The sequence below is a fragment of the Achromobacter sp. 77 genome (genome assembly GCF_020541125.1).
Taxonomy (GTDB): domain Bacteria; phylum Pseudomonadota; class Gammaproteobacteria; order Burkholderiales; family Burkholderiaceae_B; genus Achromobacter; species Achromobacter mucicolens.
Map to the genome: position 1 here is coordinate 2,936,689 of NZ_CP059848.1, position 57,352 is coordinate 2,994,040.

General features: G+C 65.6%; 51 protein-coding genes and 1 pseudogene (2 of these 52 running past the window's edge). 31 read left to right on the forward strand and 21 right to left on the reverse strand.

Annotated features, from left to right (window positions below; translation table 11 throughout):
• The 4 genes in view from H4P35_RS13615 to H4P35_RS13630 are tightly spaced (each overlapping or abutting the next) and all read left to right on the forward strand, a layout consistent with a single transcriptional unit that may run on beyond the window.
• Positions 1-855, forward strand: partial view of a metal ABC transporter solute-binding protein, Zn/Mn family gene (locus H4P35_RS13615; protein ID WP_152384493.1) — the 3' portion only. It extends 99 nt beyond the left edge of the window; 855 of the gene's 954 nt are visible here — the last part of the coding sequence; its start codon lies beyond the left edge, outside the window; the stop codon is at positions 853-855.
• A complete protein-coding gene (locus H4P35_RS13620; RefSeq protein WP_226845847.1) occupies positions 852-1,622 on the forward strand; it encodes a metal ABC transporter ATP-binding protein in 771 nt (256 codons plus the stop codon). The genes H4P35_RS13615 and H4P35_RS13620 overlap by 4 nt, the downstream gene beginning before the upstream one ends.
• A complete protein-coding gene (locus tag H4P35_RS13625; RefSeq protein ID WP_226845849.1) occupies positions 1,619-2,524 on the forward strand; it encodes a metal ABC transporter permease in 906 nt (301 codons plus the stop codon). Before H4P35_RS13620 ends, H4P35_RS13625 begins: the two co-directional genes overlap by 4 nt.
• Positions 2,521-3,522 carry a metal ABC transporter solute-binding protein, Zn/Mn family gene (locus H4P35_RS13630; protein ID WP_226845851.1) on the forward strand — a complete coding sequence of 334 codons (1,002 nt, stop codon included), beginning with the start codon at positions 2,521-2,523 and terminating at the stop codon, positions 3,520-3,522. The genes H4P35_RS13625 and H4P35_RS13630 overlap by 4 nt, the downstream gene beginning before the upstream one ends.
• A gap of 37 nt (positions 3,523-3,559) precedes the next feature.
• On the opposite strand, the gene H4P35_RS13635 is transcribed toward H4P35_RS13630, so the two are convergent.
• Positions 3,560-4,519, reverse strand: coding sequence for a LysR substrate-binding domain-containing protein (locus H4P35_RS13635; RefSeq protein WP_226845853.1), 960 nt, complete (start codon positions 4,517-4,519; stop codon positions 3,560-3,562).
• A 173-nt stretch (positions 4,520-4,692) separates the two neighbouring features.
• Between H4P35_RS13635 and H4P35_RS13640 the strand changes: the two genes are divergently transcribed.
• From H4P35_RS13640 to H4P35_RS13670, 7 genes are all read left to right on the forward strand, one after another.
• Positions 4,693-5,715, forward strand: coding sequence for a tripartite tricarboxylate transporter substrate binding protein (locus tag H4P35_RS13640; RefSeq protein WP_226845855.1), 1,023 nt, complete (start codon positions 4,693-4,695; stop codon positions 5,713-5,715).
• A 6-nt stretch (positions 5,716-5,721) separates the two neighbouring features.
• Positions 5,722-7,245: a UxaA family hydrolase gene (locus tag H4P35_RS13645; RefSeq protein ID WP_226845857.1), complete on the forward strand. Its 1,524-nt coding sequence runs from the start codon at positions 5,722-5,724 to the stop codon at positions 7,243-7,245.
• Between the two features lie 27 nt (positions 7,246-7,272).
• Entirely contained in the window at positions 7,273-8,079 is an 807-nt protein-coding gene (hpaI, locus tag H4P35_RS13650) for a 4-hydroxy-2-oxoheptanedioate aldolase (protein ID WP_226845859.1), read from the forward strand.
• Positions 8,080-8,240: 161 nt separating this feature from the next.
• On the forward strand, positions 8,241-8,630 hold the full coding sequence (locus H4P35_RS13655; protein WP_056318013.1) for a hypothetical protein: 390 nt from the start codon (positions 8,241-8,243) through the stop codon (positions 8,628-8,630).
• Between the two features lie 8 nt (positions 8,631-8,638).
• Positions 8,639-8,860: a hypothetical protein gene (locus H4P35_RS13660; protein WP_056318016.1), complete on the forward strand. Its 222-nt coding sequence runs from the start codon at positions 8,639-8,641 to the stop codon at positions 8,858-8,860.
• A 196-nt stretch (positions 8,861-9,056) separates the two neighbouring features.
• On the forward strand, positions 9,057-10,538 hold the full coding sequence (locus tag H4P35_RS13665) for a hypothetical protein (RefSeq protein ID WP_226845861.1): 1,482 nt from the start codon (positions 9,057-9,059) through the stop codon (positions 10,536-10,538).
• 56 nt (positions 10,539-10,594) lie between these two features.
• A complete protein-coding gene (locus tag H4P35_RS13670) occupies positions 10,595-11,326 on the forward strand; it encodes a ProQ/FinO family protein (RefSeq protein ID WP_226845863.1) in 732 nt (243 codons plus the stop codon).
• Positions 11,327-11,412: 86 nt separating this feature from the next.
• Here the strand turns inward: H4P35_RS13670 and H4P35_RS13675 are convergent, their stop codons facing one another.
• A complete protein-coding gene (locus tag H4P35_RS13675; RefSeq protein WP_226845865.1) occupies positions 11,413-12,009 on the reverse strand; it encodes a DUF4202 domain-containing protein in 597 nt (198 codons plus the stop codon).
• A 339-nt stretch (positions 12,010-12,348) separates the two neighbouring features.
• Here H4P35_RS13675 and H4P35_RS13680 point away from each other — a divergent pair, with 339 nt between their 5' ends.
• A complete protein-coding gene (locus tag H4P35_RS13680) occupies positions 12,349-12,552 on the forward strand; it encodes a hypothetical protein (RefSeq protein WP_226845867.1) in 204 nt (67 codons plus the stop codon).
• 20 nt (positions 12,553-12,572) lie between these two features.
• Here the strand turns inward: H4P35_RS13680 and H4P35_RS13685 are convergent, their stop codons facing one another.
• The 3 genes from H4P35_RS13685 to garD all read right to left on the reverse strand — a co-directional run bounded on the left by H4P35_RS13685 (position 12,573) and on the right by garD (position 16,301).
• A complete protein-coding gene (locus H4P35_RS13685; protein WP_062839424.1) occupies positions 12,573-13,550 on the reverse strand; it encodes a tripartite tricarboxylate transporter substrate binding protein in 978 nt (325 codons plus the stop codon).
• 71 nt (positions 13,551-13,621) lie between these two features.
• A complete protein-coding gene (locus tag H4P35_RS13690) occupies positions 13,622-14,671 on the reverse strand; it encodes an SMP-30/gluconolactonase/LRE family protein (RefSeq protein WP_226845869.1) in 1,050 nt (349 codons plus the stop codon).
• 61 nt (positions 14,672-14,732) lie between these two features.
• Positions 14,733-16,301 (reverse strand): galactarate dehydratase, encoded by a 1,569-nt coding sequence (gene garD / locus H4P35_RS13695; protein ID WP_226845871.1) that lies wholly within the window; start codon positions 16,299-16,301, stop codon positions 14,733-14,735.
• Positions 16,302-16,543: 242 nt separating this feature from the next.
• Here garD and kdgD (H4P35_RS13700) point away from each other — a divergent pair, with 242 nt between their 5' ends.
• Both kdgD (H4P35_RS13700) and H4P35_RS13705 read left to right on the forward strand, forming a co-directional pair.
• The gene (gene kdgD / locus H4P35_RS13700; RefSeq protein ID WP_062839421.1) at positions 16,544-17,458 is read left to right on the forward strand and encodes a 5-dehydro-4-deoxyglucarate dehydratase; all 915 of its coding nucleotides are present in this window, start codon (positions 16,544-16,546) and stop codon (positions 17,456-17,458) included.
• A gap of 119 nt (positions 17,459-17,577) precedes the next feature.
• Entirely contained in the window at positions 17,578-19,161 is a 1,584-nt protein-coding gene (locus H4P35_RS13705) for an aldehyde dehydrogenase (NADP(+)) (RefSeq protein WP_226845878.1), read from the forward strand.
• A gap of 129 nt (positions 19,162-19,290) precedes the next feature.
• Here the strand turns inward: H4P35_RS13705 and H4P35_RS13710 are convergent, their stop codons facing one another.
• Entirely contained in the window at positions 19,291-20,214 is a 924-nt protein-coding gene (locus tag H4P35_RS13710) for a LysR family transcriptional regulator (protein ID WP_226845880.1), read from the reverse strand.
• Between the two features lie 65 nt (positions 20,215-20,279).
• Here H4P35_RS13710 and H4P35_RS13715 point away from each other — a divergent pair, with 65 nt between their 5' ends.
• Complete coding sequence (locus tag H4P35_RS13715; RefSeq protein ID WP_226845891.1) at positions 20,280-20,897, forward strand: LysE family translocator; 618 nt, start codon at positions 20,280-20,282, stop codon at positions 20,895-20,897.
• 97 nt (positions 20,898-20,994) lie between these two features.
• On the opposite strand, the gene H4P35_RS13720 is transcribed toward H4P35_RS13715, so the two are convergent.
• On the reverse strand, positions 20,995-21,981 hold the full coding sequence (locus H4P35_RS13720) for a tripartite tricarboxylate transporter substrate binding protein (RefSeq protein WP_128829049.1): 987 nt from the start codon (positions 21,979-21,981) through the stop codon (positions 20,995-20,997).
• 275 nt (positions 21,982-22,256) lie between these two features.
• On the opposite strand from H4P35_RS13720, the gene kdgD (H4P35_RS13725) reads away from it, so the two are divergent.
• From kdgD (H4P35_RS13725) to H4P35_RS13755, 7 genes are all read left to right on the forward strand, one after another.
• The gene (gene kdgD / locus H4P35_RS13725) at positions 22,257-23,171 is read left to right on the forward strand and encodes a 5-dehydro-4-deoxyglucarate dehydratase (protein WP_062839421.1); all 915 of its coding nucleotides are present in this window, start codon (positions 22,257-22,259) and stop codon (positions 23,169-23,171) included.
• A 247-nt stretch (positions 23,172-23,418) separates the two neighbouring features.
• Positions 23,419-24,144, forward strand: a complete 726-nt coding sequence (locus tag H4P35_RS13730; protein WP_056318037.1) for a FadR/GntR family transcriptional regulator — start codon at positions 23,419-23,421, stop codon at positions 24,142-24,144.
• A gap of 391 nt (positions 24,145-24,535) precedes the next feature.
• Complete coding sequence (locus H4P35_RS13735; protein WP_128829053.1) at positions 24,536-25,552, forward strand: amino acid ABC transporter substrate-binding protein; 1,017 nt, start codon at positions 24,536-24,538, stop codon at positions 25,550-25,552.
• Between the two features lie 98 nt (positions 25,553-25,650).
• Positions 25,651-26,859, forward strand: a complete 1,209-nt coding sequence (locus H4P35_RS13740; protein WP_226845893.1) for an aminotransferase class I/II-fold pyridoxal phosphate-dependent enzyme — start codon at positions 25,651-25,653, stop codon at positions 26,857-26,859.
• Positions 26,860-26,862: 3 nt separating this feature from the next.
• Positions 26,863-28,053, forward strand: a complete 1,191-nt coding sequence (locus H4P35_RS13745) for an amino acid ABC transporter permease (protein ID WP_180098719.1) — start codon at positions 26,863-26,865, stop codon at positions 28,051-28,053.
• Between the two features lies 1 nt (position 28,054).
• Complete coding sequence (locus H4P35_RS13750; RefSeq protein WP_056318045.1) at positions 28,055-29,155, forward strand: amino acid ABC transporter permease; 1,101 nt, start codon at positions 28,055-28,057, stop codon at positions 29,153-29,155.
• A gap of 18 nt (positions 29,156-29,173) precedes the next feature.
• Positions 29,174-29,914 carry an amino acid ABC transporter ATP-binding protein gene (locus H4P35_RS13755; RefSeq protein ID WP_056318048.1) on the forward strand — a complete coding sequence of 247 codons (741 nt, stop codon included), beginning with the start codon at positions 29,174-29,176 and terminating at the stop codon, positions 29,912-29,914.
• A gap of 78 nt (positions 29,915-29,992) precedes the next feature.
• On the opposite strand, the gene H4P35_RS13760 is transcribed toward H4P35_RS13755, so the two are convergent.
• The 4 genes from H4P35_RS13760 to H4P35_RS13775 all read right to left on the reverse strand — a co-directional run bounded on the left by H4P35_RS13760 (position 29,993) and on the right by H4P35_RS13775 (position 34,374).
• Entirely contained in the window at positions 29,993-31,081 is a 1,089-nt protein-coding gene (locus H4P35_RS13760) for a porin (protein WP_226845896.1), read from the reverse strand.
• Between the two features lie 8 nt (positions 31,082-31,089).
• Complete coding sequence (locus tag H4P35_RS13765; protein ID WP_226845898.1) at positions 31,090-32,253, reverse strand: DUF1624 domain-containing protein; 1,164 nt, start codon at positions 32,251-32,253, stop codon at positions 31,090-31,092.
• 143 nt (positions 32,254-32,396) lie between these two features.
• Positions 32,397-33,698, reverse strand: a complete 1,302-nt coding sequence (locus H4P35_RS13770; protein WP_226845900.1) for a HAMP domain-containing sensor histidine kinase — start codon at positions 33,696-33,698, stop codon at positions 32,397-32,399.
• Complete coding sequence (locus tag H4P35_RS13775; protein ID WP_142055145.1) at positions 33,691-34,374, reverse strand: response regulator transcription factor; 684 nt, start codon at positions 34,372-34,374, stop codon at positions 33,691-33,693. Before H4P35_RS13775 ends, H4P35_RS13770 begins: the two co-directional genes overlap by 8 nt.
• A gap of 209 nt (positions 34,375-34,583) precedes the next feature.
• On the opposite strand from H4P35_RS13775, the gene H4P35_RS13780 reads away from it, so the two are divergent.
• The 5 genes from H4P35_RS13780 to H4P35_RS13800 are packed head-to-tail and all read left to right on the forward strand — an operon-like array spanning position 34,584 to position 39,064.
• The gene (locus H4P35_RS13780) at positions 34,584-35,711 is read left to right on the forward strand and encodes an ABC transporter substrate-binding protein (RefSeq protein WP_226845902.1); all 1,128 of its coding nucleotides are present in this window, start codon (positions 34,584-34,586) and stop codon (positions 35,709-35,711) included.
• Between the two features lie 6 nt (positions 35,712-35,717).
• The gene (locus H4P35_RS13785; RefSeq protein WP_226845904.1) at positions 35,718-36,800 is read left to right on the forward strand and encodes an iron ABC transporter permease; all 1,083 of its coding nucleotides are present in this window, start codon (positions 35,718-35,720) and stop codon (positions 36,798-36,800) included.
• 30 nt (positions 36,801-36,830) lie between these two features.
• Complete coding sequence (gene azu / locus H4P35_RS13790) at positions 36,831-37,286, forward strand: azurin (protein WP_226845906.1); 456 nt, start codon at positions 36,831-36,833, stop codon at positions 37,284-37,286.
• Positions 37,287-37,288: 2 nt separating this feature from the next.
• The gene (locus tag H4P35_RS13795; protein ID WP_226845908.1) at positions 37,289-38,071 is read left to right on the forward strand and encodes an ABC transporter ATP-binding protein; all 783 of its coding nucleotides are present in this window, start codon (positions 37,289-37,291) and stop codon (positions 38,069-38,071) included.
• A 60-nt stretch (positions 38,072-38,131) separates the two neighbouring features.
• Entirely contained in the window at positions 38,132-39,064 is a 933-nt protein-coding gene (locus tag H4P35_RS13800) for a hypothetical protein (protein WP_226845910.1), read from the forward strand.
• Positions 39,065-39,080: 16 nt separating this feature from the next.
• Here H4P35_RS13800 and ilvA read toward each other — a convergent pair whose 3' ends face one another.
• Positions 39,081-40,652: a threonine ammonia-lyase, biosynthetic gene (ilvA, locus tag H4P35_RS13805; protein WP_226845912.1), complete on the reverse strand. Its 1,572-nt coding sequence runs from the start codon at positions 40,650-40,652 to the stop codon at positions 39,081-39,083.
• Between the two features lie 556 nt (positions 40,653-41,208).
• Between ilvA and H4P35_RS13810 the strand changes: the two genes are divergently transcribed.
• From H4P35_RS13810 to H4P35_RS13820, 3 genes and pseudogenes are all read left to right on the forward strand, one after another.
• Positions 41,209-43,437 carry an NADP-dependent isocitrate dehydrogenase gene (locus H4P35_RS13810; protein WP_152384518.1) on the forward strand — a complete coding sequence of 743 codons (2,229 nt, stop codon included), beginning with the start codon at positions 41,209-41,211 and terminating at the stop codon, positions 43,435-43,437.
• Positions 43,438-43,732: 295 nt separating this feature from the next.
• Positions 43,733-44,112: pseudogene (locus H4P35_RS13815) on the forward strand (type II toxin-antitoxin system RelE/ParE family toxin).
• Positions 44,096-44,398, forward strand: coding sequence for a DNA-binding transcriptional regulator (locus H4P35_RS13820; protein ID WP_226845914.1), 303 nt, complete (start codon positions 44,096-44,098; stop codon positions 44,396-44,398). Before H4P35_RS13815 ends, H4P35_RS13820 begins: the two are co-directional and overlap by 17 nt.
• Positions 44,399-44,412: 14 nt before the next feature.
• Here H4P35_RS13820 and fetB read toward each other — a convergent pair whose 3' ends face one another.
• The 9 genes from fetB to H4P35_RS13865 all read right to left on the reverse strand — a co-directional run bounded on the left by fetB (position 44,413) and on the right by H4P35_RS13865 (position 54,178).
• On the reverse strand, positions 44,413-45,216 hold the full coding sequence (fetB, locus tag H4P35_RS13825) for an iron export ABC transporter permease subunit FetB (protein WP_226845916.1): 804 nt from the start codon (positions 45,214-45,216) through the stop codon (positions 44,413-44,415).
• The gene (locus tag H4P35_RS13830; protein ID WP_370638922.1) at positions 45,207-45,851 is read right to left on the reverse strand and encodes an ATP-binding cassette domain-containing protein; all 645 of its coding nucleotides are present in this window, start codon (positions 45,849-45,851) and stop codon (positions 45,207-45,209) included. Before H4P35_RS13830 ends, fetB begins: the two co-directional genes overlap by 10 nt.
• A 96-nt stretch (positions 45,852-45,947) precedes the next feature.
• Positions 45,948-47,075 carry a hypothetical protein gene (locus tag H4P35_RS13835; RefSeq protein ID WP_226845918.1) on the reverse strand — a complete coding sequence of 376 codons (1,128 nt, stop codon included), beginning with the start codon at positions 47,073-47,075 and terminating at the stop codon, positions 45,948-45,950.
• Positions 47,075-47,380: a hypothetical protein gene (locus tag H4P35_RS13840; protein ID WP_226845920.1), complete on the reverse strand. Its 306-nt coding sequence runs from the start codon at positions 47,378-47,380 to the stop codon at positions 47,075-47,077. The genes H4P35_RS13835 and H4P35_RS13840 overlap by 1 nt, the downstream gene beginning before the upstream one ends.
• A gap of 292 nt (positions 47,381-47,672) precedes the next feature.
• Positions 47,673-48,560, reverse strand: coding sequence for a hypothetical protein (locus H4P35_RS13845; protein WP_226845925.1), 888 nt, complete (start codon positions 48,558-48,560; stop codon positions 47,673-47,675).
• A gap of 221 nt (positions 48,561-48,781) precedes the next feature.
• Positions 48,782-51,442 (reverse strand): T6SS effector BTH_I2691 family protein, encoded by a 2,661-nt coding sequence (locus H4P35_RS13850; protein ID WP_226845926.1) that lies wholly within the window; start codon positions 51,440-51,442, stop codon positions 48,782-48,784.
• A 375-nt stretch (positions 51,443-51,817) separates the two neighbouring features.
• Positions 51,818-52,570 (reverse strand): amino acid ABC transporter ATP-binding protein, encoded by a 753-nt coding sequence (locus H4P35_RS13855; protein ID WP_056318838.1) that lies wholly within the window; start codon positions 52,568-52,570, stop codon positions 51,818-51,820.
• A gap of 31 nt (positions 52,571-52,601) precedes the next feature.
• Positions 52,602-53,255 (reverse strand): amino acid ABC transporter permease, encoded by a 654-nt coding sequence (locus H4P35_RS13860; RefSeq protein ID WP_056318568.1) that lies wholly within the window; start codon positions 53,253-53,255, stop codon positions 52,602-52,604.
• Between the two features lie 131 nt (positions 53,256-53,386).
• On the reverse strand, positions 53,387-54,178 hold the full coding sequence (locus tag H4P35_RS13865; protein ID WP_128828326.1) for an amino acid ABC transporter substrate-binding protein: 792 nt from the start codon (positions 54,176-54,178) through the stop codon (positions 53,387-53,389).
• Between the two features lie 328 nt (positions 54,179-54,506).
• On the opposite strand from H4P35_RS13865, the gene H4P35_RS13870 reads away from it, so the two are divergent.
• Positions 54,507-57,352, forward strand: the start of a protein-coding gene (locus H4P35_RS13870) for a DUF4347 domain-containing protein (protein WP_226845927.1). 4,381 nt of this gene lie beyond the right edge of the window; the window shows 2,846 of its 7,227 coding nt (coding positions 1-2,846); it begins with the start codon at positions 54,507-54,509; its stop codon lies beyond the right edge, outside the window.

Genomic DNA, 57,352 nt, shown 5'->3' on the forward strand with positions numbered 1-57,352 from the left:
GCCGAAGACGCCAAGCGTCTGAAGATCGGCGTGACGCTGCATCCTTATTACAGCTACGTCGCCAACATCGTGGGAGACAAGGCCGAGGTCGTGCCGCTGATTCCGGTGGGTTTCAATCCGCATGCCTACGAACCACGCGCCGAGGACATCAAGCGCATCGGCACGTTGGACGTGGTCGTGCTCAACGGGATCGGCCACGACGACTTCGCGGACCGCATGATCGCCGCCAGCGAAAAGCCCAAGATCCCGGTGATCGAGGCAAATGCGCAGGTGCCGCTGCTGGCCGCGGTCGGCATGGCCGCGCGCGGGGGCGGCGATTCGGGCAAGGTCGTCAATCCGCACACCTTCCTATCGATTACCGCCTCGATCGCGCAGATCAACACCATCGCCCGCGAACTGGGCCGTATCGATCCCGCAAACGCCCAGGCCTACACCGCCAACGCGCGCGCCTATGGCCAGCGCCTGCGCAAGCTGCGCGCCGATGCGCTGGGCAAGTTGGCTTCCGCGCCCAACGCCGACCTGCGCGTGGCCACCATCCACGGCGCGTACGACTACCTGCTGCGCGAATTCGGCCTGGAAGTCACGGCCGTCGTGGAGCCGGCGCACGGCATCGAGCCCAGCCCGGCCCAGCTCAAGGGCACCATCGAGCAATTGCGCGCGGCCGACGTCAAGGTGATCTTTTCGGAACTGAACTTCCCGTCCGCGTACGTCGAAACGATCCAGCGTGAAACCGGCGTGAAGCTGTACGCGCTGTCGCACATCTCGTACGGCGAATACAGCGCCGAGCAGTTCGAGAAGGAAATGACGCAAAACCTGGCCACCGTCGTGCGCGCCATCGAAGAGGCCGGCGCGTGACCGGCCCGGTGACCCCGCACCCGGCGGGCGCGCCCGGCCCCACGCTGACCTTCGAGCAGATCTCGCTGACGCTGGGCCGCACCGAGATCCTCAGCGATGTCGCCTTCAGCGTGACGGCGGGCAGCGTGCACGCGCTGGTGGGCCCCAACGGCGGCGGCAAGAGTTCCCTGGTCAAGACGCTGCTGGGCCAGATGCCGCATCGCGGCAAGCTCAGCGTGACGTGGCCCGGCGATCGGCCGGGCGTCATCGGCTACATCCCGCAGGCGCTGGAGTTCGATCGCGGCCTGCCCATGACCGTCAACGATTTCATGGCCGCGATGTGCCAGCGCAAGCCGGCATTCCTGGGCTTGTCGCGCGCAAAGTCGGCAGAGATTTCCGCCGCGCTGGAACGCGTGGGCATGCAGGACAAGCACAACCGCCGCATGGGCGCGCTGTCGGGCGGCGAGCGCCAGCGCGTGCTGCTGGCCCAGGGCCTGGTGCCCAGCCCATCGATGGTGGTCCTGGACGAGCCCATGTCGGCGCTGGACGAAGCCGGCGTGCGCGTGTTCGAACAATTGCTGGACAACTGGCGCGCGCAGCGCGTGACCGTGCTCTGGATCGAGCATGACCTGGAGGCCGTCGGCCGCCTGGCCGACCGCGTCACCGGGCTGAACCGCCAGGTGCTTTGCGACGGTCCTCCTAAGCAAGTGCTGACGCCCGACCGGCTGCTGACGCTCTTTTCCACCCGCCCGCGCGTGGGCGGCCAGCCGCAGGAGCACGCCGCATGAACGCCTTTTTCGATAACCTGCGCCAACTCATCCAACGCGCGGCGGAATCCGGCGCGCTGCCCGACTCGCTGGCCTATGGCTTCGTCATCAACGCCCTGCTCGCCGGCCTGATCATCGGGCCGGTGTTGGGCGGCCTGGGCACGCTGGTCGTGGTCAAGCGCTTTGCGTTCTTCTCGGAAGCGGTGGGCCATGCCGCGCTGACCGGCGTGGCGATCGGCATTCTGCTGGGCGAGCCCTACACCGGCCCGTATGGCAGCCTGTTCAGTTATTGCCTCATCTTCGGCATCCTGCTCAATTTTCTGAGCAACCGCACGCGTCTCACGCCGGACACCTTGATCGGCGTGTTCCTGTCGGTGTCGCTGGCGCTGGGTGCAAGCCTGCTGCTGGTGCTGGCCGGGCGCATCAACATCCACATCCTGGAGAACGTGCTGTTCGGCTCGGTGCTCACCGTCAACAGCAACGACCTGTCGGTGCTGACGTGCGTGGCGGTGCTGGCGTTGGCGCTGGCGCTGCCCAACTACAACCGGCTGATGCTGGCCAGCTTCAATCCGCAGCTTGCCGCCGTGCGCGGTGTACCCGTCAAGGCGATGGACTACCTGTTCGTGATCCTGGTGACGCTGGTCACCGTGGCTTCGGTCAAGGTGATCGGCGCCATCCTGGTCGGCGCGCTGCTGGTGATTCCGGCCGCCGCGGCGCGGATGCTGGCGCAATCGCTCAAGGGGTTTTTCACGATGTCGGTGCTGTTTGCGACGTTCGCCACGCTCGCCGGCATCATGTTGCCCATCGAACTGGAACTGCCGGTGCCCTCCGGCGCGGCCATCATTCTGGTCGCGGGAATCTTGTTTGCGATCGCGGCCCTGGCGCGCAGCCTGGTCCCCGGTCTGAAAGGAAACGCAGCATGAGTCTGAAGTCAGGTTATGTCACCTTGCGCCGCGCCGCCCTGGCGGTGGCGATGGCATCCGCCCTGGGCGCCGCCGTCACGGCGCATGCCCAGGAAGCCGCCAAGTCCGGCCGCGCAGCCCGGGCCGCGCAACCCGAAACCGCCAGCACCGCGCCTGCTGCAGTCACCGTGCTGGCGGCCCACCCGGTCGTATTCGCCCTGACCGACAGTCTGGCCAAGGACAGCAGCATCCGCGTCGAACGTGCGGCGCCCGCCAACCTGCCGGCCACGCGGCTGACGTCCTACTTCAGCGGCCGCGGCGGCGCGGCGCTGAAAAAGGCCGCCGCCTCCGCCGACGCGGCCGTGGGCCTGCGTTCCATCTGGCCAGACGATCCGCTCTACGCCAACGCGCGCCGCACCAACATCCGCATCGTCGAGATCGATGCGGCGCGTCCGCTCGACGGCGCGCTGAACGGCATCGCGCTGCAAAGCGACACGCGCCCCGGCGGCCAGTTCGCCGCCTATCCGTGGCTCAGCATCGTCAACCTGGGCCGCATGGCCGACATCGTGGCCGCCGACCTGGGCCGCCTGTCCCCGTCCGACGAAAAGCGCATCGGCGACAACCTGGCGCACATCAAGCGCACGCTGGTCGAACTGAATGCAAAAAGCCAGGCGGGGCTGGCGCAGGCCGAGAACGTCGCGGTCGTCAGCCTGTCCGAACGCCTGCCCTACCTGATTGCGGAATTCAATCTGGATCTGGTCGACACGATGGCACGTGACGACAAGGACTGGACGCCCGACGCGCTGGCTGCGCTGACCGCCACGCTGAAGGACAACGGCGTGGCCGCCGCGCTGTTGCACCGCGAGCCGACCCCAGCACTTTCGCAGGCCATTGAAGCCGGCGGCGCCAAGGCCGTCGTGCTGGCCACTGATGGCGCCGACCCGGTCGCGGACCTGCAGGTCAACGCGCAGCGCCTGCTGCAAGCGCTGGCGCCCGCCGCTGCCACGGCGGCCAAGTAAATCGCCACCAGCAGTGCCATCACGAACGCGCGCCGGCTTATCCGGCGCCGTCTGCCGCTTCGGCCGACAGCGCCGTTGCAGCCTCCTTCAAGCAATCGATCAGTTGCGCGCTGGTGGCCGGCAGGCCGGCTTCGCGCATCGTAATGATGCCGACGGGCGGCAGCGGCAACGCGAGCGGCACCGCAAGAATCCGGCAAAGCCCCTGGTCTTGGAAGCTTCTCGCCGCCGAGCGGGCTAGAAACCCCACGCCGTGGCGTTCGCGGATGAAAGTCAACGTCGCCAGGTAGGACGACGTTTCCATCAGATCGGACGACGGTTCCAGCCCGTGCTGGTGGAACTGCTGCTCCAGCTTGACGCGCAATGACGCCCACGGCGGCGGCATGACGCACGGCAACGCCGCCAGATCTTCCCACCCGGGATGCGCCAGTCCCGCGACCTTGCTGCCCGGCGCGGCCACCACCACCATCGGCTCCTCGAACAACGCTTCGGTCTGCAGATCCGGCGCGGCATAGCCCGGCTCCAACCTGCCCACGAAAAGGTCCAGTTCGCCCAGCCGAAGCTTGGGCAGCAGGTGCGTCAGGTCGCCCTCTTCGATCAGCACGGTCGCGCGCGCCGACCGCGCCTTCAAGGCGTGCACCGCCCGCGCCAGCAGCACCGGCAGCGCGACGGCCATCGCGCCGACTCGCGTCTTGCCCGCCGCGCCGCTTGCGGCGGCGTCGATCTCGTCGCGGGTGCGCGCGTATTGCGCCAGCACGCCGCGCGCAAAGCGCACTACCGAGGCGCCGGCCTCCGTGGGTTCCGTGCCGCGCACGGACCGCGCAAACAGCGCCAGGCCCAGCATCGATTCGACCTCCGACAGCATGCGCGACACCGCCGGCTGGCTGACGGCCATGAATTCGGCCGTGCGTCCCAAATGCCGGAATTCATCCAGCGCCACGACCAGTTGGAGGTGACGCAGCTTCAGGTTTGAGCGGAAAACGCGATCCAGGTGCGCCATCGAGGACTCCGATACCAGGGCGCCGATACATATCACCGGCGTTATCTAACGATGCGCCAATTCTATTGGATAGTTATGGTTAAGCTCACGAGAATAGGTCCGGGCCCCACGTAGCCTTGCCGGGGCCCAAATATAAAAGCGAGACCCATAAGAACGACATCCGGAGACAAAACATGAGGCACATCCCTACCCCCGATCTGGACAGGCGCAGGTTCCTGGCCGGCGCCGCCTGTCTGGGCGCGGCCGCCGGCGCTGGCGCGGTCGGCCTGCTGGCGCCCGCCACGGCCCGCGCCGCCGACTATCCCCAGCGTCCCATCACCTTCATCTGCCCCTGGCCCGTGGGCGGCACGGCGGACCAATCCATGCGCGCGCTTTGCCAGGTGGCCTCGGGGGTGCTGGGCCAGTCCATCGTGGTCGAGAACCGCGCCGGCGCGTCAGGAATGATCGGCACGAAGTCGCTGTCGCAGGCGCAACCGGACGGCTACACCATCGGTCAGATTCCCATCTCGGTCGCGCGCTTTTCGCAGCTTGGCCTGTTGCAGCTGGACCCGCGCAGCGAGCTGACCTACCTGGCGCGCACGTCGGGCCAGACGTTCGGCATTGCCGTGCTGGCCAACTCGCCATTCAAGACGCTCAAGGAAGTCGTGGCGTATGCCAAGGCCAACCCGGGCAAATTGACATACGGGCACGCCGGCATCGGCGGCGCGACGCACGTGGGCATGGAAGAGTTCGCCATGGCGGCCGGCGTGCGGTTCAACGCCATCGCGTACAAGGGCGGCGCGGCCGCGCTGCAGGATGTGCTGGGCGGCCAGGTCGATCTCCTGGCCGATTCCAGCTCGTGGGCGCCGCATGTCGAGGCAGGCAAACTGCGCCTGCTGGCGACCTGGGGCGAATCGCGCGCCTCGCGCTTCAAGGACGCGCCAACCTTGAAGGAATTGGGTTACGACGTCGTGGTCGAGGCGCCCAACGGCATCGGCGCGCCCAAGGGCCTGGACCCCGCCGTCGAGCGCAAGCTGCGCGATGCGTTCCGCACCGCCGTCAAGAGCGACGCCTTCAAGCAGGTTGCCGACCGCATCGACGCGCCGGTGATGTACCTGGACGGTCCGGATTACCAGGCGTATGTCGCCTCGGTCTATCAGCAGGAGACCGCATTGATCGCACGGCTGAAATTGAAAGAAATGCTGCAGAAAGGCTGATTCACGGTGAACTCCAACCCCTTGATCCGGCTTCACCCCAACGACAATGTCCTTGTCGCGCGGGAAGCCCTGGCCCTGGGCATGGTCGTGCCCGACCTGGGCCTGCGTGTGCGCGCGCAGGTGCCGGGCGGACACAAGATTGCCGCCTGCCGCATTGCCGCGGGCACACCGGTGCGCAAGTACGACGCCGTCATCGGCGTGGCTGCCCGCGATATCGAGGCGGGCGACCACGTGCACGCCCACAACCTTGCGTTGGCCGACTTCGAGCGGGACCCGGCGTTCTGCCGCGACGTTCGCCCCGTCGCGATGGTGCCCGAGGCGCGACGCGCCACGTTTCAGGGCTATGTGCGCGCTGACGGCCGGGTGGGCACGCGCAATTTCGTGGGCATCATCGCGTCGGTGAACTGTTCCGCCACGGTCATCCACCACATTGCGCAGCATTTCACGCCCGAGCGGCTTGCCGCCTATCCCAACGTGGATGGCGTGGCCGCGTTTGCACAGACCAGCGGTTGCGGGATGTCCTCGCCCAGCGAGCATTTCGACGTCCTGCGGCGCACGCTGGCCGGCTACGCCCGGCATCCGAACCTGGCGGGTGTGCTGATCGTGGGTCTCGGATGCGAGCGCAATCAGGTGTCCGCCTTGATCGACTCGCAGAACCTGGCCGGCGATCCGCGGGTACGCACCCTGGTGATGCAGGACACGGGCGGCACGCGCGCCACCATCGACGCGGGCATCCGCGCCGTGGAGGAAATGCTGCCGCACGCGAACGCCGCGCGCCGCAGCAGCGTGCCGGCCAGCCACCTGAAGATCGGCCTGGAATGCGGCGGGTCCGACGGTTATTCGGCGATCACGGCCAATCCGGCGCTGGGCGCGGCCATGGACATTCTGGTGCGTCACGGCGGCACGGCGATCCTGTCGGAAACCCCCGAAATCCACGGCGTGGAATACCTGCTGACGCGCCGCGCCGTCACGCCGGAAGTAGGACAGAAGCTGCTGGACCGGCTGGCCTGGTGGGAAACCTACACGGCCGGGCACAACGCGCAGTTCAATGGCGTCGTTGGCCACGGCAACCAGCAAGGCGGCCTCGCCAACATCTTCGAAAAATCGCTGGGTTCCGCCATGAAGGGCGGCACGACGCCGCTGCAAGCCGTGTACGAATACGCCGAACCCATCGACCGCGCGGGCCTGGTGTTCATGGATTCGCCCGGCTACGACCCGGTCGCGGTCACCGGCCAGATCGCCAGCGGGGCCAACCTGATCTGCTTCACGACGGGGCGCGGGTCGATGTTCGGTTCCAAGCCGGCGCCCACCCTCAAGCTTGCCAGCAACAGCAGCATGTACGCCCGGCTTGAACAGGACATGGACATCAACTGCGGCGCGGTGCTGGACGGCGAGGTGGACATCGCGCAGATGGGCCAGCGCATCTTCGACCACATCCTGCGTGCGGCCTCGGGCGCACCCACCAAGAGCGAAGCCCTGGGCCTGGGCAACCACGAATTCGTGCCCTGGCACCTGGGCATCGTCAGCTGATCCGCCCCCTTTCTGGAGTCTTTCCGCATGCCCGCACACAACCCCTTCAAGGCCGCCCTCGCGGCGCGCCAGGCCCAGGTCGGGCTATGGCTCTCCATGGCCGATCCCTATCTGGCCGAGGTCTCCGCCACCGCCGGCTTTGACTGGCTGCTGATCGATGGCGAGCACGCCCCGAACGACTTGCGCGGAACACTTGCGGCGTTGCAGACCGTGGCGCCCTACCGTTCGCATCCCGTGGTGCGCGTGGTGGCGGCTGACACGGCCCTCATCAAGCAGATGCTGGACATTGGCGCGAAAACCCTGCTGGTGCCGATGGTGGACACGGCCGACCAGGCGCGCGCCTTGGTCGCCGCCACGCGCTATCCGCCGCACGGCATCCGCGGGGTCGGCAGTGCCGTGGGACGCGCGTCGCGCTGGAGCGCCCGCGAGGACTACCTGGAAGTCGCCGACGATGAAGTCTGCCTGCTCGTGCAGGCAGAAACCGTTCAAGCGCTGTCGAACCTGGAGGCAATCTGCGAGGTGCCGGGCGTGGATGGGGTCTTCATCGGGCCGGCGGATCTGGCTGCGTCGATGGGTTATCGCGGCCGCCCCGGCCACCCCGATGTACAGGCCGCGATCGAACGCGCCATGCAGGTCATCATCGCGCGCGGCAAAGCCGCCGGCACCTTGACCTCGGACCCCGCCCTGGCGCGCCGCTACCTGGAACTGGGCTGCACGTTCGTGGCGGTTGGCGTGGATGTCCTGCTCTATGCCAACAGCGCCCGCCGGCTGGCGGCCAGCTTTGACCGTGGTACGCCCAGCGCTGCCGCCGCAGCGCCATCGGCCGCGTACTGAAGACGCAAATCGGTACGATCCACCCGCCAATCTGATCTTGCGTGCCCACGCATTCAGGCATAAATTGATCGGTACGCTTTTCGATCGGCCATCACGGTTCGTCCGCCCGAATCGCGCGCGAAGGTTGTTTTCTATCTTTTGTTCCCCAAAGGAGCGATGCGATGCGAGTAAAACACCTGCTTGGCCCAGCGACCGTAGCCCTCTCGATGCTGTTCGGGTCGGCTGTCACGGCCGCACCCGCGGAGCCTGCCCCGATCGTCACGGGCAAGCACTGGACCGAATCCGACGCCAATCTCAAGAAGGCCTATCTGCTGGGCATGGCCAACGTCCTTGAGGTCGAAAGGGCCTATCAGCAACGCCGTGCCGTGCCGGATACCCAGACCCTGGTGCCCAAGTTCTCCATGGGTCTTCAGAACCAGACGCTGGACTCCGTGCGCGATACCGTCGACCGCTGGTATGCCGCCAATCCGAGCCGATTGGATCGCCCTGTCGTGGAGACGATCTGGTTCGAGATCGTCATGCCCGCCACGAAGACGAAACGCACCCCCTAGGAGCCGCCATGAAGACGATCCGCACGATAGGTCTGGCCATTGCGATGGCATCGCTGGCCGCATGCACCAATATGACCAAGGAACAGCAAGGCACCGTCACGGGCGGCTTGATGGGCGCCGCGGCGGGCGCCGGCATTGCCGCCATCGCGGGCGGCAGTGCCTGGACTGGCGCCGCCATCGGCGGCGCGGCTGGCGGCATCGCGGGCAATATCCGCGGCGCGAACCAGTAATCCAAGCGTCACCGGCCTGATCTTCCAGGCCCCGAACGCCGGCTCGCGTGCAAGCGCCAGCCGGCGTTCCTGCGTTTGGGCGCCGCGACCTTTCCCGCCCTCGTCCCCGTCCGCCGCGCGCATGGCTACCCGCGGCGGCCAGAGGCTGCTACGCTTTGCGCCGCAACTTCACCCGGGCGATGCGGATGTTCCCTCAATGATGTACCTGCTGTGGTCCCTGCCGGCGCTGACCGTGATCGCCGCGATCGCGAGCGGGCGCGTCAACACGACCATCGCGGCGGCGCTGGGCCTGTTGGGGGCCCTGCCCATCGCGCTGTTTGCGGCGCCTGCCCCTTTTGCGCCTTCGCAACTGGCCGTTGCGCTGGAACGCGGGCTTTGGATCGGATGGATCATCACCCCCTACATCCTGGGCGGCCTGCTGTTCTGGCAGATGGCGGCGCAGGGGCACGCGTCCGATGACATGCCGGGTGCGGCATCCGGCGCGCCGGACGCGGGGCGCCGCGATGCGTTGGCGAAGCGCCGGCTGCTGTTCTTTGCCTGTTTCCTGATCGGCCCTTTCGCGGAATCGGCAACGGGTTTCGGCGTGGGAATGCTGGGCACCGTGATGCTGATCCGTCCGCTCGGCCTCGGCGCCCGCGAGGTCATGGTGTTTGCGCTGCTCAGCCAGACGCTGATTCCGTGGGGCGCGATGGGCAGCGGCACGCTGCTGGCTTCGGCCTATGCGCGCGTGCCGCCCACGCAACTTGCGCTTTACAGCATGGTGCCCGTCGCGCTGCTGATGGGCGTGTGGCTGGCGCTGTACTGGCGCACCGCCACGCGCGCGGGGTTGTCTGCGCCGGCCGCCGAGCGGGTCCGCGAGGCTGGCTGGATGGCCGCGAGCCTGGCCTTGCTGGCCGCGGCGACGGCGCTATTGGGACCGGAAACGGCGCTGCTCGCCGCATACGGACCGCTGATCGTGCTGCGTTTTCTGGCGGACCGCCGGCCCGGTCGCAGCGAGGCGCTGCGGGCAGCGCGCCGCGCCTTGCCCTATATCGCCCTCATCGCCTGGCTGGTCGCCACGCGGCTTGTGCCCGGCCTGAATCGCTGTCTTTCAGACCTTGCGGCTTTGCGCCCGTATGCGGACCTGCCGCCGTGGATGCCATTTCTGCATGCCGGAAGCTGGCTGATCGCCGGCGCCCTGCTCCTGGCCGCCTGGCAGCGACATCCGGGCGCCGTGCGGACACAGGCGCGCGCCGCCTGGCTGACCGGACGGCACGCCGTCATGTCCGTATTCCTGTTTGCCATGATGGCCGAGGCGCTGGCTGGCGCGGGCATATCGCGGGCCTACGCCGACGGCCTCTTTGCGAGCCTGCGCGACTGGACTATCCTGATCACGCCGCTGCTGGCCGGCGCGTTCGGCATCCTGGCCAACAGCGGCAACGCGCCAAACAGCCTGTTCATGCCATCCCAGCTATCATTAGCGCTTCAGGCTGGCCTGAGCGTGCCCGCAGCTGCCGCGCTGCTGCACGTTTCGGGCACGTCGATGGGGATTTTTTCGCCGGTTCGGATGTCGATTGCGGCCGGTTTGGCGCATGGCCGGGGGCAGGAACGCGGCGTGTATGTTCTACTACTGCCGTTTGCCCTGGCCGCGTTCGGCATCCTGCTGTCGCTGGCGCTGCTCGTGGTCGTCTCCGGGTAGCGGATTTCACGACGCAGGGACACGCTCGCCGCCTCAACCTTTTTTTTGTGTAGCACATGGGACTAGAACAATTAGCCGCGATCCGGGAATTGCTTATCAAGCAGTCGCCTGACAAGGCAGGCTCGAAAAACGAATCGCGTCCGCAAGGCACCGACAAGCCGCGCCGCCCGCAGGGCGCCGCCAAGGGTCCGCGTCCGCAGACCGGCGACAAGGCCAAGCGCGCGCAAGGCGGTGACAAGGGCCAGCGTGCGCCGCGTCCCGAAAAGCGCGAGTCGCCGGTCGATCCCGTGGTCGTCGCCATTTCGCGCCTGCAACGGCACTTTCCCAAGGCGTTTCCCAAGAACCCCGCGCCCAAGGTTCCGCTCAAGCTGGGCGTGCTGGCGGACCTGGTGCAGCACGCCGAGCAATTGCAGCTCGACGAAGCGCAGATCAAGGAAGCCGTCAAGACGTGGTGCGATGGCCGCCGCTACTGGGCCAGCATGGTCGAAGACGCGCCGCGCGTGGACCTGAACGGCGAACCCGCCGGCGCCGTGACTGCGAACGAAGCGCGCCACGCCAAGCGCATGGCATCGCGTAATGCGTCGCGCAACGCCGCGCGCGCCCGCGCCGAGAAAAAGGCCCAGGCGTCCGCCGAACAAACGCCGGCACCCGCCGGTGACGCCGCGCCTGCCGACGTGAAGCCTGCCGACGCGACTTATATGGACACGAAGGCCGCAGATACGAAGGCCGCAGGCGCGACGCCCGCGGACGCCGCGTCCTCCGACGTCACGCCCCAAGCGTCCGAATAAGCCCGCCAAGCGCGATACAGGCCTGCGGCAGGCCGGGAAATCCATTCCCGGCCCGCCGCAGGCCTGTTTGCATCTGGCTAAAACTGCTAGGCCGCCGCTTCCAGCGCGGCGAGCGCCTGCCTGATGTATCCCATGCCCTGGTCCGAATAGGTCAGCGTCATGGCCTGTTGATGCCCCGCGCCATCCATCTTCAGCAGCGACTTGCGCAGGATCTCGACGATCTTGTCTTCGTGGGCGGGATAAAACGACTCGTACTGGTATTGCAAAAACACCAGGCACAGTGCGTTCTCCATCACCTGCACGTCCGGGTCCTGCTTGATTCCCTGCTTCATCAGGATCGCCGCCACGCGGTCGCAGTCCTCTTGCGGATAGCCGGCTTCCTGCATGATCTGTTGCGCGATTGCCGCGTGATGCCTGGCCAACGCCTTGCGCCACGTCAGGTAACCGATGCGGCCTTCAGGATAGCTGGCGCGCGCGATTTCCCAACGGCCGATGTGCTGGCACCGCGACGCCAGGACCAGCGGCTCGGACGCGTCAGGCGCCAGCTTCATCACCCATTCGTGCAGCTTCTGCGCAAGAAACAGCTCCTGCGGACAGGACTGGCCTTCCCACGTGAACACATTGGGATCGGCGGCGTTGTACTCGTCGAAGCGGCGCAGGGTCTGCTGCAGGCGGTCGTTCATGGGATGTCGTTGTCAGGAAGCCCGGCGTGCGCTGGCCAAGGCGAAGTGGATCAGGTGCAAGGAAGCCATCATACCTGCGGCGTGTGGCCTATTCGGAACTATCGAGGCAATGCCGGCGCGGGCGTCAGCGGGCCCACGGGGGCTTGGCCAGGCCGCGGCGGCATGGGCGGCAGCCATGTCCGCGTGGGAGGTTTCAGCCCCGGTTGATTCTGAGGCCGCACCGGCGTTTCCGTCGCGGGAGGATAGCGAGAGCCCGGGCATGACGTGCCCAGGCAGTCCCGGTTGAGTTTGCCCGGGTCCACGATGCGCGGGCAGTCGGTGCCCAGACACGTGTCTGGTATGGTGCGCGCCGATGCGGGCGGCTTTGGCGCCGTGGGCAGCGGATCGCGCGCGACTGCGGTCGCGCTTGCCAAGGCGGACAGCACCGCCAGCGACCCCAAGGCCGCCGCGGCGAACAAGGATTTCATCGTCAGGCTCCACGGGAATCGGTCCAAGCCGAAGCCCGGACACGATCCCAGTGTGCCCCCGAACGCCCGCCCCTAGCAAGGCGCGGGCCGGGCCGATCAATCCAGGCGGATGTCGGTGCTGGCAACGACCTTGGCCCAGCGGGCGCGTTCGCTGCCGAAGAACTGCGCAAGTTCCGCGGGGCTCTTGGTGACGATCTCGGCGCCCTGCTCGTTCAACTGCGCCGTGACGTCCGGCTGGGTGACGATCTGCGCCATCAGCGTCTGCAGTTGTGCGGCCACCGGGTCGGTCATGTTCGACGGGGCCATCACGCCCTGCCACGTGCCCGACTCGAAGCCCTTCACGCCCTGCTCGGAAATGGTCGGAATGTCCGGCACCAGCTTCATGCGCTCGCTCTTGGAAATCGCGATCGCGCGCAGCTTGCCGGACTTGATGTGCGGCAGCGTGGCCAGAAGCCCGTTCATGATGATCTGCGTCTGGCCGCCGATGGTGTCGGTGACCGCCTGCGAACCGCCCTTGTACGGCACGTATTCCCACTGCGCGCCGGTCGCCTGCTGAACCGCGACAGCCGCCAGGTGCGGCGCGCTGCCGATTGCGGTGACGGCAAAGTTGATGCGCTCTTTCTTGGACAGCTCGACCAGATCCTGCACGGTGTTGGCCTTCACGTCGGGATGCACGGCCAGCACGTGCGGCGAATACGCCAGCATGCCCACCGCGCGCAGGTCCTTGGACGGATCAAAGGTCAGCTTGGTGTAGACGGACGGGCTGATCGCCAGCGCGCCGACGTCGCACAGGAGCACCGTATGGCCTTCCTGTGCCGACTGCACCACCAGGCCGGCGCCCAGGTTGCCGTTGGCGCCGGGCTTGTTCTCGACGACCACAGTCTGCTTGAGCACTTCGGCCAGCCGGGGCGCCAGGATGCGCGCGATGATGTCCGACGAGCCGCCGGGCGGGTAAGGCACCACAATGCGCACGGGGCGCGTGGGCCATTGCGCCGATTGGGCCCACGCCGGCACCAGCGGCGTCAGGCAAAGCGCCGCGGCGCTGCCCAGGAACTGTCTTTTGCTCGGGTTCATGCTGTCTCCACACTGATTGGTATGTGTGTTGAAATGTCCCGCGGCCAGGTGAGGCCGCGGTGGGGATATGCCTATGCCGCGCCGCGGGTCTCCACGTACAGGGCATAGAGCGAATGGCTGCTCGCCATGAAAAGGCGGTTGCGCTTGGCGCCGCCAAAACACAGGTTGGCGCACCGCTCGGGCAGACGGATGTGCCCGATGGGTTTGCCGGCGGGGTTAAAGACCATCACGCCGTCCAGCTCCTCGGGCTTGGCGTCGGCCGAGCCGTTGCTGCCCCAGCCGCACCACAGGTTGCCGGCCTCGTCGCACTTGATGCCGTCGATGGCGCCGGGTCCCTGCGCATCGACGTGCAGGCGCTTGTTCGTCAGCGCGCCGTCCGTGCCCACATCGAAGGCCCAGATCACGCGGTTGGGCTGGTGGCGGGACTCGACGATGTAGAGCACCTTTTCGTCGGGCGAGAAGCACAGGCCATTGGGCCCGGCCAGATCCGCCAGCGCCAGCGTCACGCGGCCATTGGCCGGATCGATGCGATAGACCGAATGCGGCAGCTCAGGCGTGGCCTTGTCGCCCTCCCAGTGCCCGCCGATCCCAAACGGCGGATCCGTGAACCAGATGGCGCCATTGCGCTGGCACACGATGTCGTTCGGCGAATTGAACGGCTTGCCGTCGAAGCGGTCGGCCAGCACCGTGATGCTGCCGTCGTACTCCGTGCGCGTGACGCGGCGCGTCAGATGCTCGCAGGTCAGCAGGCGGCCCTGGCGGTCGCGGGCAAGCCCGTTGCTGAAATTGGACGGCTGGCGGAACACGCTGATCTGGCCCGTGGTCTCGTCCCAGCGCAGGATGCGGTTATTGGGAATGTCCGAAACCAGCAGATAACGCCCGTCCCCAAACCCCACCGGCCCTTCCAGCCAGCGGAACCCGGTTGCAAGCTGCTCCACGCTGCTGCTGTAGATGCGGTACTTGGAGAATTCCGGGTCCAGGATCCGGACCGAGGGATCCGGATAGCGCTGCTGCGGGGTGAAACTGAATGACTGTGCGTGCACGAGGCTGGCGGGCCCCAGTGCGAGCGCGGCGCCCAGCAGCCGGCGCCGGCCGGCCTGGACTTGCGGGTCAATTTCCATCGGCTGTCTCCTCTCGGTGGTTTTTTTCTGCGATGGCGCTACGGACGGGACGGATCCGCGATCAGGTCACGGGGCCCGGATTGAACAGCGCCAGGGCGTTGTGCAGCTTGAGTTTTTCCGCACAGGTCTGCTTCTTGCCGCTGGCGACGTCCAGCATCATCTGAAAGAGCTGCCAGCCCACTTCCTCGATCGAGGCCTGTCCGGTGGCGATCACGCCTGCATCCACGTCCATCAGGTCGTGCCAGCGGCGGGCCAGCGCGGAGCGCGTGGCGACCTTGATGACCGGCACCTGCGCCAGCCCATAAGGCGTGCCGCGGCCGGTGGTGAAGATGTGAAGGTTCATGCCCGCGGCCAGTTGCAGCGTGCCGCAGATGAAGTCGCTGGCAGGCGTGGCCGCAAAGATCAGGCCCTTGCGTGTCAGGCGGTCGCCGGGCGACAGCACGCCGTGGATGGGCGAGGAACCGGACTTGACGATCGACCCCATCGCCTTTTCGACGATGTTGGACAGACCGCCCTTCTTGTTGCCCGGACTGGTGTTGGCGCTGCGGTCGGCCATGCCGCGCTGCAGGTACGCGTCATACCAGGCCATCTCCCGGATCAGCGCGTCGGCGACTTCGGGCGTTTCGGCGCGGGCGGTGAGCTGGTCGATGCCATCGCGCACTTCGGTGTTTTCGGAGAACATCACGGTGCCGCCGGCGCGCACCAGCAGGTCGGTCGCAAAACCCACGGCCGGGTTGGCGGTCACGCCGGAGAACGCGTCGCTGCCGCCGCACTGCACACCGACGGTCAGGTCGGATACCGGGCAGGTTTCGCGCTGGCGGGCGTTGAGCTTTTGCAGGTGGCGCTCGGCGGTGCGCATGATGAGCTGGATCATCGAATCGAAGCCGATGTTCTCTTCGTCCTGCAGCACGATCGTCTCCACGCCGTTGCCGCCCATGCCTTCGCCGGCGCGGATCGGAATGGCGGTGGGCGCCAAGAGGCGTTCAGGCTGCAGCTTTTCACAGCCCAGGCTGACCACCATGGACGTCCCGCCGAAATTCGGGTTGCGGGCGATGTTGTGCAGCGTGCGGATGGGAATTGCGGCGCCAGGCGCGTCGATGGCCACGCCGCAGCCGTAGGTGTGCTCGATGCCCACCACGTCGTCCACGTTCGGATACAGCGGCAGCAGTTCCCGGCGGATACGCGCGACCGCATGTTCGACCACGCCCTGCACGCACTGCACCGTGGTGCTGATGGCCAGGATGTTGCGCGTGCCCACGGTGCCGTCCGCGTTGCGGTAGCCCTGGAACGTATAGCCCTCCAGCGGCGGCAGCGGCGTCACGCGCGTGGACACCGGCAGGTCTTCCAGCGTGCGAGCCGTCGGCATCCTCGTGACGCGCTCGTTGATCCAGCTGCCGCGCGGCAAGGACTTGGCGGCGTAGCCCACCACGACGTTGTAGCGTCTGACCTCATCGCCTTCGGCCAGATCGGTCAGGGCCACCTTGTGGCCTTGTGGCACGGCGTCCACCAACTGAAGCCCGTCGGGCAGAACGGTTCCGGCCGGCAAGCCGCCGTCGTTGGCCACGATGGCGACGTTGTCGTCGGGATGAATCTTGATGAGAACGGGCGTCTGCTCGACTGCAACCTGCATGCTGAATCCTTTTGCCTGATGGATGCCCCGCTGCGGGCACCGTACGTTATCGTACAACCAAGAGAATATCGCTGAAAGGCATCGGAAAGGAATTTCGGGTTTCCCCTTGTAAATGCCGCTTCAGCTGGGTGGACACCTTGAATCCGGCAAAATCATGTTGTACGATGACTCACCTTTTACCACCGCATCCCGTTCGCAAGCACCCTCTCCGCCTGCGACGGCCATTTTGGGATGAGCGCAACATGACGACTCCGCAGGAACTCAAGGCCATTGTTTCGGAAGGATTGCTTTCCTTCCCCGTGACCGACTTCGACCAGAACGGCGATTTCAACGCCAAGAGCTATGCGGCTCGCCTGGAATGGCTGGCCCCCTACGGCGCCACCGCCCTGTTCGCGGCCGGCGGCACCGGTGAGTTCTTCTCGCTGGCCCCCGAGGAATACTCGGACGTCATCCGCACCGCCGTCCAAACCTGCAAGGGCAAGGTCCCCATCCTGGCCGGCGCCGGCGGCCCCACCCGCACCGCCATCGCCTACGCCCAGGAAGCCGAGCGCCAAGGCGCCAAGGGCGTGCTGCTGCTGCCGCACTACCTGACCGAAGCTTCGCAGGACGGCATCGCCGCCCACGTCGAACAGGTCTGCAAGTCGGTCAACATCGGCGTCATCGTCTACAACCGCGCCCAATCGCGCCTGTCGGCCGACAGCCTGGCCCGCCTGGCGGACCGCTGCCCGAACCTGGTCGGTTTCAAGGACGGCATCGGCGACATCGAGTCCATGGTCCGCATCCGCCGCAAGATGGGCGACCGCTTCTCGTACCTGGGCGGCCTGCCCACCGCCGAAGTCTACGCTGCCGCCTACCGCGCGCTGGGCGTGCCGGTCTACTCGTCGGCCGTCTTCAACTTCGTGCCCAAGATGGCCATGGAGTTCTACAACGCCATCGCCGCCGGCGACAGCGACACCACCAATCGCCTGCTGGACGATTTCTTCCTGCCGTACCTGGAAATCCGCAACCGCAAGGCCGGCTACGCTGTCAGCATCGTCAAGGCCGGCGCCAAGCTGGTGGGCCATGACGCGGGCCCCGTGCGCGCGCCGCTGACCGACCTGACCGGCGAAGAAATGGAAATGCTCGCCGCCCTGATCAAGAAGTCCGGCGCCGAATAATCGGTCTGCACCGACGCCTTCTGTCTGCCCCCGGTCCGGGGGCATTTTTTTCCCCGGACCCGTCGGGGGCGAAACCGCCCATCCCCTGGATCGGCGCCTATGAATTTTTGGAGATGACCATGAACCTGACCGGCCAGATGTTGATCGGCTCGACCGCCGTCCTGGGCGCGGGCGCTGCCCAGCACGCCATCAACCCCGCCACCGGCGACCGCCTGGACCCCGCCTACCCCGCCGGCTCCGCCGACGACGTGTCCCGCGCGGCCGAATTGGCCCGTGCCGCGTTCGATCCGTATCGCGCGCTGCCGCTGGAGACGCGCGCCCAATTCCTCGAAAGCATCGCCGAGGGCATACTGGCGCTGGGCGACGCGCTGATCGAGCGCGCGCACCTGGAAACCGGCCTGCCCGTCGCCCGCCTGCAGGGCGAGCGCGGCCGCACCGTCGGCCAGCTTCGCCTGTTCGCCCGCGTGGTGCGCGACGGCTACTTCCTGGACGCGACCATCGATCCGGCCCAGCCCGAACGCCAGCCCCTGCCGCGCGCCGACCTGCGCCTGGCCAACGTTCCGCTCGGCCCGGTGGCCGTGTTCGGCGCCAGCAACTTCCCGCTGGCCTTCTCGGTGGCGGGCGGCGACACCGCCTCGGCACTGGCTGCCGGTTGCCCGGTAATCGTCAAGGCACACAACGCGCACCCCGGCACGTCCGAACTGGTCGGCCGCGCCATCCAGCAGGCAGTGGCCAAGCACGGCTTGCCCGAAGGCACCTTCTCGCTGCTGTTCGGCGCCGGCAATGAAATCGGCACCGCGCTGGCGACGCATCCGGCCATCACGGCCATCGGCTTCACCGGCTCGCGCCGCGGCGGCCTGGCGCTCGTGGCTGCCGCCAACGCCCGCCCCGTGCCGATTCCCGTCTACGCCGAAATGTCCAGCATCAACCCGGTGTTCCTGCTGCCGGCCGCGCTGGAAGCTCGTGCGGAAACCATCGCCAAGGGCTTCGTGGATTCGCTGTCGATGGGCGTGGGCCAGTTCTGCACCAACCCGGGTCTGGTGATCGGCATCGAAGGCCCGGCACTGGATCGTTTCCGCCAGGCCGCCGCCGAAGCCGTGAAAGCCAAGGGCGCCGCCACCATGCTGACGCCGGGCATCTTCTCGGCCTACGAGCAAGGCGCGGACGCGCTGGCGCGCCACGCCAGCGTGTCGACCGTCGGCCGCGGCGAGCCGTCCAACCCGGCGTGCAACGCCGCGGGCGCCGTGGTGTTTGGCGCCAGCGCGGACCAGTTCCTGGCCTCGCACGAACTGGAAGCCGAAGTGTTCGGCCCCGCCTCGCTGGTGGTCGCTTGCAAGGACGCAGCGCAGGTCCGCGCCGTGGCCGAGCATCTGGAAGGCCAACTTACCGCGACGCTGTTCGTGGACGATGCCGACGTGGACGCCGCCCGCGCGCTGCTGCCCGTGCTGGAACGCAAGGCCGGCCGCATCCTGGCCAACGGCTACCCGACCGGCGTGGAAGTCAGCCACGCCATGGTTCACGGCGGCCCGTTCCCGGCCACCTCGAACCCGGCCTCGACCTCGGTGGGCGCCACTGCCATCCGCCGCTTCCTGCGTCCGGTCTGCTATCAGGATCTGCCCGACGCCCTGCTGCCCGACGGCATCAAGCGCGCCAACCCGCTGGGCCTGACGCGCATGGTCGACGGCAAGCTGGCCAACGCCTGATCGCGTGACGCCGTAACGCCGTAACGCTGGGCCGGACCGCGAGGTCCGGCTGACAACACCGGCCCGAGGGGGACGTCCGGCTTTCGGACGTCCCCCTCGGGCCTTTCGCCATTCCCTGCCGCTTCGGCACTACGCCGCCTTGCGCAGCCAATCCAGCAGCGCCGCCTGCGGACTGCCCGGCGGCAGCGGCTGCGGGGCAAACAGGCAATAGCGCGATCCATCCTCGACGAAACCCATGGGCGCGGCCAGCACGCCGCTTTCCAGATCGTCGCGCACCAGCCGCCACGGGCCGATGGCCACGCCCAGGCCCGCGACCGCCGCCTGCAGACTGAAATAGAAATGATCGAATGTCTGGCCGGGCGCATCTGGCGCCGGCTTAGCGGCCGCGGCCGCCCACTCGCGCCATGCGTCCGGCCGCGTGCGCGTGTGCAGCAGCGGCGCGCCAGACTTCAACGAGCCGCCGGCTGTGCTGTCGTCGAACCAGTCCGCCAGCTTGCCGGGATGGCACACCGGGCCGACCTTTTCCGCAAACAGGGGCTCGACGTGATGGCTGACCGGCCAGGTGAAGTCGTCGCGGCGGATAGCCAGGTCGATACCGCTTCCAAATGAGAACGGCCCGCCACCCGCGACCAGGTGCACTTCCATGTCCGGATGCCGGGCCTGAAAATCGGGCCAGCGCGGGATCAGCCAGCGCATCAGCAAGGTCGGCTCGCATGACAGCACCCAACGACGCCCGCTGCGGGCGCGGGCGCGCAGTTCGCTCACCGCCTGCCGCATCAAGTCCAGGCCGCTGCCCACTGCGCCGGACAGGGTGCGCCCCGCGTCCGTCAAGAACACGCGGCGGCTACGCCGCTCGAACAGCGCCACGCCCAGGTCGTCCTCCAGCAACCGCACCGCCCGGCTGACCGCGCCATGCGTCAGATGCAGCTCCGCGGCCGCGCGGCTGAAGTTTTCGTGGCGCGCCGCGGCCTCAAAGCATCGCAGCGCCAGCAGCGACGGCAGGCGCGCGTCCGAGGATGGTGATTCCAGCTCACCATTGCTGTCAGAAACCATCGTTATACGTCCTTGAGTCCCGTTGATAGGATGCACGCCATTGATATTTCGAGACAGGATACGCCATGACCGAACTGATAGCTGTCATCACAATCACGGTGCTTGCCGTCATCAGTCCGGGGCCGGACTTTGCGATGGTCACCCGCAACAGCCTGATGCTGTCGCGGCGCGCCGGCGTGCTGACGGCGCTGGGCATCGGCATGGGCGTGCTGGTGCACGTCGGCTACACGCTGGTCGGCGTGGGGCTGCTGATCCAGCAATCGCTGTGGTTGTTCAACGCCATCAAACTGGCGGGTGCGGCCTATCTGGTGTATCTGGGCATGAAAATGCTGCGCACGCGGCCGGGCAGCGGCAACAGTAGCCGTCCCGAGGCGGCAATGTCGGACTTGGCGGCGCTGCGCACGGGCTTTCTGACCAACGCGCTGAATCCCAAGACCACAGTTTTCATCGTGAGTCTCTTCATGCAAGTCGTGCGGCCCGATACACCGCTGGCGGTGCAGGTTGGCTATGGCGCCTTCATTTCGCTGGCGCACGTGACATGGTTCTGCCTGGTGGCGATATGCTTTTCGTCGGACGGCGTGCGCCAACGGCTGCTGGCCGTGCGCCATTGGATAGACCGGATCTTTGGCGGGCTGCTGGTCGCGTTTGGCGTGCTGCTGGCGGCGGCCAGCGGGTCTCGGTAAGTGCACCGCGCAAAGAGATGCTGCGGCGTCGCGCAGCGCAAGAAAAGCCTGGTGACGGATCTCTCCCGGCACCAGGCCTTCGGGACACGCCGCGCGATCACTGCGGCTTGAGTTTTCCGTCGGCGATGATCTTTGCCCACTTTGCCTGCTCGGCCGTCTGGAACGCGGTGAACTCGGCGGGCGTGTTCGGCGTGTAGGCCAGGCCCAGGCCTTGCATCTTGGCGGCCACTTCCGGCTTGGCCACGATCTCGGCAATGGTCTTGTTCAGCTTGTCGACCACGGCGGGCGGCGTGTTGGCCGGTGCGTAGATGGCCTGCCAGCTGCTCACGTCAAAGCCCGGCACCCCGGCTTCCTGCATGGTGGGCACATCGGGCAGCACGGCGGTGCGCTTGGCCGACGTCACGGCCAGCGCGCGCACCTTGCCGCTTTGCACGTAAGGCAGCGCGACCAGGGCGGTTTCAAACGAGCTGGGGATCTGGCCACCGATCAAGTCCGAAATGGCCGGCGCGCTGCCGCGGTATGGCACGTGCGTCAGGTGCGCGCCCGTCAGCTGCTTGAACACTTCGCCCGACAGATGCTGCGACGTGCCCTGCCCGGCCGAGCCGAACGCGATCGTGTCGGGATTGGCCTTGGCGGCGGCCACGACGTCCTGCACGGACTTATACGGCTGGTTGGCGCCCACCAGCAGCACATTGGAAATGCTGCCCAGCAGAATGACCGGCGAGAAATCCTTGGCGGCGTTGTAGTTGATGCTGGGCAGCAGCGACGGGTTGATTGCATGCGTGGCGATCGTGCCCAACAGCAGCGTGTAGCCGTCCGGCTTGGCCCGCGCAACCGCGTCGGCGCCAAGCACGCCGCCGGCGCCACCCTTGTTTTCAACGACGACGGTCTGCTTGAGCGTCGTGCCCAGTTCCTGCGCGATCAGGCGGCCCAGGATGTCGGACGTGCCCCCGGCCGCAAACGGAACGACCAGCGTGATGGCCTTGGCGGACGGCCAGTCATCGGCGGCGTGGACGGGTGCGGCAAACGCGGTGGCGACGGCCAGGACGGCCGACAGGCGGCTCAACAGGGGAAATGCCTTCAAACTTGTCTCCTAGAGATATGGAATTGTCGTCGTTCTTGTACGTTGTCGTACGACAATGAATCGCGAGGATAGCGTGGCGGCTTTTCGCGATCAATTTAGGGAAATTCCTATATCCAGTGTGAACGGCAGACTTGTTGTACGACAACATCTTCTCCACCAACCCGTTGTAGTACGACCTTGTATGTTGTACGATGACATACATCGCGGGTTCGATAACGCCGCGGCCACGGCATCACCGCCTTTTCATACCCCTTTCTCTTATTTGGAAGACAGCCATGACGACTCCCCAGGAACTCAAAGCCATCGTCTCGGAAGGATTGCTTTCCTTCCCCGTGACCGACTTCGACCAGAACGGCGATTTCAACGCCAAGAGCTACGCGGCTCGTCTGGAATGGCTGGCGCCCTACGGTGCCACCGCCCTGTTCGCGGCCGGCGGCACCGGTGAGTTCTTCTCGCTGGCCCCCGAGGAATACTCGGACGTCATCCGCACCGCCGTCCAGACCTGCAAGGGCAAGGTGCCCATCCTGGCCGGTGCCGGCGGCCCCACCCGCACCGCCATCGCCTACGCCCAGGAAGCCGAGCGCCAAGGCGCCAAGGGCGTGCTGCTGCTGCCGCACTACCTGACCGAAGCTTCGCAGGACGGCATCGCCGCCCACGTCGAACAGGTCTGCAAGTCGGTCAACATCGGCGTCATCGTCTACAACCGCGCCCAATCGCGCCTGTCGGCCGACAGCCTGGCCCGCCTGGCGGACCGCTGCCCCAACCTGGTCGGCTTCAAGGACGGCATCGGCGACATCGAGTCCATGGTCCGCATCCGCCGCAAGATGGGCGACCGCTTCTCGTACCTGGGCGGCCTGCCCACCGCCGAAGTCTACGCTGCCGCCTACCGCGCGCTGGGCGTGCCGGTCTACTCGTCGGCCGTCTTCAACTTCGTGCCCAAGATGGCCATGGAGTTCTACAACGCCATCGCCGCCGGCGACAGCGACACCACCAATCGCCTGCTGGACGATTTCTTCCTGCCGTACCTGGAAATCCGCAACCGCAAGGCCGGCTACGCTGTCAGCATCGTCAAGGCCGGCGCCAAGCTGGTGGGCCATGACGCGGGCCCCGTGCGCGCGCCGCTGACCGACCTGACCGGCGAAGAAATGGAAATGCTCGCCGCCCTGATCAAGAAGTCCGGCGCCGAGTAAGCCCATGCTTGCCTGATTGCCCAAACGCCCTCCCATGGAGGGCGTTTTGCTTATTGATGCAAAGAAAAGTTGGCGGAATGCGCCCCGTATGTTGTCATATGGCCCTCTCGTTTTCCTATGGCCGCGACCTTGCGCGCGGCCAATCCCGCTGGGCCGGACACCCGCGAGGCATTCCAGGAACGCGTAAACTTGCGGCTGCGCCAAGGCTGCCACGCCTTGCCCGCAGCGATTTCCCATAAGAGAGACAATGCAAACTCCCGCCCGGCCTCCCCGCTCGCGCCTGACCGATTTCGTCATCGAGGAACTGACCAAGCGCCTTGATGCGCGCCAGTACCGCGCCGGCGACAAGCTGCCTTCCGAACACGCGCTCTGCGACGAATTCGAAGTCAGCCGCACCGTCATTCGTGAAGCCGTGGCCTCCATGCGCCTGAGCGGACGCCTGGTCAGCAAACCCGGCATCGGCGTCTTCGTCACCGAAGACCGCGAAAAACCCATCGATTTCGTCGTCGAACCCGCAACGGATCCGCGCTGGGCGCTGCACATCATGGAATTGCGCGCGGGCCTCGAAGTGGAAGCCTGTGGGCTGGCGGCCGAGCGCCGCAGCGCTTCGGACCTGAGCAGCATCGTCGAAGCCTTCGATGCCTTCAACCGTGCCACGCGCGACATGGAAGCGGCCGTGAAGGCCGACTACGAATTCCACCTGTCGATCGCCCGCGCGTCGAACAACCCGCACTTTCCGGCGCTGCTCAAGGCTGCGGTGCGCGACGTGATGCTGGATCTGAACATCAAGCACGGCGGCAAGACGCCCGAAGAACTTGAAACGTACGAAACCCGCAACGTGCGCGAGCACGAAGCCATCCTGACCGCCATCATGCGCCGCGATCCCGGCGCCGCGCGGGCCGCCATGGCCCGCCATCTGGGCGACAGCATTGCGCGCTACCGCAAGCTGCTGTCGCATCCTCCGGCGGCGTAAGCCCCACTTTTACCCCTGCCCGTAATGCCAATTACGGGAATCCCCTTACTTGTTTACTTGTATGACGGCTGCCATCATACGTCTTATTGCATAACGTAATACGACGTTGGCCTCGTGACCGCCGGCGTCTTCCGCGACTGTAAGACCTGCCGTGCCAGTGCCGCCGATGAGCCCGATTCCTACCCTCCGCAGTACGTATCTCCCTTACGCCACGCGCATCCACCGGCGCACCGCCTGACTGGCCCCGTCGGCCACCCTTCCTCCTTATTGCCTTACCCCGTCCGAATGCGCGACGCGCCCTCCCCGGCCTGCCGGGGCGGCCCCCGCACGCTTGGCCGTTTCCGTCCCTTCCGCTTTTCCTAACTTTTTTCGATCTCCAGGAGAAATCTCCATGCGCAAGTTTCTGAGCTCCGCCATTGCGGCGACCTTGCTGTGCGTTGCTTCCGGCGCGCAAGCCGGCGTGACCTTTGACGCCGTCAAGAAAAAGGGCTTCCTGCAGTGCGGCTTTGCCGGCATCCCCGGATTCTCGGTGCTCGACAGCAAGGGCGAATGGACCGGCCTGGACGTAGATATGTGCCGTGCGGTCGCCGCCGCCATGTTCGGCGACGCCTCCAAGGTGAAGGGCAATGTGCTGACCGCCCAGGCGAAGTTCACGGCGCTGCAGTCCGGCGAGATCGACATGCTGTCGCGCAACACCACGCAGACGCTGACCCGCGACACGACGCTGGGCCTGATCGGCGTGGGCGTGAATTTCTATGACGCCCAGGGCCTGATCGTGAAGAAGGCAATGAACGTCAAGAGCGTGAAGGAACTGGACGGCGCGACCATCTGCGTGCAGCCCGGCACCACCACCGAACTGAACCTGGCCGACTACTTCCGCAGCCGCGGCCTGACCTTCAAGCCGGTGCTGGTCGAGAACTACGACGAAAACTTCCGTCTGCTGGAATCGGGCCGCTGCGATGCCTACACCAACGACAAGTCCAACACCGCCGCCAACATGCGCACGCGCCTGGCCAACCCCGACGACTGGGAAATCCTGACCGAGAACCTGTCCAAGGAACCGCTAGGCCCCATGGTCCGCCAGGGCGACGAGCAGTGGTTCAACATCGTGCGCTGGTCGCTGAACGCGATGCTGGAAGCCGAGGAATACGGCATCACGTCCAAGAACGTCGATGAAATGTTGAAGAGCACCAACCCCAACGTCCAACGCATCCTGGGCGTGACGCCCGGCATGGGCAAGAACCTGGGCCTGGACGACAAGTGGGCCTACAACATCATCAAGCAGGTCGGCAACTACGGCGAAAGCTATGACCGTGCGATGGGCAAGGAAAGCCCGCTCAAGCTGGACCGCGGGCTGAACAAGCTGTGGACGCAAGGCGGCCTGATGTACGGCTGGCCGGTGCGCTAACCCGCGGCCTACACGGCTCCGCCTTGCGCGGAGCCGTCTTTCATTTCCCCGGCGCGCGGGCCCGCCCCGCGCCAGATCACTCTTTACACAGCATCACCATGAACAGCATCGTCAACGCCCGACTCAAACAGATCAAACCCTCGCCCAGCATGGCCGCCAAGATCGTCGTGGACGAACTCCGCCGCCAGGGCCGCGAGATCGCCGACTTCACGCTGGGCGAGCCCGACATGCCCACGCCCGCGCATATTGCGCGCGCCGGCCAGGAAGCCATCGCGGGCGGAGACATCCGCTACACCAGCCCGAACGGCACCATGGGCCTGCGCACCGCCATCGCCAACAGCCTCGAACAGACCCTGGGCGTGCGCTACGGCATGGACCAGATCACCGTGGGCGCGGGCGCCAAGCAGATCATCGCGGCTGCGCTGACGGCCAGCCTGGAACCGGGCGACGAAGTCATCGTCTGCGCGCCGTATTGGGTGTCCTACCCCGACATGGTGTTGCTGGGCGAAGGCAAGCCGGTCGTGGTGACCGGCCCCGAATCGCAAGGCTTCAAGCTGGACGCGGCCACGCTGGAAGCGGCCATCACGCCGCGCACGCGCTGGCTGATCCTGAATTCGCCCAGCAACCCCAGCGGCGCCGTCTACAGCGCGGACGAACTGCGCGCGCTGACCGACGTGCTGGTGCGCCATCCCCAAGTGTGGATCCTGAGCGACGAGATCTACGCGCCCTTCACCTACAGCGGCCAGGCGCACGCTTCGCCCGTGCAGGTCGAACCGCAACTCATCGGCCGCACGCTCATCGTGAACGGCATGTCCAAGTCCTACGCCATGACCGGCTGGCGCGTCGGCTACGGCGCCGGCCCGGCCGAGCTGATCAAGGCCATGAGCACCGTCATGTCGCAAAGCACGTCGTGCCCCAGCGCGATTTCGCAGGCGGCCGCGCAGGCAGCCCTGGAAGGCGACCAGTCCAGCGTCACGGAAATGGTCGAGATCTTCAAGAAGCGCCGGGATCTCATCGTGAGCCGGCTGAATGCCATCCCCGGCATCTCGTGCGCCATGCCGGACGGCGCGTTCTACGTGTACGCCAACGTGCAGGGCCTGATCGGCCGTCAAGGCCCCGATGGCGAACTGAAGACCGACCTGGACGTCAGCCTGTTCTTCCTGCGCGAGGCCGGCGTGGCCGTGATCGACGGCGGTTCGTATGGGCTGTCGCCGTACGTGCGCTTCTCGTTCGCGACCTCCACCGAGGTCATCGAACAGGGCATGGACCGCCTGGGCGCTGCCGTCGGCGCGTTGATGGCGGGCTGAGCCGTGGCGCAGCATAATGCTCAACGCCCGGCGCCACGGCCGCCGCGCCGGGTTTCGTGGAATGACCCGGCCACCCGCGCGGTGGTCTACCAGGCGCTGGCCCTTGCGCTGGTCGGGGCCGCCGTCTGGTTCCTGGTGCACAACACGCTGCACAATCTGTCGCTGCGCAACATCGCGACGGGTTTCGGCTTCCTGAACCGCGAGGCCGGTTTTGCCATCGGCGAAACCGTCATCGCCTATTCGCCCGCCGATACCTATGGACGCGCCATCTTCGCCGGCATCCTGAACACGCTGCGCGTGGGGCTGCTGGCGCTGGTGGCCGCGACCATCCTGGGCGTGTTCATCGGCATCGGACGCCTGTCCAAGAACTGGCTGGTCAACAAGATCACCTCGGTCTACGTCGAGGTGATGCGCAACGTGCCGCTCTTGCTGCAGCTCTTCTTCTGGTATGCGCTCATCACCGAGAACATGCCCGGGCCGCGCCAGGCGCACAACCCGCTGCCGGGCGTCTTCATCTCCAACCGCGGCCTGAAGGTGCCGGGGCTGGAAGGCGCGTCGCTGGACTGGGTGCTGGGCGGACTGGCGCTGGCCATCGTGGCAATCATCGCCGTGAGCCACTGGGCCACGAAGCGCCAGGAAGCGACGGGGCAGCCTTTCCGGCTGGGCCGCGTGGCCATCGGTCTCTTGATCGGGTTTCCCGTCATCGGGTGGCTGGCCAGCGGCGCATCGCTGACGCTGGACATGCCGGCGCTCAAGGGCTTCAACTTTGTCGGCGGCCTGACGCTGACGCCCGAGTTCGTCGCCCTCTTCCTGGGCCTGACCGTCTATACGTCCGCCTTCATCGCCGAAGTCGTGCGTTCCGGCATCCAGGCCGTCAACAACGGCCAGTGGGAAGCCGCCGGATCGTTGGGCCTGCCGCGCCGGCTGGTGCTGCGCCTGGTGATCCTGCCGCAGGCGCTGCGCGTCATCATCCCCCCGATGACGAGCCAGTACCTGAACCTGTTGAAGAACAGTTCGCTGGCAGTGGCGATCGGCTATCCGGACATCGTGTCTGTCGTGAACACCACGCTGAACCAGACCGGTCAGGCCATCGAAGGCATCCTCATCATCATGGCCGCCTACCTCACGGTCAGCCTGTCGATCTCGATATTCATGAATTGGTACAACAAGCGCATCGCGCTGGTGGAGCGTTGAGATGAGCAGCACTACGCAAACCCTGGGCGCCGACCTCGCCCCGCCCGGCGCGCAAAGCGGCGCCTGGGCCTGGATGCGGTCGCGCCTGTTCTCCTCGCCGCTCAACATCCTGATCACCGTGCTGCTGGCATGGTGCCTCTTGATGGCGCTGCCGGCGCTGGTGGAATGGGCCTTCATCAAGGCCAGCTTTGACGCCACCAATGCGCAGGAATGCCGCGCGGCCGGCGGCGCGTGCTGGGCGTTCATCATCGAAAAGCACCGGCTCATCCTGTTCGGCACCTATCCATTCGACGAGCAATGGCGTCCGCTGATCGCCACCGGCATCCTGATCGCGGTGATCGTGGCAAGCGGCATGCGCCGTTTCTGGAACGGCAAGCTGGCGCTCATCTGGACGCTGGGCCTGGCGGCGGTGGCCGTGCTGATGTGGGGTGGCGTGTTTGGCCTGACCTACGTCGAAAACGCCCGCTGGGGCGGCCTGCCGCTGACCCTGATCCTGGCCACCTTCGGCATCGCCTTCGCGTTTCCGGTCGGCGTGCTGCTGGCGTTGGGCCGCCGGTCCAAGATGCCGGCGATCAAGGCGCTGTGCGTCGTGTACATCGAGCTGATCCGCGGCGTGCCGCTCATCAGCCTGTTGTTCATGTCGTCGGTCATGCTGCCGCTTTTTCTGCCGGAAGGCTTCACCATCGACAAGCTTTTGCGCGCACAGATCGCGATCATCATGTTCGCCGCGGCCTACATCGCGGAAACGGTGCGCGGCGGCCTGCAGGCCATTCCGAAGGGCCAGTACGAAGGCGCGGATTCGCTGGGCCTGAACTACTGGCAGCAGATGCGCAAGATCATCCTGCCGCAGGCGCTCAAGATCGTGATCCCGCCGCTGGTGGGCATCTTCATCAGCCTGTTCAAGGACACGTCGCTGGTCGTCATCATTGGCATTTTCGACCTGACGCTGGCGGCCAAGGCGGCCCTGTCCGACGCGGCATGGCGAGGTTTCGGGGTGGAGGCCTATCTCTTCATCTCGCTCATCTACTTCGTCTTCTGCTATTCCATGTCCAAATACAGCCGCGCGCTCGAGCAGCGCCTGGCCACCGGGCACGCCCGGTAAACCCGAAGGAGAACAGGCATGTCCGATGCCATCATTCGTCTGCAGGACGTGAACAAGTGGTACGGCCAGTTCCACGTGCTGCGCAACATCAACCTGAACGTCGCCCAGGGCGAGCGCATCGTGGTGTGCGGCCCGTCGGGCTCGGGCAAGTCCACGATGATCCGCTGCATCAACCGGCTGGAAGAGCACCAGAAGGGCCAGATCATCGTCGACGGCACCGAGCTGACCAGCGATCTGAAGCACATCGAGACCATCCGCCGCGAGGTCGGCATGGTGTTCCAGCACTTCAACCTGTTCCCGCACCTGACCGTGCTGGAAAACCTGACGCTGGGGCCCATGTGGGTGCTCAAGCAGTCGCGCGCCCAGGCCGAGGCCACCGCCATGAAGTATCTGGAGCGCGTGCGCATCCCGGATCAGGCCGCCAAGTTCCCCGGGCAGCTCTCGGGCGGCCAGCAGCAGCGCGTGGCGATCGCGCGCTCGCTATGCATGAACCCGAAGGTCATGCTGTTTGACGAGCCCACGTCGGCGCTGGACCCGGAAATGGTCAAGGAAGTGCTGGACGTGATGGTGACGCTGGCGCAGGAGAGCGGCATGACGATGATCTGCGTGACGCACGAGATGGGCTTTGCGCGCAAGGTTGCCAACCGCGTCATCTTCATGGACCGCGGCGAGATCATCGAAGAGAACAACCCCGACGACTTCTTCGATCATCCGCAGAGCGAGCGGACCAAGCTGTTCCTGAGTCAGATCCTGCACTGAGGCGACGGATAGTCGCTCCGTCAGATCCTCAAGCCGCCTTCATCAGGCGGCTTTTTCGTGGACGTGCGCCGGGCGCGATCAGAAGCGGTGGCGCATGCCCACCGCGTACTGGGACTGATGCCAGGACGGATCGTCCCAGGCGCCGCGCATGTAGCCGTAGATGGCGTACATGTTGGTGCGCTTGGACAGGTCGTAGACGTAGCCCGTCGAATAGATCTGCTGGGTATGCGTGGCGCCATCGCGCTCGAGCGCCCCGCCGCCCGGCAGGCTGCCCTGCCAGGACGCCATCACGGTGCTCGCGCCATTGCGCCAGGCAGCGCTCGCCATCACGCCGTGCACCGTGCTGCCCGGGAAGTACACCCGCTGACCGGGTGACTGTACCGCCGGGATGGTTGAGCCGTTGCGCATCACCGACCAGCCGGCATAAAGCGTGAACGCATCCACCGTGGCGCGGCCGGCCAGCGTGTAGGCGTAGGGCCGGCGGTCGGCCCCTGCCCGGGTCATGGCGGCCGATTGCGCCGTGCCGTCCGCCCAGCTTGCGCCTTCGTAGGTGGCGGCGATCGAATAGCCCGGCTGCTCGAACACCACGGCGGCGCTGTATAGCTTGTTGGTGGACGCGGTCTGGAACCCGCCCCCGCCGTCGTAGTCCAGGCTGGCATCGACGCCCGCGCGCAGCCCGCCGACAGAGGGGCTCCAGTAGGCCACCATGTTGTCTGCGCGATTGGCGTTGTACGGCAGCAGCGCGGTCTGCGCGCCGGTGATCAGGTAGGACGCTAGGAACGCATCGTAGTCGGCCAGCGTGGCTGACGACACCGACGTCTGCCGGCCAAGCCGAAGATCGCCAAAACCGCCCGACACGCCCATCCACGCCGCACGTCCGAACAGACGCCTGCCCTGCGCCGAGTTGCCGTTGTTGGCAAGAAAGCCGCTTTCAAGCTGGAAGTTGGCCCGCAGGCCATTGCCCAGGTCTTCGCTGCCGCGCAGGCCCCAGCGCGACCCGGACTGCACGCCGGACTGCATGTTGATGGCCGTGCCGCGCTCCTGCGTGGAAAAGCCCGCGATGCTCAGATCCACGACGCCATACAGCGTCACGGCGTTCTGCTGGGCGTGCGCAGCCCACGGCGCCATCAGTGCCGCGATGCCCGCGGCCCACTTGCGTACCGCCATCGCCGGCCTCACAGGTACTTGAGCCAGGCGATATCGCGGCGCGCCGCCTTCAAGCGTCCGAACCAGCGGACGGGCCAGAACAGCGCCACCGCCAGCAGGATCGAGATCAGCCACACCGCGCCCATGCCGTCCACACCGAAATACTTGCCCTGGTTCAGGCCCCAGATGGCTTCACCGCCCAGATACAGCGCTTTCAGGACATACAGGTGCAGCAGATAGAAAAACATGGGCGCGGCGCCAAAGACGCACAGCGCGCGGACCCACGCCGCCGACTGCGCGCGCTCGATCAGCGCCAGCAGGCACAGTCCCAGCCCCAGCGTCAGCAGCAGGAACATCAGCGACGGCGGGTACTTGGTGATGTTCAGAAAGCTCATGGCCGTATGCAATGCGTCGTCATGCACCGACCATTTCTGCGATTGCCCATACCCGTTAATCGCCCGCAGCACCACGAAACCCGCCACAGCCACCAGCCCCGCCGCCCACAAACGGCGCTGACGCACGGCCGCATCGGCGCCCGGCTGGAACCACGGGCCGGCGGCATAGCCCAGCGCAATCACGCCGATCCAGGGCAGCAATGGGTACGAGGTGCGCAGGCGCAGCGTGTCGCCAACCTCGATCCAGCCGCGGTCATGCAGCACCGCCCACGGCACGTGCAGGGCGTGACCTGCCGCGAAGTGAACGGCATCAAGCGCGTTATGGCCGGCAACCAGCGCCACGCCGGTCAACACCAGCGCCCAGCGCGGCAGCCACAGCAAGGCCGCCAGCGACAGCATGGACAGGCCGATCACCCAGATCACCTGCAGGTACACAACGGAGGGCGGAAACTGAAAGGTCCACGCGAAGTTCACGACGATGACTTCGAGCGCAATGAGAAACGCGCCCCGCTTGGCCAGAAACGCCGCGGTGGCGCTTCGGTTGCCGGCCTTGGCCCCATACAGCCAGGCCGAAAGGCCCGTCAGGAAGACGAACACCGGCGCACACAGATGCGCCAGCAGCCGCGAGAAGAACAGGTCCGGCGGCGTGGCCGATACATCCATCGGGTCGCCGACCTGGTGGTGCAGGAAGAACGTCTCGCGCACGTGGTCGAGCAGCATGATGACGATGACCAGGCCGCGTAGCGCGTCGATGGAGCGCAGCCGGGCGGCCGCGGGTTGGGAAATGAAAGAAGTCATGGGGAATGCGGAACGCGCGGCGACGCGCGCCGGTCGAAAAAAGCGAGAATAGTAATGTAATAACATTACTATTCCAAGACATTTTGTCCCTGTTTGGCGCGCTGGCGTGTTGCCCGCCCCCTCGCGCGGGCGGGTGCCGCCGTTTACCCAGCCGGGGTGGGTGCGGGTCCTGCCAGGTCCACGCGGAACTGGCTCCCCTGCCCGGGCCGCGAATGCAGCGACACGCGCCAGCCCTGGTGCTCGCAGATGCGTTGGACGAGCGACAACCCCAGCCCCAGGTTGCCATCGTCAGGCTGTCCGCCGCGCACGAATGGCTGGAAGAGCGACGCCTGCCGTTCCACGGGAATCCCCGGCCCGTCGTCCTTGACTTGCACGAAATCAGGCCCCGCCGTGATGGCGACGCGTGCCTGCGGCCCGGCATATTGCAGCGAATTGCGGATCAGATTGGACAGCACGGCGCGCAAGAGCGGCGCCGGAAACAGCAAGGCGGGCTCGTCGCCGCCGGCGGTTTCCAGCGTCAACTGCATGCCACGCCGCTGCGCCACGGGCGACCAGGCTGCCAACTGGCCGCGCGCTGTGTCCGCGGCGCTCTCGCGCGGAAAAAGGCCGGCAGCATCGGCCCCGCGCGCCAGCATCAGATACGTGTCCAGCCGTTCACCCATGTCGGCCGCGGCCGCTTCGATGCGCGCCAGCCGCGCCCGGCCCGCCGCGTCCAGACCATGTTCTTCGCGCAGCAGCTCGCACGAACTGGAAATCACCATCAGCGGCGTGCGCAACTCATGCCCCACATCGGCGGTAAAGAGCTGCTCGCGCCGCAGCGCCTGCTCAAGCTGGTTGTAGGTCGAGTCGAACGCGGCCGCGAGCTGGCCGATCTCGTCCGGCGGATAGTCTTCGGCCAGCCGGGTCTGCGGCGGCTGCGCGCCGCGTGTGTTGACCTGCGCGGCCAGCCGCGCAAGCGGGCGCAGCAGGCGGCGGGTGGCCACGATGCCCAGCACGAACGCCAGCGCCAGACTGGCCGCCAGCCCAGTCACCGCGGTCAGGTGCGAGGCCGACTGGTTCTGCTCGTACTCGGTGTAGTCGCGCAGCAGCACGTAGCGCTGTCCGTCCAGGTCGTCGACCATCACGTGCCACACGCGGCCATTGCGCTCGATCTTGTGAAAGCCCGGCGCCAGCGGACGCAGCCAGTCGGGAAACGCCGCACCGCCTGGATCGCCATAAAAGAACCGGTTCGGCCGGCCCGGGTCGATGCCGGCCAGGAAATCGCCCCGCACGCGCTCCACCGCCATGCCCATGTCGATGCGTTGCAGGTGGGCCTCCAGCTTGCCCACGCTCCAGACCGACAGCCAGGTCAACAGTCCCGCCACCAGCAGCGCCAGCGCAAGGTAAGTCAGCACGAGGTGGCGGGCCAGCCCGCGCCGCACCGGGCGTGCGCCGCGGCTAGCCATCGCTGGGGGGCCGCAACTGGTAGCCGATGCCATGCACGGTGTGCAGCAGCGGCGTGTCGTAGGGCTTGTCGACCACGTGGCGGATCTGGTGGATGTGGGTGCGCAGGCTGTCGCTGTCGGGCGGGGAGTCGCGCCACAGCGCCTCTTCGAGCCGGGTACGGTGGACCACCGCCGGACTGGCGCGCATCAGCAAGGTCAGCAATTGCAGCGGCGATGGCGGCAGGCGCAGCGCCTGACCCGCGCGCGCCAGCGCCAGGGTGCCGGTATCCAGCGTCAGGTCGCCCACGCGCAGGACTCGGGACGCGCCCGCCCCGCTGGCGCGATGCAGCAACGCCTTGACCCGCGCCGCCAGTTCCGCCAGCGCGAATGGCTTGACCAGGTAATCGTCGGCGCCCGCGTCGAATCCCGTCAGGCGGTTGTCCAGCGTATCGCGGGCGGTGACCATGATGACGGGCGTGTTGCACGCCGCCTCGGTGCGCAACCGGCGGCAAAGCGCGTAACCGTCCAGCCGCGGCAGCATCAGGTCCAGCACGATCAGGTCGAATTCGCCGGTGGCCGCCATCGCATAGCCGCGCTGGCCGTCCTCGGCGCAATCCACGATGTAGCCGCGGCGCGTCAGGTGATGGGTGATGTTGGCAAGGATGTCGGGGTCGTCTTCGATGACGAGAACGCGCATGACGGGACCGCTTGGAGAATAACAATCAATCTCACATTGTAGAGGCCGAGGCGTGGGATGCCGGGTGTCGGATGCCCGGTGTGCAGCGCCTGCACCACAGGCTGGGCGCGTCTTAACGAATTCTTGAGACAGGTTGTCGGACACTGCCCGGCGATAAGAATGGTTCGCGTTACCCGCAACGCGCGGCCAACGCCCCAGAAGGATTCGCCATGCGCCCGATTGCCCTCTTCCGTGCGGCCGTGACCGCCGCCGCCCTGTTATGCGCCCTGCCCGCCTCCCATGCACGCGAGGTCACCGACCTGGCCGGCCGCGTCGTGACGGTGCCCGACCACCCGCGGCGCATTCTGCTGGGTGAAGGCCGCTTTGTCTTCGCGATGGCGCTGCTGGACCGGCACGATCCCGTCGCCCGCGTGGTCGGCTGGCAAGGCGAGCTCAAGCAGCAGGATCCCTATTCCTGGAACCAGCTCGTCAAGCGCTTCCCGCAAGCGGCCCAGGTTCCCTTGATCGGCAAGACGTCGGAAGCCAGCGTCAGCCCGGAAAAAATCGTTTCGCTGCGGCCCGACGTGGCGATCTTCAGCGTCAGCGGTCACGGTCCGGGCCGCAACAATCCCATGATTCCCGCGTTGGAGGAAGCCGGCATTCCGATCGTTTTCATCGATTTCCGCCAGCACCCGGTACGCAACACGGTGCCCAGCCTGCGCATCCTGGGCCAAGCCCTCGACCGGCAAGTGCAGGCCGAGGCCTACATTGCGTTCTACGAGGAGCGCCTGGCCCGCGTGCGCAAGGTGGTGGATGCGGTGCCGCAGGCGCAGCGGCCGCGCGTCTTCGTGGAAATGCTGGCGGGCGTGTGGCCCGCGTGCTGCCACACCACCGGCAACGGCAGCGTTGGCGACCTGCTGGAAGCAGCCGGCGGCGTCAATGTGGCCGCGCCCGTGCTGCCCGGCGCCATCGGCGACGTCAGTCTGGAATTCGTCATCGACGCCAAGCCCGACGTCTACATCGCCACGGGCAGCCGGTCGGAGCCGGGCCGGCCAGGCCTCTTGGCCGGGCCCGGCGCTGATCCCACGGTCTCTGTCGGCAGCCTGTCCACGCTGCTGGCCCGCGACGGCATCCGCGACCTGGATGCTGTCACGCAACATCGCGCCTTCGGCATCTGGCACGCCTTTTACAACTCGCCCTACAACATCGCCGCCATCGAGGCGATGGCCAAGTGGCTCTACCCCGAGCGCGCGGCGGCGCTGGATCCGCAAGGCACGCTGGACGCGCTGTATAGCCAGTTCCTGGACCTGGACAGCACGGGTGCCTTCTGGACGACCCCTGCCCCGCCTGCGAAGTAGAGCGCCATGACCGATATCGTCACCGCGACGCCGCTACGCGCGGCGTCGGTCGCCGGCGACCCCATCGCCACGTACCGGCGTGCGGTGCGCAAGCGCCTCTTGTTGACCGCCGCGCTGGTGATGGCCATCGTGGCCAGCCTGCTGGCCGACATCGCGAGCGGGCCGGCATCGCTGTCCCTGCCCGAGCTGCTGCGCACGCTGCTGCACCCCGACGTGTCGGACACCGGCACGCGCGTCATCGTCTGGCAGTTCCGGTTGCCCTATGCGCTGATGGCGGTGCTGGTCGGCGTCGCGCTGGGCCTGGGCGGCGCCGAGATGCAGACCATGCTGGACAATCCGCTCGCCAGTCCCTACACCCTGGGCGTCTCGGCCGCTGCAGCGTTCGGCGCGTCGCTCGCCATCACGCTGGACTGGCATCTGCCGGCGCTGCCGGCCGGCATGACCGTGTCCGTGTCGGCGTTCGCCTGCACGCTGCTGTCGGTGCTTGTGCTGGAGCGCGTGGCGCGCTGGCGTGGCGGGTCCACGCTGGGCGTGGTGCTCTTTGGCATCGCGCTGGTGTACTCGTTTCAGGCGCTGGTGATGCTGCTGCAGTTCGTCGCCAGCGAAGAGGCCTTGCAAGGCATCGTGTTCTGGACCATGGGCAGCCTTGCGCGCGCCAACTGGACAACGGTCGGCGTCATGGCGGCGGCCCTGTCGCTCGCCATCCCGTTTTCGATGCGCGACGCCTGGAAGCTCACCGCGGTGCGGCTGGGCGAGGAGCGCGCGGCCAGCTTCGGCATCGACGTCAAGCGCCTGCGCCTGGTCAGCCTGCTGCGCGTCAGCGCGCTGGCGGCGCTGGCCGTGTCGTTCGTGGGCACGATCGGCTTCGTCGGCCTGGTTGCGCCGCACATCGCGCGGCTGCTGCTGGGCGAAGACCATCGCTATTACCTGCCGGGCAGCGCCCTGGCCGGCGCGCTGATCCTGTCGCTTGCGTCCGTCGCCTCCAAGACCGTGCTGCCCGGCGCGCTCATTCCGGTGGGCATCGTCACGTCGCTGGTCGGCATTCCCTTCTTTCTCACCATCGTCGTGCGCGCGCTCAAGCGCGCCTGACGGCATCCCATCCCACAAGGAGACACCCCGATGAAATTCCGCCTGACGCTGACCCTCGCGGCCCTGATGATCGCCGGCACGGCCCATGCCGCGCCCGCCGAGTGCAGCATCGACGTCGAAGGCCGGCCCGGCAAGCAGTTCGGCCCTGACCACATCGTCGTGCCGGCAAGCTGCCAGGAATTTACCGTGCGGCTCATTCACACGGGCAAGAACAGCAAGGAAAAGGCCGGCCACAACTGGGTGCTGACCAAGACCGGGGACATCGACGCCGTGATGACGGACGGCATCCAGGCGGGCGCGAACAACGACTTCCTGAAGCCGGGAGACGGCCGCATCCTGGCCAAGACGCCGATGCTGGGCGGCGGGGAGACGGCCACCATCACGTTCCCCGTCAGCCGCCTGCGCGCCGGCCAGTCGTACACCTACTACTGCTCGTTCCCGGCGCACGCGCAGCACATGCGCGGCACGCTGGTGCTGCAACCCTGACGATGGCGCAGCTACGCATCCAGGCGCTGTCCGCGGGCTACGGCGGACGGCCGGTGCTGCGCCACGCTAGCGCCGGCCCCATGACCGAAGGCGCCGTCACCGCGCTGCTGGGCCCCAACGGCAGCGGCAAGTCCACGCTGCTCAAGACGCTGGCGGGCCTGCATCCGGTGATGGACGGCGCCCTCTGGCTGGACGGCGAAGACCTGGCGCAGGCCAGCGCCGCCCGCCGCGCCGAATGCGCGATGTACATGCCGCAGGCCCTGCCCAAGGGGGTGCACATGACCGTCTTCGAATCGGTGCTGGTGGCGGCGCGTTCCGGAAGGCACGGGCAACCCGGGCACGCGCTGATGGAGGACGCCATGGCGGTCATCAACGAGCTGGGCATTGCGCCCCTGGCCAGCCGCCATCTGGACGAACTGTCAGGCGGACAGAAGCAGCTTGCCTCGCTGGCCCAGGCGCTGGTGCGGCGCCCGCGCCTCTTGCTGCTCGACGAACCGCTGTCCGCGCTGGATCTGAATTATCAGTTCCACGTGATGGACGTGCTGCGCCGCCAGACGCGCCAGCACCGTCTCATCACGTTGGTGGTGCTGCACGACCTGAACATCGCGCTGCGCCACGCGGACCATGCGTTGCTGCTGCACGCGGGCGAGATCGAAGCCGAAGGGCTGCCAGGCGATGTCGTGACGCCCGACACGCTGCGCCGCGTATACCGGGTGCGGGCACGCGTGGAGCATTGTCCGCAGGGACAGGCGCAGATCCACGTCGACGGGCTGGCCGAACGCTGAACTAGACCGGCGCGGCTTCAGCGGTATAGTCACCCCTCCCGCCATCCCCTGAGTCCGCCCATGACGAGCCGCCGCGCCCTCGTGTTTCTGCTCAGCCTGCTGGCCGCGCCCTCGGGCGCCGCGGTGGTCTATGACGATCACGGCCTTGTCGTCGACGTGGCAGCCGGCAGCCGCAGCGACTGGAATACCGGTCAGCGCCAGACGACGCACGCCACCATCATCACGTTCCAGGGCAAAAGCCTGTGCGGCGCGGACGTCGGCGCCCTGCTCTTTCCCGGCGGCAAGGCGCCGCAAGCCCGCGCGTTCTTCTGCCCGGGCCCCGTCGCCGTCCTGGAAACCGATGCGGTGCTGGCCTTCTTCACAAGCTCCAGCGCCAGCACCGTGCTCGCGCATCTGCAAGTGGTCAACGGCGCGCTGCACGTGCAGCGCCTGGCCATCTCCGACAAGCCAGACCGCGACCGGATCCACGGCACGCGGTTCGAGGACGCCCGCCTGCCCGGATGGACGCGCGTGAATTCCGCCTGGAACGAAACCGTGATGATCCGGCACGCGCCGCTCAAGGCGCTGAACCTTGGTCCAGGCAAGCTGCTGGATGTGGCCGGCGATGTGGCCTACCTGGCTGTCCCTCCAGGCCGCGACGTCGTCGTGCTGCAGCCGGCCACGCACGTCAAGGACGCCCACGGTTACCTGCAATACGTGCCGGAAGTCAGCAAGTTCGTGGATACGCCCCTGGCGTTTCGCGCGGTGCGCCTGAGCGACGGGCGTGAACTGGCCCGCCTGGATTTCAAGGACACGTGCGTGGGCCTGCCTGCGCTGCAATTCGAACGGCCCGGCGCGAAGGCCGCCGCCGGCTCGTCGCCGCTCATCGCATTCGACGACGTGCCCGCGTGGCGCGCAAACGCGCTGGAACTGACCCAGGCGCAGGGCCGCGCGACGCTGCGTTTGAAGCCGGGCGTGGCATTGCCGCGCAAGGCCAGTTGCCACGCTAGCTAAACGCCCGGCCGCTCACTCAGATCAGGAACTGGCGGTAGGCCTCGTTCCCCGTTTCCTCGGCGTGCGCATAACCCAGTTGCCGCAGGAACGCATCGAGCGCCGCATCGTCGGCCACCGGCGCCTGGATGCCCACCAGCGCCGAGCTGAAGTCCGTGCCCTGGTTGCGGTAATGGAACAGGCTGATGTTCCAGTTGGGCGCCATCGCCGACAGGAACTTCATCAGCGCGCCCGGGCGCTCGGGAAATTCAAAGCGGAACAGCCGTTCGCCGCCTGCCAGCGGCGAGCGTCCGCCGACCATGTAGCGGATGTGCTGCTTGGAGACTTCGTTGTTCGTCAGGTCGGTGGCCGAGAAGCCCTCGGCCTGCAACGCCGCCAGAATGTCGGCCGATTCACCGCGGCGCGCGATCTGCACGCTGACGAAGATATGCGCGGTGCGCGCGTCGGCGATGCGGTAGTTGAATTCCGTCACGCTACGTTGCCCGATCACCTTGCAAAAGCGCCGGAAGCTGCCGCGTTCCTCGGGGATGGTCACCGCGAACACCGCCTCGCGCGCCTCGCCCACCTCGGCGCGGTCCGCCACGAACCGCATGCGGTCAAAGTTCATGTTGGCGCCCGAAGTAATCGCCACCAGCGATTGCCCGCGTGCGCCTTCGCGCTCGACGTACTTCTTCAGCCCTGCCACCGCCAGCGCGCCCGCTGGCTCCAGCACGCTGCGCGTGTCCAGGAACACGTCCTTGATGGCCGCGCATACCGAATCGGTGTCGACCAGAATCACTTCGTCCAGATGCTCGCGGCACAGACGAAATGTCTCTTCGCCCACCAGCTTGACGGCCGTGCCATCCGAAAACAGGCCCACGTCGGCCAGGATGACGCGTTCGCCGACCCGCAACGACTGCGCCATCGCGCACGAATCCTCGGTCTGAACGCCGATCACCTTCACGCCGGGATGCACCGCCTTCACGTAGGTCGATACGCCCGCCGCCAGGCTGCCGCCGCCGATCGGCACGAAGATGGCGTGCAGCGGTTCGGGGTGCTGGCGCAGGATCTCCATGCCCACCGTGCCCTGGCCGGCGATCACATACGGATCGTCGAACGCGGGGACGAACGTCAGCCCCTGTTCCTGCGCCAGCATCTGCGCATGGGCATAGGCGTCGCTATACGAATCGCCGGCCTGCACCACGGTGACGGTTGGACCGCCGTGGGCGCGCACGGCGTCCACCTTCACTTGCGGTGCGGTCTGTGGCACCACGATGATGGCCCGCACGCCCAGCTTGGCCGCCGAAATGGCGACGCCCTGCGCATGGTTGCCGGCCGACGCGGTGATCACGCCGCGCTCCAGCGCCGCCCGCGGCGTGTTGCGCATCTTGTTATAGGCGCCGCGCACCTTGAACGAGAACACCGGCTGGTTGTCTTCGCGCTTGTAGTGGACACTGTTGCCGAGCCGGGCGGACAGGCCGCGCGCCAGGTCCAGTTCGGTTTCCCGGGCAATGTCATAGACCCGGGCGGTCAGGATCTGCCGCAGGTACTCCATGGGCGTGGCAGCGCCAGCCTGGAATTCCGAGGGTGCGTTGGGGGGGGTAGCGGACATGGTTTCTCTGCTTGGGTAGGCTTGCCCGGCAGAGGCGGCCACAAAAAACCCGCCTCGTGGGGCGGGTGGCTGTGACTGTTGCGGTCGCGCGCTAACCCACCATTCCAGGAATGATGGTAATAATCAGCGAAATGCGGACGGCGCGGAAATTCATGGGCGCTACTTTCCTCTCATCGCGCCGCTTTGTCAAACGCGAAAGTTGGGCTCGATCCGCATCACATTGGCCCGCCTAGCGCGATCCGTCCCTGAAACCTTGGGCATATGCATATTGCGTCGCCATCATGAAATGGAACCATTTCCCGGCGCAATGCGTAGCACGGTATTACAATGGAAAGTTCGTGGCGGTCGCACCTTCCAAGGCGGACCCGGATACGGCCCTTTCAATTGGGCCGGCCGGTCCAGTCAAACAATAGGACGGGCGGCGGTCATGTTGGGTGGACGGCTTGCCTGCGCGTCCCTCCATACGAACCCACTCTCGACAACATCTACCGGCGTACGCCGCATAGCATGTTCGGGTTTGCGCGTTAATCGCCTGAGCCGAACAGATTCAAGGATCATGTCTCTTACTCCGAAGATTATCTATACCCTCACCGACGAAGCTCCGGCACTTGCAACCCGTTCGTTGCTGCCCATCGTCCAGGCATTCGCCAAACCCGCAGGCATCACGGTCGAGACCCGCGACATTTCGCTGGCAGGCCGCATCATCGCCCTGTTCCCGGATTACCTCGAAGACGGCCAGAAGCTGTCCGACGCCCTGGCTGAGCTGGGCGCCCTCGCGGTCAAGCCCGAAGCCAACATCATCAAGCTGCCCAACATCAGCGCCTCGATGCCCCAACTGAAGGCGGCCATCAAGGAACTGCAGGACCAGGGCTACAAGCTGCCGGATTACCCGGATGCCCCCGCCAACGACACCGAGCGTGACGTCAAGGCGCGCTACGACAAGGTCAAGGGCAGCGCCGTCAACCCGGTCCTGCGCGAAGGCAACTCCGACCGCCGCGCCCCGCTGTCGGTCAAGAATTACGCCCGCAAGCACCCGCACAAGATGGGCGCCTGGTCGTCCGACTCCAAGTCGCACGTCGCGCACATGAGCGAAGGCGACTTTTACGGCACCGAGAAGTCGGCCCTCATCGCCGAAGCCGGCGACGTCAAGATTGAACTGACGGCTGCCGACGGCACCAAGACCGTCCTGAAGGAAAAGACCCCGGTCAAGGCCGGCGAGATCATCGACGCCGCCGTGCTGTCGACCGCCAAGCTGAAGTCCTTCCTGCAGGCGCAGATCGACGACGCGCGCGCCAACGGCGTGCTGTTCTCGGTCCACCTGAAGGCCACCATGATGAAGGTCTCGGACCCCGTCATCTTCGGCCACGTGGTCTCCGTGTTCTACAAGGACGTCCTGGCCAAGCACGCCGACGTCCTAAAGCAGGCCGGCTTTGACCCCAACAACGGCATTGGCGACCTGTACGCCAAGATCCAGTCGCTGCCCGCCGACCAGCAGGCCGCCATCACCGCCGACATCGACGCCGCCTACAAGACGCTGCCGCAGCTGGCCATGGTGAACTCCGACAAGGGCATCACCAACCTGCACGTGCCCAGCGACGTCATCGTCGACGCGTCCATGCCCGCCATGATCCGCGACTCGGGCAAGATGTGGAACGCCGAAGGCAAGCTGCAGGACACCAAGGCCGTCATCCCCGACCGCAGCTACGCCGGCGTCTACCAGGCCGTCATCGACGACTGCAAGCGCAATGGCGCGTTCAATCCGGTCACGATGGGCAGCGTGCCCAACGTCGGCCTGATGGCCCAGGCTGCCGAAGAATACGGTTCGCACAACAAGACCTTCGTCATCCCGGCCGCCGGCACCGTGCGCGTCACCGACGCCTCCGGCGCCGTGCTGCTGGAGCAGGCCGTCGAGGCCGGCGACCTCTGGCGCATGTGCCAGACCAAGGACGCCGCGATCCAGGACTGGGTCAAGCTGGCCGTCACGCGCGCCCGCGCCACCAAGACGCCCGCCGTCTTCTGGCTGGATGAAAAGCGCGCCCACGACGCCCAGGTCATCGCCAAGGTCAAGCAGTACCTGAAGGACCACGACACCAGCGGCCTGGACCTGCGCATCCTCGACCCCGTCGAGGCCACCAAGTTCTCGGTCAAGCGCATCCGCGAAGGCCTGGACACCATCTCGGTCACCGGCAACGTGCTGCGCGACTACCTGACCGACCTGTTCCCCATCATGGAACTGGGCACCAGCGCCAAGATGCTGTCGATCGTGCCGCTGGTCGCCGGCGGCGGCCTGTTTGAAACCGGCGCGGGCGGTTCGGCGCCCAAGCACGTGCAGCAGTTCCTGGAAGAAGGCTTCCTGCGCTGGGATTCGCTGGGCGAATTCATGGCGCTGGCCGAGTCGCTGGACCACCTGGGCCGCACGTACAAGAACCCGACCGCCCAGATCCTGGCCAAGACGCTGGATCAGGCCACGGCCAAGTTCCTGGACGAAAACAAGTCGCCCGAGCGCAAGGTCGGCGGCCTGGACAACCGCGGCAGCCACTTCTACCTGGCGATGTACTGGGCCCAGGCCCTGGCCGCCCAGACCGAGGACCGCGCCCTGGCCGCCCAGTTCGCGCCCGCCGCGACCGCGTTCTCGGAAGGCGAGAACAAGATCCTGGACGAGCTCAAGGCAGCCCAAGGCAAGCCAGTGGACATCGGCGGCTACTACCAGCCGAACGAAGCCAAGGCCAGCCAGGCCATGCGCCCCAGCGCCACGCTGAACAAGGTGCTGGCCTCCATCGGCTAAGCGTCCCCTGCTTTGCCAGCTGGCGCAAGCTGGCTGACAGACAAGAAACCGGCAGTCCCGTTGGGGCTGCCGGTTTTTCTTTGGGCGCGCCGGATGGCTGCATTCGTGGGCGACCTCGGAGGGGTGCCTGACACCTTGCAGCGCCATTGTTGCCGGTATCCAAAATCCGACTGACTTACGGGGGCTGCCCCGACCTCCTACTGCGGATGCGCGAGTAAGTTCATTTCTCGCGGCCCCGCAGAAATGTGTGGCGCCTAACTATACCCATTAAGGGTACACTTTGGAGTGTTCGGGAATGGTGGTGCTAAAGCGCAAATCTTTTACCCGGTGGCAGGCCGCCGAACGGTTGTCTGACGCCGTGCTGTGTGGCGCGGTCCGCGAAATGGAAGCGGCCTTGTTGTCGCCGATCTGGGCGGCCATCTGTACAAGCTTCGAGTTGCGCGCCCCGGAGGCGGTAAACGTGACGGCTACCGGACGCTGCTATCGGCACGCATTGGAAGCCGATATGTGTTCTTGCACGGATATCCGAAAAGCGACAAGGCGAATATCACTGATGCAGAAAAGAAAGCCCTGCAATTTACAGGCAAGGTCTTTCTTGACCTGAAAGAAAGCGCCCTGTTAAGTGCCGTGCAGGCCGGCGTGTTAATCGAGGTGAATTGTGAGCAAACTCATTGAATCTCTGCGCGAAGATCTCGCCGCGCTCTACCATGCGGGGTCGACAGACAAAGTCACGATGCGGGACTTTGACGCTATCTGCCCTGCCCCCGTCCGGAATTTCAGTCCGGGCGATATTAAACGGCTGCGTGAAGATTTACGATTCAGCCAACCTGTATTCGCGCTGCACCTGCACACCAGCACTTCGACCGTCAAGAAATGGGAACAAGGCGACACGCGCCCTACCGGCCCTGCATTGAAGCTGCTCAATCTCCTGGCTGACAAAGGGCTCCACGCCATCCTTTGACGGCCGCCACTGCATCACGCCCGCCCCGGCATCAGCCTGTCCAGCCGCAGCCTTCCGCGCTCATCGGTCAACCGGCGCATGGCGCCATAGGCTGCGCCCATCGCTGCCATGCCGCTTGCGCCGCACAGCAGGAACATCAGCAGGATCTGGTATTTGGCCGCGTCCACCGGGTCCATGCCCGCGATGATCTGGCCGGTCATGATGCCGGGCAAGGTGATGATGCCCGCGGCCGACATCTGGTTGATGCTCGGCACGATGCCGCGCCGCACGGATTCTCGCAGCAGCGATGCGAACGCCTGGTGGACCGTGGCGCCCAGCGCCAGGCGCGCCTCGATGCCCAGCCGTTCGCGGCGCACGCCTGACAGCATGCCGTCCAGCGCCAGACTCGCGGCATTGAGCACGCTACCCAACACGATGCCCACCAGCGCAATGGTGTAGCGCGGGTCGTACCAGGGTTCTGGGCGCAACGCGGTGCTCAGGATGAACAACGCTGTAATGAGCGTGGTGCTGGCCACCGCCAGCGTGCCGACCCAGCCGTTGCCGCGTCCGGTCAGGCGCGCCTTGGGCCGGGCGGCCACCTCGCGCGCGGCCAGCGCCATCATCACGGCCACCACCAGCGCCGTCAGCCATGGCGCGGCGTGGGCGAACACGATGCGAAGGATCTGGCCGACCAGGAGCAGTTGCACCACCGTGCGCACCGCCGCCCACAGCACCTGCCTTTGCAGGTTCAGGCGCAGCGCAAAGGAAATGCCGGCGCTTAGCAGCACCAGCAGCGACGCGATCACCAGATCCAGCGCCTGCAGTTGGATCACGTCCATAGGGGCTCCATGCGGCCCTGCGTCATCCGCCAGCTGCGGCGCGCCAGACGGCCGGCCTGCTCGGCGCTGTGCGTGACGATCAGGATGCCGCCACCGCGAGTCAGAAACCGCGCCAGTTCAGCCTCGACCAGCGCCGTCGCGACCTCGTCCAATGCCGCGGTCGGCTCGTCCAGCAGCAGCACGCGCGGCTTTTGCAGCAGCGCGCGCGCGAGCCCCATGCGTTGGCGCTCGCCCGTGGACAGTTCGTGGACCAGCGCATCGAACTTGTCCTCGGCCAGCCCCAGCCGGCTCATGACGCCGACCGCCTCCGCGCGGTCCGCGTAATGCGCGGACACATGGTCATCCCACCAGCCGGCCTCGGCCTGGCAATACACCACTTGGCGCCGCCATTCGAAACCGCGCATGGCCGACCGGCGGCGGCCATCCAGCTCGGCCTCGCCGTGGCCGGGATCCAGGTCGGCAATCTGGCGCAGCAGTAGCGACTTGCCCGACCCCGACGCGCCGACCACGGCCGCGCACTCACCCGCGGCCAGATCCAGGCTCACGGGCGCCAGGCGCTCGCTGTACAGGCCGCGCAGTCTGAGCAGCGGCGGAGCGTCAGAATCGGAGTGCGTGGAAACCGGCATGGGGGGCATGGGTATGCATCATATCGAATAGTCGGCGATCCTCGAACGTCCAAGCCCTATACCGGCATACGCAAGTCGACTGATCATCTCAACGTGCAGGTATCATCAGTTCCGTTCACGCTTCTTACCCACGCGCGACGAACTCTCGGGGGCCCGCCCCGGCCGCAATTTCCAGCGGTGCGCATTGGCCAGCAACTGTGACTGAACGTCCGGCGGGTAGTCAGCGACGGTAGTGAAAGCGGGCGCCGGCTTTCCCGGCTGGCCTGCCTCACGAATGGCGCGCGGCCAACGTGGCCGCCAGCACAGCAACAACGAAGCCCAATGCGAGAGTCCGACGATAACGAATGCAGGCGAGATCAGCACGCAACCCAGCCACGTCAACGGGCCGCTTTTGCGCAGAAACGGACCTAGCGCCTCGAACTGCGCTGTGAAGGCTGGCCAGGGCAAAGGCAGCTGCGAGCTGATGCGCGGTCTCTCGACCGCTTGCAGACCGCCCTCGTCCATGTACCGGCGGATGAATTCCCATTCGGACTGCAGGTCGGAGAGACGGCTGCTTTGCCTTCCAATAAACACAGCGGTCGGAAAGGGCAGGTCCGTGTTGTCACCGGGGTACCAGCCCATCACCAACCTCAATCCGGGAATTTCCTCGGTATGCACACCCTCCCAAGGTAGAACCAGAATCCCCCCGCAGCTCGCCGGCCGATGAAGATAGACTTGACGAGTGATACGGTTGAAGCGAATCAGGAGGTGGCGTGATGTGAGCATTTCAAGGCGAGTGAAGCGAAATGCATACTTGAAATACAGCCAGAGCGCTCCAGCCGTCACCGTGGTCCCCAAAAGAAAAGTGAATAGATCACCGATATATAGGTCTCGGCCAAAGGCGACTCCAGAGCCGGATAGGACTGCCCAAAGCAATCTTCCGTCTATGTCTATCCATGAACCCACCATGAAGTACATGAAGACGATCGTGAGCAGAGAGATGAATCCTCTCTTGTCTTCTAAACCACCGCAGCGCATTTCAAGGAATGCGTCGGTGCATGCATAGACCGGCCCCTTCGTTCTAGCCTGGCCGAACCGCTTCGCAGATTGGCGCGCGCGGTCCTCCACAAGGCAATCTTCATATGCCGGCTGAATGATTGGGATCGCCTGATTCTGGTATTCCTCGAGATTTTTCCTTAACCACGCGTCCGGTTTCAGACATACGAACCAAGAGATCCACTCAGCGATGTACATCAGATGATTTCCAAAAGCGCGCTATACAAGGCGGCCAACTCTTCTTCGGCATCCTTGTAAGTCTTCTCATACTTGAACTTCGGACCACGGTAGAGGGAACGCTTGCACCACTTTTCGAGGGCATCGTCATCAAATATCGTAATGACCACCGTAAAGGCGACTGTAATTAAGGTCCCACGAAGCAACACGCGCCGCAAGAAAAGGATGACCGCTTGTCGAGCCAAAACTGCGGAGACGCGAGAAAACAAATTCCACCAGGCAGCGTATTTCGTCGTTATCGCGCGCTCGGCCAGCATCTTGATCATTGGGCGCGCCGCCGCAACCGCCAGACCTGCTTGGCTGACTATCACGACAGCGGCCAACTCCGCAGACCGCTAGCCATCTGCGTTAGCCCTGTGGACGAGGCCTTCATCGCCTTGTGACGCGTGGCGCAAGGCCTGGCGGCCCAGGCTGGCGTACCAGGCCAGGACTCCACCTGACAGTCCCGCATTGCTCGATTCGTCCGTCTCTTAGTACACGCTATCCGCCTCAGTTCGGGTGTTGATAGTGTTTGAGAAAAACTTTCTGTGGGCGGAGGGTGGGAGCCGCTCTTCCTCCTCACCCACGATGTTTTCCCTCGCGTGACGCATTCGCAGGGGCCCGCCCCGGCCGCAATTTCCAGCGGTGCGCATTGGCCAGCAACTGTGACTGAACGTCCGGCGGGTAGTCAGCGACGGTAGTGAAAGCGGGCGCCGGCTTTCCCGGCTGGCCTGCCTCACGAATGGCGCGCGGCCAACGTGGCCGCCAGCACAGCAATAACGAAGCCCAATGCGAGAGCCCGACGATAACGAATGCAGGCGAGATCAGCACGCAACCCAGCCACGTCAACGGGCCGCTTTTGCGCAGAAACGGACCTAGCGCCTCGAACTGCGCTGTGAAGGCTGGCCAGGGCAAAGGCAGCTGCGAGCTGATGCGCGGTCTCTCGACCGCTTGCAGACCGCCCTCGTCCATGTACCGGCGGATGAATTCCCACTCAGCTTGCAGGTCGTACAGACGACTGCTTGGCTTTCCCACCAACGCAAAGTTCGGAAACGGCAACGGCGTATCGTCTGGAAACCATCCGAGCATAAGGCGTTGACCCGCCATCTCCATCGAGGTTGTGCCGTTCCAGGGCAAGACAAGGACACCGCCACAATGCGAAGGTCGATGAAGATAGACTTGACGAGTAATCCGATTAAACCGAACCAGCAAGTGACGGGACGTCAACACCTCTAGACGACTGAAGCGGAATGCGTGCCTGGAGTAGAGCCAAAGCGGCAGGCCAAAAATAACGACGTCGAACGCCAAATCAAAGTACTGCTGCCACCCGATTGAACTGTCATACCACTTCATCGCGCCGAGCAGCACTGCAAAGAGAATTGGTCCCGAACTAACGGCCCACGCATATAAAATCATGCCTACAAAAATTGCAGTGGCGAGCGTGATAAGCCCCCGCTTGTCTTCCATTCCCCCGCAACGCATCTCCACATATATATCGTTAGCGGCGTACACTGGGCCGCGACTGACAGCGCGATCGCAACGTTTTGCCTGTTGGGCCGCTCGCTCTTGCGCAACATCTTCTACGTAAGACACAGCTCGTCGCGAGGGCCGTGCGCCTCCGGAATGGCGCCCTAATTCCTCATCCGATTTCAAGCAGCCCCACCACATCATCCACTCGGTCGCGTACATCAAGCCACCTCATTCAGGGCGCCATAGACGCTCGCCAATTCTTGCGCTGCGTCTTCAAACGGCTTCTCGTTCTGAAACTTTGGTCCGCGATACGAAGTACGTTTGCACCATCTTTGCAGAGCGTCATCATCGAAAATTGCAATTGCCACACTGGCTACGACCAAAATTCCCGTTCCACGGAGTAGCAGGCGGCGCAAAAATAGCGCCACTGCCTCCTTGGCAAAGAAGGCTGAAATGTCTGCCAACATGCCTAACGAGACGCTCCAGCGTGAGAGCACAGCCCGCTCTGCAACAATGCGTAGCATCGGTGCAGCCGCTCCCAAGGTTAAGCTTGCTTGCCCTGTCGCCATCAAGAGAGTAGTGACAAACCGGACCCGAAATGCTCGGGATAGCGATGTTTTTTTCTCCTTCGCCGCGTTCTGCATATCAATCAGATCATACGTCGCGGCGATCGCACCTCCCATGATCGCCAACGCCCCACCCCACAGCCGCAACCTCCCCAAGAACACCGTGGCCCCGACCCCGGTCGTGCTTCCGGCGTTAAAGTGCCTCAACACCAGCTCCGTCCCGCAGGCCAGCATTTCGATCCCCGCCGCGCCGGCGGTCAGCACGGCGGCCGCCAGCTCGGCTCTCTGCCTGTCGTCCTGAGGCAGGCTGTGCATTCTTAATCCGAGCAGTCCGGCCTCAAGCAAGAGCAGCCACCCGCTGGCCCTTACCTTGTAGAACTCGCTGGAGCGTGCATCCACCAGTTCCGTCGCGAAGGCGAATTGGACGTTCTGCTTGATCTGGCCTCGCATGACCGTCCGGTCCGCGCTGTGACCGATGGCCTGCAGGTCCTCTAGCCTGAGGTTGACGGCGCGCTCGCCGATGCTGGCGGCGAGCCAGCTGCGGGTGGCCCTGTGGACGAACCATTCGTTGCCTTGCGAGGCGTGGCGCAAGGTCTGACGGCCCAGGCTGGCGTACCAGGCCAGGACTCCACCTGACAGTCCCGCCTTGTTCGATTTGTCCAGCGCTTCGTACACGCTATTGGCCTTGTCAAAGAGCTGCGCTAGCGTCTTTGCCATTTCGAGGCCCGTCCGCGTGTACTGGTAAATGGTGTCGCCGGCAGCGAGCGCCGGCTCGGATTTTGCGGATTCGCGGATGCGATCCATTTCCGCCAGGATGGCATCCTGATTCAGTCCAAAGCTTCGCAGCGCGAGGTTCTTGCGGTCTTGCACCCCACCCTGCCACCACTCTTGGATGACGTTGGCACTGCTTTCGCATCCTTCCGCACCGAAGACGCACAGTCCTGTCTGACCCGCAAACCGCCAGCCGCTGGCAAGGTCGGCATCGTCATAGACTTCCAACCCATCCAGTAATTGCTCGCTCTGCAACCAGGCTTCGTATGGCAGTGCCCGACGCGCCGCTTCCTGTTCCGCAATTCGACACTGGGTCTCGAAACCCGCGAGCGCCTGTTTCATGGCGTAGATTTGCAACGCCGCTTTCGGGTCCGGCGGAGTGACGTACTTGCTTTCGAAGCGGGCGCGGTATTCGCCGCTGTCCAGTTTGGCTTGCACCCGCGCCCTTATCGTGGCTTCATAGTTGCGCACGTGCTCCTGGGCTGCCGCTTCCCAGCGTTTCTGCTGCGCCTCGTCGAGGATCCAGTTCCGCCCCCGCGCCATCTCGGGATTGAACACCTTGTCCCGTTCGATCTCGATGTAATGCTGCGCCTCCAAGGCAGCGGACCTTTCTTCAAACTGATTTCGCACATCGCCGAACGCCTGCGCCACCAGAATCTTGCGTTCGTTGCTGATGCCATTATTGGCCCCACCCCTGTTCAAGTAGTCCTTCAGCGTCTCGACGGCCTCGTTTCGCCAGGCGTTGAGTTGCTGAGTAATGCCGATGGGGTCGCGCAGCACGATAGCCGCGCCGCGGGCTCGGGTGACCGTTGGCCTCAAATCCGACGCGACCAATTGCGGGGCGTGGTGATAATCCGGGTCGGAATAGAGCTGATCGGCAAGTGTGGGCGCCAGGCGGGTATGGGCCGCGGCGATGCTCTCGGCAATGCCATCGTTCGTGGAAGACATGTCGAGCACGTCGGGAGCAAACGAGCAGCTGCTGGCGATTTCCTTGATGTCGAATGCTTGCAGCTTGTTGCGCAACGAATCGGTATCGCGCAACTTGTCGAGCATGCGCTCGGTAAGCACGTCCGGAGTGAACAGCAGGCGCGCTTCCTGGATGTCTTCCGGGGCCTTGAACAGGATGGTCCAGCCGCCATATCCGAGCAGGCGGCGCGGTTCGGGCGCGTACTGCAAATCTGGCGAGTAAGGCCAGAATGGAGAGAACACCCCTGTCCCTGTCGCTCGCCACGCGCTTTCGCAATTCCATTTTCCGAAGCGCTTGATGAACGCGTACAGGTAACCCTGGCGCATGGCGCGCACGGCGTAGCGGACGCCTTTGGCTTGCAACGCGGGCAACCCCAGGCCGAGATTGCGAGGCAGATCCGGCGCCAGCGCGGCAAGCGCTTCCGGATCTTCGCTGGTCACCACGGCATAGCGCAGCGGAAGAATGGCAACTTCGGACTTGCAGTCGACGCACGGGCTGGGCGCTTCGTCCCGTCGAGTACTGCGCGCGACGTCGACTGCCTGCGATAGCAGCGCTTCCAATGACACCTGGTTCATGACCGCGGTCCAGAACGCCGTGATGGTGAAATGTCGTGCTGAAGTGCGCTGGCTTCCCCATCATTGGCGCCAACGATAAACAGAAAAATCGGACGAGATTGGGCGGGCACGCGGCGCTCCGGTGGCTGCGGCCCGGCTCGAAAGACGTTATTGCTGAGGCGGCCGCTATGGGGTGGGCGTCCGCCGCGTACCCTGACCGGAAGCGCCCTAGCTTCCCACCTGATGCACCCGAGGACGATCGCCGTGATCGTGCTCGCGCATCTGAACCGTGTACATCAAAAGCTTCTTAAATATGCCCGTCGTCCCAACCTTGTGCATGGCACACGGAGGATACGCTCGGGTTCTCTGGCGCAACGCCCCACCCAGGCCGCTTACTCAGAGCATATGCGCCAGAAACTCCCGGCTGCGCGCATGCCGGGGCGCGGCAAAGAACGCGGCGGAAGGCGCTTCCTCGACGATGCGGCCGTCGTCCATGAAGATGACGCGATGCGCCACTTCGCGCGCGAAGCCCATTTCGTGGGTCACGACCAGCATGGTCATGCGTTCGTCGGCCAATTGCTTCATGGTGCGCAGCACTTCGCCGGTCAGTTCCGGGTCCAGCGCCGAGGTGGGCTCGTCGAACAGCATGATGTCGGGCTCCATGGCCAGCGCGCGGGCAATGGCGACGCGCTGCTTCTGGCCGCCGGACAGGCGCGTGGGATAGTTGTCGCGCTTGTTCAGAAGGCCGACCTTGCGCAGCAGTTCTTCGGCCTTGGGCACGATCTGGGCGCGGGTCATACCTTTTACGGTGATGGGCGCCTCGATGATGTTCTGCAGCACCGTCATGTGCGGAAACAGGTTGAACGACTGGAACACCATGCCCATCTTCCGGCAGATGCGGCGCACGTCGGCGTCGCTGGCGTATTGGCTGCGCGCGCCGGTGACGGCGGCCGCCATGGTTTCGCCTTCCACCACGATGCTGCCTTCGTCGATGGTCTCAAGGTGATTCAGGCAGCGCAGGAACGTGCTCTTGCCCGAGCCCGACGGGCCGATCACCGCGACCACCTCGCCCTGCTCCAGGGTCAACGAAACGTCGTCCAGCACCCGGTTCGCGCCGAAGGATTTGACGATGTGGCGGGCTTCGATCATGACCGGGCGCGTGATCAGCCCGGCCGGGGAATTACTGGTCATATTTGGCATAGCGCTTTTCCATGTGCTGGAAGAACCACGTCAGGAGCAGCGTCATCAACAGGTAGAAAGCCGCGGCGACCAGGAACGGCGTGGTCGTGAAGTCGCGCTGCACGATCCCGCGTGCGGTGCGCAGGATGTCATTGAGGGCCAGCACGTAGATGAGCGATGTGTCCTTGACCAGCGTGATGGTCTCGTTGCTCATGGGGGGCAACACGCGCTGCACCATCTGCGGCAGGACGATGCGGCGCAGCGTCTGCAGGTAGGTCATGCCCAGCACCTTGCTGCCTTCGTATTGGCCACGGTCCACCGACTGGATGCCGGCGCGGAAGATTTCGGCGAAATATGCGGCGTAGTTCAGGGCAAACGCCACGACGGCCGCCGGAAAGTCGGGCAGCCGGATGCCGATCACCGGCACGAACGGCAGCGCGAAATAGATGAACAGCATCTGGAGCATCAGCGGCGTGCCGCGCATCAGCCAGATATAGCCATTGACGGCGCGGCTCAGCAGCGGCCACTTCGAGATGCGCGCCAAGGCCAGCACCAGGCCCAGCGGCACGGCGAGCGCCAGCGTGATGAAAAACAGCGTCAAGGTCACTTTCGCGCCTTGCGCCATGGGCCCCAGAAGGGAAAGTACGTAGTCCATGCAGTGGGTTCGCGCCGCGCGGGCAAGAGAGAATCATGGGCGAGCCCGCCTGGCCTTGCGGCGCTGCGGCGGGCTGCGAACTGCAACGGCAAAGGCGCTCCGGCCGGTTGGGCCGCGGGCGCTTTTCTCGTTTACTTGATGATGTTGGCGCCGAACCACTGCGTGGCGATGCGGCCGGCGGTGCCGTCCTGCTTCATCGAGTCCAGCGTCTTGTCCAGCTTGGCCAGGAGTTCGGTGTCATCCTTGCGCACGCCGACGCCGTAGTCTTCCGTGCCGAAGTTCTCTTCCAGCACGCGGTATTCGCCCGCGCGCTTGCTGATGAGGTAGCGGCCCACGACTTCGTCGACGACGATGGCGTCCAAACGGCCCGCGGCCAGGTCCATCAGCGCGGTGACGTTGTCGCCGAACTTCTTCACTTCCTTGATCTGGGCGGCAACCGGATCCTTGGCAATGGCGTCGGTGGCGCTGCTGCCGTCCTGCGCGCCGACGACCTTGCCGGCCAGGTCATTCTTGACCTTCACGGGCGAGGTGTTGCCCACGATGATGATCTGGTGGTTGGCCATGTAGGGCGCGGTGAAGCTGATGTTCTTCTTGCGCTCTTCCGTGATGGTCAGGCCGTTCCACAGCACGTCGACGCGCTTGCCGTTCAGCTCGGCTTCCTTGGCGCTCCAGTCGATGGGCTTGAACTCCACTTCGATGCCCAGGCGCTTGCTGGCTTCCTTGGCCATGTCGATGTCAAAACCGACGATCTGGTTGCTGGCGTCGCGAAATCCCATGGGCGGGAAATTGTCGTCCAGACCCACGACAACCTTCTTGGGCGTGGCCGGCGCCTGGGCGCTCGCGGCGGGCGCGTTGTCGCCAGGACCGCAGGCCGTGAGCAGCGAGGTTGCGGACACAAGAAGTACAGCAGTCAGTTTTTTCATCGTTGTGGGGTGCGCCAGGCGCAGGTAGGGGAATACCGGAAAGGCTGGCCAAAAAGCCGCGAGGCAGTATTTTAGCGTTCCTGGCGGGAAGCGCCGGCGGGCGGTCGCCGACGTTTCTGCAGTGGTTGCGTTTCGAACCCCCAACGAATGCCGGCGCGCGTCTGAGGCGGTTAAGTAACGGACGAGAAAAATAATGTTAATACTCGTCACTATTGACACATTAAGTTGTAAGATCGCGATACAACGCCCCGAATATTGCGGACTTCGACACCCTGGGTCTCCAGGCTCGTTTACGGCGACAGCCGCTGGCGGCATGGAGAAGCAGGTCATGAAGAAGGTCAAACAATGGTTGGCGGGCAGCCTGAACGGCGCCAACCGCCCCCGCCCCGCCGTGGCGGCGTCTCCCCTGCTGATGGCGCTGGAGCCTCGCATCGTCTATGACGCTTCGGTGGCGGCGCTCTCCGCGCAACCCCACCAGGCCGATCCCGCGCCCGAGATCCATCGCGCCGGCGAACCTCAGGCCGACGCCCCTTCCCAAGCTAACGCCACGCCGCCAGCCGTTTCGGCCGGTCAGCCCCGAGCCTCGGATACGCCCCCACCCGCCGCCGCCCAGGCCCAGTCGGCGGGCCGCCAGACTGCCCAGGACGGAACCCAGACCGCCGACAGGCAGCAACAAGACCAGCAGGCGGCCGCCGACGGCATCGCGGTGTCGAGCCTGCAATCGCAGGTGGTGTTCATCGATCCCAGTGTCGAAAAGTATCAGACCCTGATCGACGGGCTGGCTCCTGGCACGCAATATGTCGTGCTGGATGCCCGATCCGACGGCTTTGCCCAGATTGCGCAATATCTCCAATCGCATCCCGGCGTGGACGCGATCAGCCTGATTTCGCACGGTTCCAACGGCGCGATCCAGGCCGGTTCGACCTGGCTGACCGCCTCCTCGCTGGCGGCGCACAGCGCCGACCTGGCGCGGATCGGCGCGGCGATGAACCCGGGCGGCGATTTCCTGATCTACGGATGCGACATCGCACAGCAGGCCGATGGGCAGGCGTTGGTGCGCCAGATCGCCGACCTCTCGCACCTGGACGTCGCGGCATCGACCGACGCCACGGGCGCCGCGACGCGGGGCGGGGACTGGACACTCGAGTATCACGCGGGCGACGTTCAAGCCACGTTGAACGCATCGCCGATCGCGCTGGCGCAGTACGGCGGGCTGCTCGCGGTTACGACCGAAACCTACGATACCGCCGCTTCCAACAATTTTTCTGCCGTTGGCCAGTCGCAATTTACGCTGAATGGCATTACGTACACGTTTGACCGGGCGACCAATTCCTTCGCCTACAACGACAGCAATAGCCCGAACGGGCCGACCGATATTACCGATGGCCCGACTGACGGCGTGCTGATGCTCAACGCCGACGGCGCCTCAGTCATGAGAAGCGTGACGATCTCGCTAGCCAACGGCCACACATTTTCGCTGCAAGGCTTCGATCTCAGTTCCTTCAATGGAGACCTGTACATCCAGGCTAACTACAAGGATGGATCGCACAGCGCACTGATCCAGTTGGCGACGGCTACGGTAGGCGGATTCGTGGGTACGGTATCGAACCAGAACCAGCTGGGTTCGGCGTTCGACAACATCGTCTCGTTTTCACTGATCGACCAGAACGATACCGGCGCCTTCGAACCCTCCCTGGACAACCTGGCTTATATCGAAGTGGGCGCGTTCGTCACCACCAGCCCCGGCAATGCGGCGTGGTCATCGGCCAATAACGGCGTAGGCGGCACAGCGGTCGCCATCGATCCGGGCCTGACGCTGAGCGGAACGTCCACTGCTATCTCGGCGACGGTACGGATCACCAATTTTGTCGTCGGCGATCAACTGGGATTCACGGCGCAAAACGGCATCTCAGGCAGCTACAACGCAAGCGTCGGCGAGCTCCAGCTGACCGGCAGCGCAAGCCTCGCGCAATGGCAAGCCGCGCTGCGGTCAGTCACGTTTTCCAGCACGATGGCCTCGCCCAGCCTCTCGGACACCACTCGGTCGATCGCTTTTTCGTTCAGTGACGGACAGAACGACAGCGATGTTGCCACCCGCAATATCACGATCACGGAAACGCCCCAGACGCCACTCGTCAGCGACGGCTCGCCCGCCAACACCAACTACGTGGCGGGCTCTGCAGGCATCGCCGTCAATAGCACCATAAGCGTCAGCGACGCGGACAGCCTGAAGCTGCCGGCCGGGACCGTGACGATTTCTGCCGGCTACGTCGCGGGCGATACCCTGTCGTTCAATAACTCCAGTGTGTCCCTGTACGGCGACATCATCGGGAGCTACGACTCGGCGACGAGAACCTTGTCCTTGACTTCCGTGTCCGACAACGCCACCGTAGCCCAGTGGCAGAACGCACTGCGGGCCGTGACGTTCTCGGCTGGCGCCTCGACATCCGCCGGCATGCGCGACATCACATTCTCGGTGCGGGACAGTGCCAGCACCAGCGCGCTGCTGCATCACAGCGTCCAGGTTGAAACGCCGCTGGCTGTCATCCCCGGTGCCGGCTCCGCGTCGTTCACCAGCGGCGACAACACCATCTCCACGCCCGTCGCCGTCGACGCGGGCCTCACGCTCAGCGGCGGCAACAGCGCCACGTTGGCCAGCGCGACCGTCGCGATCACCGGCAATTTCCAGGTGAATCACGACGAACTCGTCTTTATCGGCAATCCGGCAACGTCGGGCGACATTTCCGGCGTCTACGACAGTGGCACGGGCGTCCTGACGCTGACCTCCGCCGGCGGCGCCTCGCTGGCGCAATGGCAGACCGCCTTGCGATCCATCCGCTTCACCAATGATCTGGTCGTGCCCAGCAGCGCCACGCGCACGGTCAGCTTCCAGATCAGCGATGGCACGCAGACCAGCGCCGTCGCCGCGCGCTCGGTGACCGTGACAGCGACCGACCAGACCCCATTGCTGGGCAACAGCGGCAACACTGCCCATTTTGTATCCGGCGACAACTCGGCCTCCACGCCCGTGGTCGTCAACAGCGCCATTACCGTCAGCGATGCGGACGGCGGCCCGCTGCAGCAGGCTGTCGTCACCATTTCCGGCAACTACCAGCCAACCGACCTCCTGCGTTTCGTCAACAATAATTCGGCCCTGTACGGCAACATCTTTGC

Coding starts and splice junctions, on each gene's coding strand:
- H4P35_RS13625 (WP_226845849.1), top strand. CDS start 1,619: ATGAACGCCTTTTTCGATAACCTGCGCCAACTCATCCAACGCGCGGCG.
- H4P35_RS13630 (WP_226845851.1), top strand. CDS start 2,521: ATGAGTCTGAAGTCAGGTTATGTCACCTTGCGCCGCGCCGCCCTGGCG.
- H4P35_RS13635 (WP_226845853.1), bottom strand. CDS start 4,519: ATGGCGCACCTGGATCGCGTTTTCCGCTCAAACCTGAAGCTGCGTCAC.
- H4P35_RS13640 (WP_226845855.1), top strand. CDS start 4,693: ATGAGGCACATCCCTACCCCCGATCTGGACAGGCGCAGGTTCCTGGCC.
- hpaI (WP_226845859.1), top strand. CDS start 7,273: ATGCCCGCACACAACCCCTTCAAGGCCGCCCTCGCGGCGCGCCAGGCC.
- H4P35_RS13655 (WP_056318013.1), top strand. CDS start 8,241: ATGCGAGTAAAACACCTGCTTGGCCCAGCGACCGTAGCCCTCTCGATG.
- H4P35_RS13660 (WP_056318016.1), top strand. CDS start 8,639: ATGAAGACGATCCGCACGATAGGTCTGGCCATTGCGATGGCATCGCTG.
- H4P35_RS13665 (WP_226845861.1), top strand. CDS start 9,057: ATGATGTACCTGCTGTGGTCCCTGCCGGCGCTGACCGTGATCGCCGCG.
- H4P35_RS13670 (WP_226845863.1), top strand. CDS start 10,595: ATGGGACTAGAACAATTAGCCGCGATCCGGGAATTGCTTATCAAGCAG.
- H4P35_RS13675 (WP_226845865.1), bottom strand. CDS start 12,009: ATGAACGACCGCCTGCAGCAGACCCTGCGCCGCTTCGACGAGTACAAC.
- H4P35_RS13680 (WP_226845867.1), top strand. CDS start 12,349: ATGGTGCGCGCCGATGCGGGCGGCTTTGGCGCCGTGGGCAGCGGATCG.
- H4P35_RS13685 (WP_062839424.1), bottom strand. CDS start 13,550: ATGAACCCGAGCAAAAGACAGTTCCTGGGCAGCGCCGCGGCGCTTTGC.
- H4P35_RS13690 (WP_226845869.1), bottom strand. CDS start 14,671: ATGGAAATTGACCCGCAAGTCCAGGCCGGCCGGCGCCGGCTGCTGGGC.
- garD (WP_226845871.1), bottom strand. CDS start 16,301: ATGCAGGTTGCAGTCGAGCAGACGCCCGTTCTCATCAAGATTCATCCC.
- kdgD (WP_062839421.1), top strand. CDS start 16,544: ATGACGACTCCGCAGGAACTCAAGGCCATTGTTTCGGAAGGATTGCTT.
- H4P35_RS13705 (WP_226845878.1), top strand. CDS start 17,578: ATGAACCTGACCGGCCAGATGTTGATCGGCTCGACCGCCGTCCTGGGC.
- H4P35_RS13710 (WP_226845880.1), bottom strand. CDS start 20,214: ATGGTTTCTGACAGCAATGGTGAGCTGGAATCACCATCCTCGGACGCG.
- H4P35_RS13715 (WP_226845891.1), top strand. CDS start 20,280: ATGACCGAACTGATAGCTGTCATCACAATCACGGTGCTTGCCGTCATC.
- kdgD (WP_062839421.1), top strand. CDS start 22,257: ATGACGACTCCCCAGGAACTCAAAGCCATCGTCTCGGAAGGATTGCTT.
- H4P35_RS13730 (WP_056318037.1), top strand. CDS start 23,419: ATGCAAACTCCCGCCCGGCCTCCCCGCTCGCGCCTGACCGATTTCGTC.
- H4P35_RS13735 (WP_128829053.1), top strand. CDS start 24,536: ATGCGCAAGTTTCTGAGCTCCGCCATTGCGGCGACCTTGCTGTGCGTT.
- H4P35_RS13740 (WP_226845893.1), top strand. CDS start 25,651: ATGAACAGCATCGTCAACGCCCGACTCAAACAGATCAAACCCTCGCCC.
- H4P35_RS13750 (WP_056318045.1), top strand. CDS start 28,055: ATGAGCAGCACTACGCAAACCCTGGGCGCCGACCTCGCCCCGCCCGGC.
- H4P35_RS13755 (WP_056318048.1), top strand. CDS start 29,174: ATGTCCGATGCCATCATTCGTCTGCAGGACGTGAACAAGTGGTACGGC.
- H4P35_RS13760 (WP_226845896.1), bottom strand. CDS start 31,081: ATGGCGGTACGCAAGTGGGCCGCGGGCATCGCGGCACTGATGGCGCCG.
- H4P35_RS13765 (WP_226845898.1), bottom strand. CDS start 32,253: ATGACTTCTTTCATTTCCCAACCCGCGGCCGCCCGGCTGCGCTCCATC.
- H4P35_RS13770 (WP_226845900.1), bottom strand. CDS start 33,698: ATGGCTAGCCGCGGCGCACGCCCGGTGCGGCGCGGGCTGGCCCGCCAC.
- H4P35_RS13775 (WP_142055145.1), bottom strand. CDS start 34,374: ATGCGCGTTCTCGTCATCGAAGACGACCCCGACATCCTTGCCAACATC.
- H4P35_RS13780 (WP_226845902.1), top strand. CDS start 34,584: ATGCGCCCGATTGCCCTCTTCCGTGCGGCCGTGACCGCCGCCGCCCTG.
- H4P35_RS13785 (WP_226845904.1), top strand. CDS start 35,718: ATGACCGATATCGTCACCGCGACGCCGCTACGCGCGGCGTCGGTCGCC.
- azu (WP_226845906.1), top strand. CDS start 36,831: ATGAAATTCCGCCTGACGCTGACCCTCGCGGCCCTGATGATCGCCGGC.
- H4P35_RS13795 (WP_226845908.1), top strand. CDS start 37,289: ATGGCGCAGCTACGCATCCAGGCGCTGTCCGCGGGCTACGGCGGACGG.
- H4P35_RS13800 (WP_226845910.1), top strand. CDS start 38,132: ATGACGAGCCGCCGCGCCCTCGTGTTTCTGCTCAGCCTGCTGGCCGCG.
- ilvA (WP_226845912.1), bottom strand. CDS start 40,652: ATGTCCGCTACCCCCCCCAACGCACCCTCGGAATTCCAGGCTGGCGCT.
- H4P35_RS13810 (WP_152384518.1), top strand. CDS start 41,209: ATGTCTCTTACTCCGAAGATTATCTATACCCTCACCGACGAAGCTCCG.
- fetB (WP_226845916.1), bottom strand. CDS start 45,216: ATGGACGTGATCCAACTGCAGGCGCTGGATCTGGTGATCGCGTCGCTG.
- H4P35_RS13830 (WP_370638922.1), bottom strand. CDS start 45,851: ATGCCCCCCATGCCGGTTTCCACGCACTCCGATTCTGACGCTCCGCCG.
- H4P35_RS13835 (WP_226845918.1), bottom strand. CDS start 47,075: ATGTACATCGCTGAGTGGATCTCTTGGTTCGTATGTCTGAAACCGGAC.
- H4P35_RS13840 (WP_226845920.1), bottom strand. CDS start 47,380: ATGATCAAGATGCTGGCCGAGCGCGCGATAACGACGAAATACGCTGCC.
- H4P35_RS13845 (WP_226845925.1), bottom strand. CDS start 48,560: ATGGAAGACAAGCGGGGGCTTATCACGCTCGCCACTGCAATTTTTGTA.
- H4P35_RS13850 (WP_226845926.1), bottom strand. CDS start 51,442: ATGAACCAGGTGTCATTGGAAGCGCTGCTATCGCAGGCAGTCGACGTC.
- H4P35_RS13855 (WP_056318838.1), bottom strand. CDS start 52,570: ATGATCGAAGCCCGCCACATCGTCAAATCCTTCGGCGCGAACCGGGTG.
- H4P35_RS13860 (WP_056318568.1), bottom strand. CDS start 53,255: ATGGACTACGTACTTTCCCTTCTGGGGCCCATGGCGCAAGGCGCGAAA.
- H4P35_RS13865 (WP_128828326.1), bottom strand. CDS start 54,178: ATGAAAAAACTGACTGCTGTACTTCTTGTGTCCGCAACCTCGCTGCTC.